The sequence below is a fragment of the Pedobacter steynii genome (genome assembly GCF_001721645.1).
In the GTDB taxonomy this organism is placed as follows: Bacteria; Bacteroidota; Bacteroidia; order Sphingobacteriales; family Sphingobacteriaceae; genus Pedobacter; species Pedobacter steynii_A.
Map to the genome: position 1 here is coordinate 4,959,744 of NZ_CP017141.1, position 57,671 is coordinate 5,017,414.

55 protein-coding genes (1 of these 55 only partly in view) are annotated in these 57,671 nt (G+C 40.3%); 31 read left to right on the forward strand and 24 right to left on the reverse strand.

All coding sequences use genetic code 11. The annotated features are described in order from the left end of the window. The first annotated feature begins 61 nt into the window (after nucleotides 1–61). The 7 genes from BFS30_RS20520 to BFS30_RS20550 all read left to right on the forward strand — a co-directional run bounded on the left by BFS30_RS20520 (nucleotide 62) and on the right by BFS30_RS20550 (nucleotide 6,676). The gene (locus tag BFS30_RS20520) at nucleotides 62–1,210 is read left to right on the forward strand and encodes an AhpC/TSA family protein (RefSeq protein WP_069381005.1); all 1,149 of its coding nucleotides are present in this window, start codon (nucleotides 62–64) and stop codon (nucleotides 1,208–1,210) included. Nucleotides 1,211–1,254: 44 nt separating this feature from the next. Further along, nucleotides 1,255–2,268 (forward strand): TlpA disulfide reductase family protein, encoded by a 1,014-nt coding sequence (locus BFS30_RS20525; protein ID WP_083252140.1) that lies wholly within the window; start codon nucleotides 1,255–1,257, stop codon nucleotides 2,266–2,268. 32 nt (nucleotides 2,269–2,300) lie between these two features. Further along, the gene (locus BFS30_RS20530; protein WP_083252141.1) at nucleotides 2,301–3,410 is read left to right on the forward strand and encodes a TlpA disulfide reductase family protein; all 1,110 of its coding nucleotides are present in this window, start codon (nucleotides 2,301–2,303) and stop codon (nucleotides 3,408–3,410) included. A gap of 81 nt (nucleotides 3,411–3,491) precedes the next feature. Further along, nucleotides 3,492–4,898, forward strand: a complete 1,407-nt coding sequence (locus tag BFS30_RS20535) for a TlpA disulfide reductase family protein (protein ID WP_083252142.1) — start codon at nucleotides 3,492–3,494, stop codon at nucleotides 4,896–4,898. Nucleotides 4,899–4,909: 11 nt separating this feature from the next. Further along, nucleotides 4,910–5,359 (forward strand): protein-disulfide reductase DsbD domain-containing protein, encoded by a 450-nt coding sequence (locus BFS30_RS20540; protein WP_069381009.1) that lies wholly within the window; start codon nucleotides 4,910–4,912, stop codon nucleotides 5,357–5,359. 47 nt (nucleotides 5,360–5,406) lie between these two features. After that, on the forward strand, nucleotides 5,407–5,946 hold the full coding sequence (locus BFS30_RS20545; protein ID WP_069381010.1) for a TlpA family protein disulfide reductase: 540 nt from the start codon (nucleotides 5,407–5,409) through the stop codon (nucleotides 5,944–5,946). Between the two features lie 31 nt (nucleotides 5,947–5,977). Continuing rightward, a complete protein-coding gene (locus BFS30_RS20550) occupies nucleotides 5,978–6,676 on the forward strand; it encodes a DUF4369 domain-containing protein (protein WP_083252143.1) in 699 nt (232 codons plus the stop codon). Between the two features lie 177 nt (nucleotides 6,677–6,853). Here the strand turns inward: BFS30_RS20550 and BFS30_RS27805 are convergent, their stop codons facing one another. From BFS30_RS27805 to BFS30_RS20560, 3 genes are all read right to left on the reverse strand, one after another. Further along, complete coding sequence (locus BFS30_RS27805) at nucleotides 6,854–7,024, reverse strand: hypothetical protein (protein ID WP_157262987.1); 171 nt, start codon at nucleotides 7,022–7,024, stop codon at nucleotides 6,854–6,856. A gap of 332 nt (nucleotides 7,025–7,356) precedes the next feature. Continuing rightward, nucleotides 7,357–8,076, reverse strand: coding sequence for a LytR/AlgR family response regulator transcription factor (locus BFS30_RS20555; protein ID WP_069381012.1), 720 nt, complete (start codon nucleotides 8,074–8,076; stop codon nucleotides 7,357–7,359). A 1-nt stretch (nucleotide 8,077) separates the two neighbouring features. Then, nucleotides 8,078–9,106, reverse strand: coding sequence for a sensor histidine kinase (locus BFS30_RS20560; RefSeq protein ID WP_069381013.1), 1,029 nt, complete (start codon nucleotides 9,104–9,106; stop codon nucleotides 8,078–8,080). Between the two features lie 163 nt (nucleotides 9,107–9,269). Between BFS30_RS20560 and BFS30_RS20565 the strand changes: the two genes are divergently transcribed. The 10 genes from BFS30_RS20565 to BFS30_RS20615 all read left to right on the forward strand — a co-directional run bounded on the left by BFS30_RS20565 (nucleotide 9,270) and on the right by BFS30_RS20615 (nucleotide 25,046). Next, a complete protein-coding gene (locus tag BFS30_RS20565; protein ID WP_069381014.1) occupies nucleotides 9,270–11,744 on the forward strand; it encodes a TonB-dependent receptor domain-containing protein in 2,475 nt (824 codons plus the stop codon). Between the two features lie 516 nt (nucleotides 11,745–12,260). After that, nucleotides 12,261–12,833, forward strand: a complete 573-nt coding sequence (locus tag BFS30_RS20570; RefSeq protein WP_069381015.1) for an RNA polymerase sigma factor — start codon at nucleotides 12,261–12,263, stop codon at nucleotides 12,831–12,833. A gap of 76 nt (nucleotides 12,834–12,909) precedes the next feature. Beyond that, nucleotides 12,910–14,025 (forward strand): FecR family protein, encoded by a 1,116-nt coding sequence (locus BFS30_RS20575; RefSeq protein ID WP_069381016.1) that lies wholly within the window; start codon nucleotides 12,910–12,912, stop codon nucleotides 14,023–14,025. Between the two features lie 320 nt (nucleotides 14,026–14,345). Continuing rightward, a complete protein-coding gene (locus BFS30_RS20580) occupies nucleotides 14,346–17,615 on the forward strand; it encodes a SusC/RagA family TonB-linked outer membrane protein (RefSeq protein ID WP_069381017.1) in 3,270 nt (1,089 codons plus the stop codon). An 11-nt stretch (nucleotides 17,616–17,626) separates the two neighbouring features. Next, nucleotides 17,627–19,042, forward strand: coding sequence for a RagB/SusD family nutrient uptake outer membrane protein (locus BFS30_RS20585; RefSeq protein ID WP_069381018.1), 1,416 nt, complete (start codon nucleotides 17,627–17,629; stop codon nucleotides 19,040–19,042). Between the two features lie 4 nt (nucleotides 19,043–19,046). Beyond that, the gene (locus tag BFS30_RS20590; protein ID WP_069381019.1) at nucleotides 19,047–19,757 is read left to right on the forward strand and encodes a DUF4843 domain-containing protein; all 711 of its coding nucleotides are present in this window, start codon (nucleotides 19,047–19,049) and stop codon (nucleotides 19,755–19,757) included. A gap of 11 nt (nucleotides 19,758–19,768) precedes the next feature. Then, nucleotides 19,769–21,280: a PKD-like family lipoprotein gene (locus BFS30_RS20595; RefSeq protein WP_069381020.1), complete on the forward strand. Its 1,512-nt coding sequence runs from the start codon at nucleotides 19,769–19,771 to the stop codon at nucleotides 21,278–21,280. A 59-nt stretch (nucleotides 21,281–21,339) separates the two neighbouring features. Further along, a complete protein-coding gene (locus BFS30_RS20600) occupies nucleotides 21,340–22,473 on the forward strand; it encodes a TlpA disulfide reductase family protein (RefSeq protein WP_069381021.1) in 1,134 nt (377 codons plus the stop codon). A gap of 67 nt (nucleotides 22,474–22,540) precedes the next feature. Then, a complete protein-coding gene (locus tag BFS30_RS20605; RefSeq protein WP_069381022.1) occupies nucleotides 22,541–23,692 on the forward strand; it encodes a TlpA disulfide reductase family protein in 1,152 nt (383 codons plus the stop codon). Nucleotides 23,693–24,284: 592 nt separating this feature from the next. Beyond that, on the forward strand, nucleotides 24,285–25,046 hold the full coding sequence (locus BFS30_RS20615; protein WP_069381024.1) for an amidohydrolase family protein: 762 nt from the start codon (nucleotides 24,285–24,287) through the stop codon (nucleotides 25,044–25,046). A 222-nt stretch (nucleotides 25,047–25,268) separates the two neighbouring features. Here BFS30_RS20615 and BFS30_RS20620 read toward each other — a convergent pair whose 3' ends face one another. Both BFS30_RS20620 and BFS30_RS20625 read right to left on the reverse strand, forming a co-directional pair. Beyond that, nucleotides 25,269–25,847 (reverse strand): Crp/Fnr family transcriptional regulator, encoded by a 579-nt coding sequence (locus BFS30_RS20620; protein ID WP_069381025.1) that lies wholly within the window; start codon nucleotides 25,845–25,847, stop codon nucleotides 25,269–25,271. Between the two features lies 1 nt (nucleotide 25,848). Continuing rightward, nucleotides 25,849–26,205 (reverse strand): nuclear transport factor 2 family protein, encoded by a 357-nt coding sequence (locus tag BFS30_RS20625; protein WP_069381026.1) that lies wholly within the window; start codon nucleotides 26,203–26,205, stop codon nucleotides 25,849–25,851. A gap of 870 nt (nucleotides 26,206–27,075) precedes the next feature. On the opposite strand from BFS30_RS20625, the gene BFS30_RS27970 reads away from it, so the two are divergent. Next, nucleotides 27,076–27,306 (forward strand): hypothetical protein, encoded by a 231-nt coding sequence (locus BFS30_RS27970; RefSeq protein ID WP_167353176.1) that lies wholly within the window; start codon nucleotides 27,076–27,078, stop codon nucleotides 27,304–27,306. A 3-nt stretch (nucleotides 27,307–27,309) separates the two neighbouring features. Here BFS30_RS27970 and BFS30_RS20630 read toward each other — a convergent pair whose 3' ends face one another. After that, the gene (locus BFS30_RS20630) at nucleotides 27,310–27,693 is read right to left on the reverse strand and encodes a hypothetical protein (protein WP_157262988.1); all 384 of its coding nucleotides are present in this window, start codon (nucleotides 27,691–27,693) and stop codon (nucleotides 27,310–27,312) included. Nucleotides 27,694–28,047: 354 nt separating this feature from the next. Here BFS30_RS20630 and BFS30_RS27535 point away from each other — a divergent pair, with 354 nt between their 5' ends. Further along, nucleotides 28,048–28,263, forward strand: coding sequence for a TIGR04139 family peptide modification target (locus BFS30_RS27535; RefSeq protein ID WP_083252332.1), 216 nt, complete (start codon nucleotides 28,048–28,050; stop codon nucleotides 28,261–28,263). 318 nt (nucleotides 28,264–28,581) lie between these two features. Beyond that, entirely contained in the window at nucleotides 28,582–28,749 is a 168-nt protein-coding gene (locus BFS30_RS28080) for a cysteine peptidase family C39 domain-containing protein (protein ID WP_237028622.1), read from the forward strand. A 132-nt stretch (nucleotides 28,750–28,881) separates the two neighbouring features. Here BFS30_RS28080 and BFS30_RS20640 read toward each other — a convergent pair whose 3' ends face one another. Beyond that, nucleotides 28,882–29,124 carry a hypothetical protein gene (locus BFS30_RS20640; protein WP_069381029.1) on the reverse strand — a complete coding sequence of 81 codons (243 nt, stop codon included), beginning with the start codon at nucleotides 29,122–29,124 and terminating at the stop codon, nucleotides 28,882–28,884. Nucleotides 29,125–29,293: 169 nt separating this feature from the next. Here BFS30_RS20640 and BFS30_RS20645 point away from each other — a divergent pair, with 169 nt between their 5' ends. Together BFS30_RS20645 and BFS30_RS20650 are read left to right on the forward strand one after the other, a co-directional pair. Then, nucleotides 29,294–30,808 (forward strand): PAS domain S-box protein, encoded by a 1,515-nt coding sequence (locus BFS30_RS20645; protein ID WP_069381030.1) that lies wholly within the window; start codon nucleotides 29,294–29,296, stop codon nucleotides 30,806–30,808. 171 nt (nucleotides 30,809–30,979) lie between these two features. Then, nucleotides 30,980–31,348: a response regulator gene (locus tag BFS30_RS20650; RefSeq protein ID WP_069381031.1), complete on the forward strand. Its 369-nt coding sequence runs from the start codon at nucleotides 30,980–30,982 to the stop codon at nucleotides 31,346–31,348. Between the two features lie 229 nt (nucleotides 31,349–31,577). Here BFS30_RS20650 and BFS30_RS20655 read toward each other — a convergent pair whose 3' ends face one another. Then, a complete protein-coding gene (locus BFS30_RS20655; protein WP_069381032.1) occupies nucleotides 31,578–31,931 on the reverse strand; it encodes a hypothetical protein in 354 nt (117 codons plus the stop codon). Nucleotides 31,932–32,209: 278 nt separating this feature from the next. Between BFS30_RS20655 and BFS30_RS20660 the strand changes: the two genes are divergently transcribed. Further along, nucleotides 32,210–32,947, forward strand: a complete 738-nt coding sequence (locus BFS30_RS20660) for a sulfite exporter TauE/SafE family protein (RefSeq protein WP_069381033.1) — start codon at nucleotides 32,210–32,212, stop codon at nucleotides 32,945–32,947. 624 nt (nucleotides 32,948–33,571) lie between these two features. Next, nucleotides 33,572–33,763 (forward strand): cold-shock protein, encoded by a 192-nt coding sequence (locus tag BFS30_RS20665; protein ID WP_048905418.1) that lies wholly within the window; start codon nucleotides 33,572–33,574, stop codon nucleotides 33,761–33,763. Between the two features lie 635 nt (nucleotides 33,764–34,398). Here the strand turns inward: BFS30_RS20665 and BFS30_RS20675 are convergent. Beyond that, nucleotides 34,399–34,653: a hypothetical protein gene (locus tag BFS30_RS20675; RefSeq protein WP_069381035.1), complete on the reverse strand. Its 255-nt coding sequence runs from the start codon at nucleotides 34,651–34,653 to the stop codon at nucleotides 34,399–34,401. Nucleotides 34,654–34,809: 156 nt separating this feature from the next. Between BFS30_RS20675 and BFS30_RS20680 the strand changes: the two genes are divergently transcribed. Then, on the forward strand, nucleotides 34,810–35,163 hold the full coding sequence (locus BFS30_RS20680) for a hypothetical protein (protein ID WP_208602995.1): 354 nt from the start codon (nucleotides 34,810–34,812) through the stop codon (nucleotides 35,161–35,163). On the opposite strand, the gene BFS30_RS20685 is transcribed toward BFS30_RS20680, so the two are convergent. Next, a complete protein-coding gene (locus tag BFS30_RS20685) occupies nucleotides 35,146–35,871 on the reverse strand; it encodes a hypothetical protein (protein ID WP_069381036.1) in 726 nt (241 codons plus the stop codon). The genes BFS30_RS20680 and BFS30_RS20685 overlap by 18 nt on opposite strands. A gap of 162 nt (nucleotides 35,872–36,033) precedes the next feature. Here BFS30_RS20685 and BFS30_RS20690 point away from each other — a divergent pair, with 162 nt between their 5' ends. From BFS30_RS20690 to BFS30_RS20710, 5 genes are all read left to right on the forward strand, one after another. After that, on the forward strand, nucleotides 36,034–36,549 hold the full coding sequence (locus BFS30_RS20690) for a hypothetical protein (RefSeq protein WP_069381037.1): 516 nt from the start codon (nucleotides 36,034–36,036) through the stop codon (nucleotides 36,547–36,549). A gap of 266 nt (nucleotides 36,550–36,815) precedes the next feature. Continuing rightward, the gene (locus tag BFS30_RS20695) at nucleotides 36,816–37,280 is read left to right on the forward strand and encodes a hypothetical protein (protein ID WP_069381038.1); all 465 of its coding nucleotides are present in this window, start codon (nucleotides 36,816–36,818) and stop codon (nucleotides 37,278–37,280) included. Nucleotides 37,281–37,431: 151 nt separating this feature from the next. Beyond that, entirely contained in the window at nucleotides 37,432–37,806 is a 375-nt protein-coding gene (locus tag BFS30_RS20700; RefSeq protein ID WP_069381039.1) for a nuclear transport factor 2 family protein, read from the forward strand. Between the two features lie 322 nt (nucleotides 37,807–38,128). Next, a complete protein-coding gene (locus BFS30_RS20705) occupies nucleotides 38,129–38,737 on the forward strand; it encodes a Crp/Fnr family transcriptional regulator (RefSeq protein ID WP_208602996.1) in 609 nt (202 codons plus the stop codon). Between the two features lie 57 nt (nucleotides 38,738–38,794). Further along, on the forward strand, nucleotides 38,795–39,451 hold the full coding sequence (locus BFS30_RS20710; RefSeq protein WP_069381040.1) for an SDR family NAD(P)-dependent oxidoreductase: 657 nt from the start codon (nucleotides 38,795–38,797) through the stop codon (nucleotides 39,449–39,451). A 125-nt stretch (nucleotides 39,452–39,576) separates the two neighbouring features. On the opposite strand, the gene BFS30_RS20715 is transcribed toward BFS30_RS20710, so the two are convergent. The 12 genes from BFS30_RS20715 to BFS30_RS20765 form a co-directional block, all read right to left on the reverse strand. Then, entirely contained in the window at nucleotides 39,577–40,335 is a 759-nt protein-coding gene (locus tag BFS30_RS20715) for a hypothetical protein (protein WP_157262989.1), read from the reverse strand. 24 nt (nucleotides 40,336–40,359) lie between these two features. Then, nucleotides 40,360–43,683, reverse strand: a complete 3,324-nt coding sequence (locus tag BFS30_RS20720; RefSeq protein ID WP_083252146.1) for a TonB-dependent receptor — start codon at nucleotides 43,681–43,683, stop codon at nucleotides 40,360–40,362. Nucleotides 43,684–43,862: 179 nt separating this feature from the next. Then, nucleotides 43,863–44,795 (reverse strand): FecR family protein, encoded by a 933-nt coding sequence (locus BFS30_RS20725; RefSeq protein ID WP_069381042.1) that lies wholly within the window; start codon nucleotides 44,793–44,795, stop codon nucleotides 43,863–43,865. Nucleotides 44,796–44,878: 83 nt separating this feature from the next. Further along, entirely contained in the window at nucleotides 44,879–45,460 is a 582-nt protein-coding gene (locus BFS30_RS20730; protein WP_069381043.1) for a sigma-70 family RNA polymerase sigma factor, read from the reverse strand. Nucleotides 45,461–45,613: 153 nt separating this feature from the next. After that, complete coding sequence (locus BFS30_RS20735; protein ID WP_069381044.1) at nucleotides 45,614–46,495, reverse strand: alpha/beta hydrolase; 882 nt, start codon at nucleotides 46,493–46,495, stop codon at nucleotides 45,614–45,616. A 128-nt stretch (nucleotides 46,496–46,623) separates the two neighbouring features. Next, complete coding sequence (locus BFS30_RS20740) at nucleotides 46,624–49,038, reverse strand: serine hydrolase (RefSeq protein ID WP_069381045.1); 2,415 nt, start codon at nucleotides 49,036–49,038, stop codon at nucleotides 46,624–46,626. An 89-nt stretch (nucleotides 49,039–49,127) separates the two neighbouring features. Continuing rightward, nucleotides 49,128–49,241: an AraC family transcriptional regulator gene (locus BFS30_RS28225; protein WP_083252333.1), complete on the reverse strand. Its 114-nt coding sequence runs from the start codon at nucleotides 49,239–49,241 to the stop codon at nucleotides 49,128–49,130. After that, nucleotides 49,222–50,160 (reverse strand): helix-turn-helix domain-containing protein, encoded by a 939-nt coding sequence (locus BFS30_RS20745; RefSeq protein ID WP_083252149.1) that lies wholly within the window; start codon nucleotides 50,158–50,160, stop codon nucleotides 49,222–49,224. Before BFS30_RS20745 ends, BFS30_RS28225 begins: the two co-directional genes overlap by 20 nt. 236 nt (nucleotides 50,161–50,396) lie before the next feature. Beyond that, nucleotides 50,397–51,203 carry a helix-turn-helix domain-containing protein gene (locus BFS30_RS20750; protein ID WP_069381046.1) on the reverse strand — a complete coding sequence of 269 codons (807 nt, stop codon included), beginning with the start codon at nucleotides 51,201–51,203 and terminating at the stop codon, nucleotides 50,397–50,399. Continuing rightward, nucleotides 51,204–52,130 carry an aldo/keto reductase gene (locus BFS30_RS20755; RefSeq protein WP_237028623.1) on the reverse strand — a complete coding sequence of 309 codons (927 nt, stop codon included), beginning with the start codon at nucleotides 52,128–52,130 and terminating at the stop codon, nucleotides 51,204–51,206. Nucleotides 52,131–52,273: 143 nt separating this feature from the next. Next, the gene (locus BFS30_RS20760) at nucleotides 52,274–52,756 is read right to left on the reverse strand and encodes a hypothetical protein (protein ID WP_157262990.1); all 483 of its coding nucleotides are present in this window, start codon (nucleotides 52,754–52,756) and stop codon (nucleotides 52,274–52,276) included. A gap of 227 nt (nucleotides 52,757–52,983) precedes the next feature. Then, a complete protein-coding gene (locus BFS30_RS20765) occupies nucleotides 52,984–53,682 on the reverse strand; it encodes a DUF1826 domain-containing protein (RefSeq protein ID WP_069381048.1) in 699 nt (232 codons plus the stop codon). Between the two features lie 686 nt (nucleotides 53,683–54,368). Between BFS30_RS20765 and BFS30_RS20770 the strand changes: the two genes are divergently transcribed. Beyond that, complete coding sequence (locus BFS30_RS20770; RefSeq protein WP_069381049.1) at nucleotides 54,369–55,376, forward strand: hypothetical protein; 1,008 nt, start codon at nucleotides 54,369–54,371, stop codon at nucleotides 55,374–55,376. A 424-nt stretch (nucleotides 55,377–55,800) separates the two neighbouring features. Here BFS30_RS20770 and BFS30_RS20775 read toward each other — a convergent pair whose 3' ends face one another. Together BFS30_RS20775 and BFS30_RS20780 are read right to left on the reverse strand one after the other, a co-directional pair. Beyond that, on the reverse strand, nucleotides 55,801–56,370 hold the full coding sequence (locus tag BFS30_RS20775) for a dihydrofolate reductase family protein (RefSeq protein ID WP_069381050.1): 570 nt from the start codon (nucleotides 56,368–56,370) through the stop codon (nucleotides 55,801–55,803). A gap of 97 nt (nucleotides 56,371–56,467) precedes the next feature. Then, nucleotides 56,468–57,671: the 3' end of an SEL1-like repeat protein gene (locus BFS30_RS20780; RefSeq protein ID WP_069381051.1), read on the reverse strand. The gene runs 1,340 nt beyond the window's last position; only the last 1,204 of its 2,544 coding nucleotides appear in the window; its start codon lies beyond the right edge, outside the window — the gene reads right to left on this strand; the stop codon is at nucleotides 56,468–56,470.

The following is a 57,671-nucleotide window of genomic DNA, read 5'->3' on the forward strand; positions in this document are numbered from 1 at the left end:
TTGTGGATCGCTGCATTTATGCAGTGATCCTATATCACAACCATGAATCAAATAAAAGAATATGAAAAGATTAACCATCTTATCGGGCTTCCTATTTTCAGCTTTTTTGGCTTCGGCGCAGAACTTTGTCGTTAAGGGAAAACTATCTGGTATCAATGATCCGGTTGACGTGGTCATGGATTACCGTGGAGAAACGGTAAAACAGCTTTCGAAGGACGGTACCTTTGAATTCAAAGGTACAAGCTTCCCCACAGAGGCTACCATTAAGACCATGCCTTATCATCCAACACTGACAATGGTAGATACCGCTTATTGGGCTTTTGCTTTTAAAAAGCGGGGTTTAATGGGGGTACGTAATTTTTTCTTAGAAGGGAATGTAACGATCACAGGTAAAACTCTGGAAGATGCAAAAGTGTCAGGAAGCAAGGAACAGGATCTTTACGAGGCGTTCAGAAAAAAGCTAAACGCGCTCAATAAAGACATGGACGCCATCCTTGAGAAAAGCCGGCCGAGCCGAGCTGAAAATGACGACGATTCTGAGGCTGAACAACAGGAGCCGACGCCACGGGTAATTACCCCTGCTGAAGAGCAATTGCTCAAACAAATTGCTGAGCTGAAGATTAATTTTGTGAAACGTTATCCAAACAGTTATTACAGTTTGGAACTTACAAAATTTGAAAGCCGTCTTGATCCGCATACGTTTGAAAGCATGCTTAGCTTACTGGGAGCTCCTGTACAGGGAAACACCTTGTATAAGGCACTAAAGAAAATGGAGGAGGGAAGCAAAATGGCTAAAATTGGTAATGACGCTTATGTTTTTACACTTCCCACACCAGAAGGACAGCAAATATCATTAGCTGCTTATAAAGGTAAGTATGTATTACTTGATTTTTGGGCAAGCTGGTGCGCTCCCTGCAGAGCGGAGAATCCGGTACTGATGGCTGCTTATGATAAATTCAAGGCCAAAAACTTTGAGATTCTTAGTGTTTCGATTGACGATAAGAAAGACCTTTGGATACAAGCAATTAAAGAAGACAAACTGCCATGGACACAGGTACTGGATAACAGGGCAAATGGTGGTGGTATTTCCACCTCATATGCCATCACCGCTATTCCACAGAATTTTTTGATCGATCCAAACGGTAAAATTATTGCCAAAGATCTTCGTGGCACAGCCCTGGAAAAAGCACTTGCCCAGTTTATCCAATAATCAGCACGATAACCTAATCGTATAATAGATAGAAATAAAAATAGATGAAAAGAATAATTTTTTTAATGGTTGCCTCATTGATGACGACATCGGTGGTCGCACAGATTAGTTTTAATATTAAAGGCAAGGTTGCGCCAGGTATTTCTGCAACACGTGTTGCCCTGGGTTATGGGGAAGATGGTTCTGAACATGACACGGTCAGCATTGTAAACGGGCTATTTGAGTTTAAAGGTAAGGCCAGAAGGTCTGCGCTCGTGGTATTAGATTTGATCAGCCCTCAAGCAGCAGGTTCATCTGAAAATGAAGAGGGGCCTGTCGCGTTCTTCTACCTGGACCAGGGTGTTACATCAGTTGAATTTGATAAAGATGGAAAGTCTAAAATAACCGGAGGTAAAGAGCAAAAAATCTATGCGGAGTATAGTAGCCGTAAACAGGATCCTAAGAACTTTGGCATGGATACCGAGGAAGATATTGCGAAACTGATCAAAAAATATCCCGACAGTTATGTGGGCTTTGATAAGCTGTCCTATCATTCTGTAAGGATGAAGCCGAAGAACGTTCAGCAAGTATTTGGCAGTCTGAGCAAAAGGATAAAGAATACTGTAGATGGCATCGAATTTAGAAAAACTTTAGACATCGCTCTAAGATTTGATATAGGTAAACCTTCTGTTGATTTTTCACTTCCCGACACTTCAGGAAAGGCAATATCACTGGCCTCCTTTAAAGGTACTTATGTTTTGCTGGACTTCTGGGCGAGCTGGTGTGGTCCCTGCAGAGCAACACATCCGGAACTGAAAAAGACATACAGCAAGTTCAAGGACAAAAACTTCCGGATACTTGCTGTTTCCCTGGATAGGCAAAAAAGCCCTTGGCTTAAAGCAATAGAAGAGGATCAGCTCACCTGGGCGTTGGTTCTTGATGCTTCAGGTGATGTGGCACGTAATTACGGGATTAAGCAAATACCACAAAGTCTGCTGCTAGATCCGGATGGCAAGATTGTCGGAAGGAACCTTAAGGGTGAAGCTTTAGATGCAGCACTATCAAAGTTACTTAAATAAGCATTGCATAGTAATTTTTAAACTAAAAACATATGATGAAGAAGATAATTCTTACCCTGCTCTGCCTGTATATGACAGGAACATACGCGCAAGATAAACCCTTTGTAGTAAAGGGGAAACTAAACGGCACATTAGCAAATGGTCGTTATGTCCATTATTATTTCCTGAAAGGGGGCGACTTAGTTATGGACTCGGCAAAAGTGCAGAACGGAACTTATACTTTAAAAGGAAAGGTTGACCACATGCTCATGTTGAACATCAGCCATAGACCATATGGTGGGGATGTGAAAATTTTTGTTGGTCCTTTAACCCAGGTTGCTGTAGCGCATCATAAAACCCTAAGGGAAGCGAACGCTACAGGTACAAAAGCAAATTTGGAGTATAATAAAGTCCGCACTGCATTGAACGTCTATATGGCTAAAATGGATGCCATCGACAAAAAATATGATGTTGCACTAAAAGCAAAAGACAGTGCTACGCAGGAAGCATTATTTGCCGAGTCTGAGGTGATATTTAAAGCCATGAATAACACGGTGTATCCCAACTATATCTCAAAAAACACGAATTCTCCTATTGCGCTGGCAATGCTGGATGAATATCTGGCTGGTGTTATAGATGACCGCAAACTCGAACCTTTGTTTACAAAATTGTCTCCGTCAATAAAAAAGACTGCCGAGGGGAAAAGATGGGCGAAATTATTGGCTACAGCTAAGCTGACCTCTATTGGTAAGCCAGCCCCGGACTTTGTGCAACCTGATACTGCAGGCAAGCCGGTAAAACTCTCGTCCTTAAGGGGCAAATATGTGTTGGTCGATTTTTGGGCCAGCTGGTGCGGGCCGTGTCGTGCAGAAAATCCGAATGTGCTTAAAGCATACCAAAAATTGAAAGACAAGGGTTTTGATGTAGTCAGCGTTTCGATTGACGGCGACAGGAAAGCATGGCTGAAAGCAATCAAAGAGGATGGTATGCCATGGATACATGTCAGCGATTTAAAAGCCAACAAGAATGAAGCTGCGATGCTTTATGGGGTAGATGCCATCCCGCAAAACTGGTTACTGGATCCAAACGGACTAGTCGTGGAAAAGAATCTGAGGGGAGAGGATCTGGATAAGCAAATTGAACGTTTAATGGCTGGGAAATAAGGCCAGGTGAGGATGTCTGACAATCATCCGTCCATCCTGCCTATTAAAGCTAATCTTCATTAAAAAATAAAAAAAACAAATATGAAAAAACTATTTTTAGCTATTGTGATGCTTTGCTCGTTAAGTATCATGGCGCAAGAAGAACAGGAGAGTAATCCCAAATTAGAGGCTTTACGAACTGAAAAAGATCAAAAAATTCTGCAGACAAAGATAAAGGACCTGGAAAATGGTACTGCGGAGGACATGGATCTTTTGATTCAGTATTACAATAATGATGCAGCTAAAAAGGATGCGATAACCAAAAGTCTGCTTACAAAATTTCCCGATAGTCAGTCTGCCAGAATGCAAAGAATGGTTTCTTTTCTTAAAGTTAAAGGAGCTGAAAATATAGAAGCACATCTTCAGTCCATGATTAAAGCTTACCCCAAAGTAAATTTAGACATGGAAAAGAGTATGCTTTCCAGCATGTATGCTGAAGAACCGAATTCAACTAAAGTTCTTCAATATATAAATGCGATGAAAGATCCTGTATTTAGGTTGAGGGCCCTGGTAATGGCCATTGATCTCATGGCAGCAATTGACAACGCTAAAGCTTTAGATCTTGCTACGGGCGAATTAGCCGAAGCGAAAAAAATGAAAGGCCGGACTGTGTTAAGCGAACCTTTGAAAGTAGATCCTAAAGCTGTTTATGACGATTACATCAATATTTATGGTAAGCTACTTTTCAAGGCAGGTAAAAATGATGAGGCTTATAAATATACTTCTGAAGCCTATAACAGTATAAAAGAAAGAGATGCTGAGCTTATCGAGAATTATGCATTCCTATCCAGCCTAAAAGGCCAATATGAGGAGGCATTACCTATTTTATCAAAAGCGGTAGAAGAAGGTAAGTTTGAGCAAAAATATATGGAGCAGGTGAGAAGGGGCTATGCAAAATTAAATCCAGGAAAGGATGTTGATGCCTACATTGCCGGGTTGCAAAAAGTTTTCATAGATAAGATCAAAACGCATGTTTCAAAATTAATGATCAACGAATCTGCACCAAATTTTACGGTAACAGATGTGAGCGGAAAAAAAGTTTCTTTAGTTGATTTTAAAGGCAAAACGATTGTGCTGGATTTTTGGGCTACCTGGTGCGGTCCTTGTGTGGCTTCATTCCCTGCTATGCAAATGGCCGCAAACCGCTATGCGAAAGATCCGAATGTTAAGTTTCTTTTTATACATACCTGGGACAACGTTCCGGATCCTTTGACCGATGCTAAAAACTTTTTAAGCAAACGCGACTATAAATTTGATCTATACATGGATCTGGTAGATCAGTCGACCAAAAGAAGTCCAGCTGCAGACTCATTTAAAGTAAAGGGAATTCCCGCAAAATTTATTATCGATGGGAATGGCAGAATTCGCTTCAACATTGAGGGTTTTGAAGGAAAAGCGGAAGCTGCTGCAGAAGAAGTATCTCAAATGATAGAGCTGGCAAGAAGTTAAAATAAGATATCATGAAACGGACCCTAATGTTAACTGCACTCGTTTTTCTGTTGAATGCAAGTAGCTACAGTCAGATTCTTAAACCGATCACCTGGAGTTATGTGGCAAAAAAAATGAGTGCTACTGAAGCAACACTATACATCAAAGCAAGTCTGGAGAAGGGTTGGCACCTCTATTCTCAAAATGTTGGTGAAGGAGGCCCTGTGGCTACTTCTTTCTACTTCCCGGCTTCTAAATTATACGATATGGTGGGCAGAACCATAGAGCCAAAGCCGATTAAGAAGTTTGAGCCTGTATTCATGATGGAGGTTAGCTACTTTGAAACTACTGCCATTTTCCAACAGAAGGTGAAACTAAAAGGTAAACAGGCTACAGTAAAAGGATCAGTCAAATTCATGGTCTGTAATGACAAACAATGCCTTCCTCCTTCAGAAATATTCTTCAGCATACCTGTTAAATAAGCTTCAATTTTTGAGCATTAATTTAATAACATTAAATATTTAAGCGAATGAACATAAAAGTAATGATAACGATGGCTGCGATGCTGGCAACGGGATACGCATATGGACAATCAAAGCAAAAGCCAACTGTAAAAAAAAGACCGGCTATAGCCAAAGCGCCGCAGGAAAATGGACAATTGCTTGCAGGTATGAAAGCGCCTGTGCTGAAAGTGGCGGAATGGCTTTCTGAGGTTCCGGACATGAAAGGTAAATTTGTTGCCCTTGATTTTTGGGGACCCTCTTGCAAACCTTGTATCGCTGGCTTTCCGCACATCAACGAGCTGCATCATAAGTACAAAGATCAGGTTGTTTTTATAGCGGCTACTACAGATGAAGATCCGGGGGAAGTTTATTCTTTTTCAGCGGGTGCTCCGGTTGAATTTTATAGCATGATGCAAAAAGCAAAAGCCTGGGAAGACTACAAGGTACAGGGCATTCCACATATGCTATTGATTGATCCAGCGGGAATCGTTCGCTATAGCGGAAATGGTTTTGAGCTGAGTGAAACCATGCTTCAGGACATCATTAAGAAACACGGTAATAAATAAGCGGCTGTCCTCAAATTTAATTTAGAAACAAATGAAATACTTTTTTTTAGCAATAGTAATGTCAGTCGCCTTGGCGGGCAATGCGCAGATCCTAAAATTTGAAGGGGAGCTTTCCGGATTAACAGCAGGTACAAAAGTGATCCTGTCAGACATGATGAAGCAGCAGTTCCATGATACGGCGAAGGTGCGCAACAATGCTTTTGCGTTTGAGTGTAAACTGCCAGGTGCAGGCTTGTATGTACTACGTGTAGGCCTGGTTGGGAAAAGCCCTGAAAGCCGCATCTTTTATTTGGATGCGGGAAATGTTTCCTTAAAGGGCGAACGTGGCAAATTGAAAAAAGCTACATTGTCGGGTGACGAACCTTTTATGAAGGATTGGCTTCGATTCGATCATATTCAGCAAAATGATCCCATTTTGTCTCGCCAGAAACGTGAGAATGATACGGTGATCATGTTGGCGATGAAGACCGGTTCATACGATGGCCTAATGTCGGATACTGCTTTTGTCAGGCGATCAAGTGCCACTTATCCTTTAGTAGATGCGAAAAAGATAGCATTGGCCAGAACCTGGCTTGCGGAAAATCCAAATTCTGATATCAATGCTTACATCATTTATAAATACCTGCGCCGGGATTTTACAGAAGAGGAAATGAAACGTGCGCTGGATAAACTCAGTCCAGCCTCTCGTAATTCGTTGATTGGAAAAACGCTGATTACCGGAGGAAGGTAAGCAATGGCGTGTCTATGGACAGCGACAATATTTCCCGGGCAGTAGCAGATCAGCTTATGAACAGGAGATATATGAGGATGTCCTTTACCAAAAATATCAACACCAACCGTGTGGTGCGGTTAGCCCAACACAGGCTGTACGACGTTCGCGGTACAGCCTGTGTTGGGCTGCTAATTATCACTTTAATTTTTCCTTATATTTCGCCAGTTCCACCTCATATTCTTTCACAGTATCTTCAAGTATGAAACCTGCGAATTTCCCGTTCTTCAAATATTCCTTTGCTTTCGCTATAGCAATAACTTGTACGGAGAGGTTGGCAGCATACTGCCAATCCTCCTTACTATTCAATTCTTTTGATCAAATGTCATTCCTTCTTGTTAAGTATATATTTCAAAGCGACCCCTCCATTTCGGAGCAAAGTGGCCGCCAGCTTGGCTGCATGCTCCTGACTTTGAGTTCACTGATCAGGATGGCAAATCGCATACCCTTCAGGATTATTAAGGTAAGTATTTGATATTGGATCTTTGGAGCGTCACTTGCGGCCCCTGTCATACCCTCCTTTATTGTCTTATGGATAAGCACTGAGCGTGATCCAGAGTATCTGAGGCAGTCGCTTGCCCCTAAAGGCATTTTGAATGATATCTCGGTCGGTATGGCGCTCCCAGTGCGCGCTGTCGTTATTAACGGAAGCGTTCAAGCAGTTCTCGCCTGAAGGTGTTTCCGATTGGCAGGATGAAATCATTTTCCAGGAGTAATTGCCCGCCAGCAATTTTTTGTATACGACTCAGTGCGACTATATAGGACTTATGGATCCGGATAAAACGTAACCTATCCAGCTTATGCTCGATCTCAGTGGTAGTGATCGGACTTAAGTAGGTGTGTTTACCGGTGTGTACCTGGACATAGTTTCCCCAGCTTTTAACATACAGGATGTCGTCGAATATGACCCGGATAAAGTCGCCTTCAACCTTTAGCATCAGGTGATCTACAGCAGGGACAATGAAGCTCTGATCAATTGCGGTTTGCTGAGGGGCAGGTTTTAATCTGTTGAAAGCATGGTCAACGGCAGTCATAAAGCGGGGGAATTCAATGGGCTTGACCAGGTAATCAACAACCTGGTATTTATAGCTTTCCAACGCATATTGGCTATATGCCGTCGTTAGAATCACAAGGGGTGGTTTGGACATGGAGGATAACATTTCCAGACCGGACATTCCAGGCATGTTGATGTCCAGAAAAATCAGGTCTACGTGATGTTTATACAAAAAGTTCATCGCCTCTATCGCGTTATAAAATCCACCGGAAAGACAAAGGGTAGTCATTTTTTCCAGATAATGACCGATCACCAGATGTGCCCCCTCTTCGTCATCAACTATGATACAGCTTAGTGGCTTTGGCATTTCAGAGGCGATTTAACTGGATGGATAAAATTGTTTTATATTCCATTTCATTTTCGGTGGTTACAAACTGATAGCCGTCCTTGTACAGCAATTCAAGACGTTGACGGATGTTTCCCAGTCCGATTCCGGTGGAGCTATCTGTAAGGGACTCATCCGGTAGGGAGTTTGTAACGCATACGACCAGCGATTCAGTGGATATTTCAATGTTGATTTTTACAGACCACTTTCTGGTAATCGTCAGGCTATGTTTAAATGCGTTTTCTATCAAAGTGATCAAAATCAACGGCGCAATCCTGAACCTGCTGAGTGCTGCCTGGTCGCTGGGAAACGAAAATGAGATTTCACAGCGCTTTCCGATGCGCTCTTTTTCCATCACAATGTAATCGGCTATAAACTGAATTTCTTCAGCAATGCTTACAAGGGGCTTATTTCCGTTTTCCAATTGATAACGCATGAGGTTGGATAGCTTTAAAATTAGTTGTGGGGTTCTTTCAGGGGCCGTCAGACTGACGCCATACAGATTATTGAACATATTGAAGAAAAAGTGCGGGTTTAGCTGCGCATGCAAAAACTTAATGTTCATCTCGCTCATCATCAGCTGGTCCTGACTACGTTGCTTGAGCTCAATAGCAAACTGACGGATCAGAAAAAGGGACATGATGGTGATGGTACTGATCAGGCAAATGACAAAATGGTATAGGATCCAGAACCAAATGCTTCCGCGGTGATAAAAATCCGGCTCGATCAGGTAATAATTCAACGTGTATAATAGTGTCGCTCCTGCCAGGGTGGAAAGAATGGTGACTACTGCATAGGAGCTGAAACGCTTTTGAAGGTACAGCGGAAATACAAAGTAGCGATGTACCTTAGCTTGCAAATAAAGCACCAGAAAAAACGCCAGTCCTTTAATGAAGCCGGCAAGGGTATCGATCTGAATCCATTCATGCAACATCGTAAGAATGAACATCGCAATAAAGAACCCGGCTTCCTGTATATACCTGCTTTGGTACCATTTTCGTTTCTCTGCCATGGCTAATCATTTTGTTGTGTGACAATGATCCGTTTTTTTTTCTAACGATCCAAGAATACATGACCAACGTTGTTCATCATGTAAATGGCCGGCTTGGTCATGTATTTTCTTGTCAGGCGCCTTGAATGATTTTCTTTGGGCGTTTAAAACTTGAATTTCTAATATGTTAACCTATTTTTTACGCATTTGCTTTGCTGTGTTTTTTATGCTGGCCATCCATCAGCCTTTTGCTGTTGCCCAGGTTCCTGCTCAACCTGCTACAGGTAAAAAGACTTCAATCATCAGTGGATTAGTGGTCGATTCGGCAACTCACAAACCGCTGGATTTTGTCACGCTCATTCTAACGTCTGATAAGGGGGCAGTAATTAAAACAGCTGCCAGTGCCCAAAATGGGACGTTTACTTTTGAAGTTGCAAATGGCGGCAATTACATCCTGAATGCCTCTTATATGGGCTACAGGAATTATACTTCTTCGGCAATTACTTTAAAGGGAGGGGGTACCATTGATCTCGGACGTATCGCACTGCATCAGCAGCCTGGGATGCTGTCAGAGGTAACCGTTGCCGGTAAGAAGGCTTTAATCCAGAATAAGGGAGACAAGATCATTTACAACGCTTCTTCAGACGTCAGCAATAAATCGGGATCTGCCTCAGATGTTTTTAGGAAGGCGCCTATGGTAACGGTTGATGCCGATGGCGGAATTAAAATGAGGGGCAGCTCCAATATTAAAGTATTGTTGAATGGACTTCCGTCTACTATCCTTGCGAAAAATTTAAAGGAAGCGTTAAAGACAATTCCGGCATCCTCCATTGAATCCATTGAGGTGATCACTACGCCTTCGGCTAAATATGAAGCGGAAGGCGCCGCAGGCGTGATCAATATTGTTACGAAAAAGAAGATGCAGGGAACCAGCGGGAACGTTGATATCAGTGGTGGTAATCTTGAACAGAGCGCTGCTGCGGGGTTAAATGTAGCTGCCGGGAAATTCAATTTCAATCTTTCCCTGAATTCAAACAGGGAAAGAAACCGGAGCCTCTCAGAATTGAGCAGGCAGACGATATTTGAGGGGCAGCAAATCGGTAATCTCTTTCAGCGCAATGAGTCCGTCACGCGCAGCAAAGGTGCTTACGGAAACTTTAGCACGGAGTTTCGACCTGATTCGACTCAGAAAATTGGCGCTACTGTTTCGTTATGGCATGGCAGCTGGCCGGTAGAAAGCAAGCTCTATAATCTTTACAATAGCCCTCAGGGTACCAGCGAATACAACCAAAATAGCAATCAGGATGGTAAATTTACCACTTTTGATCTTTCTCTTAATTATCAGAAAAAGTTCAGACAAGTAGGGCAGGAGCTGTCATTGATCGGTCAATACAGCCCTTCCAATGATCAGTCTGATTATCTGACCCAGCAATACCTGCCTACAGGTCAGCGCTCTTTTAGGGAGACCAGCCCCAACAGAGGTAGTGGCAACGACAAGAGTTTGCAGGCGGATTATGTACATCCCCTGGGAAACGCCGGTAAAAATATTGTTGAGACCGGTGTACGATATAGCCGTACCCAGTCAAAAAGCGCATACTCAGTTTTCAATAACCGCAACAATCCATCCTCGGTCGATCTGACCGAAGATCCCAGCCGCTCGGATACCATGAATTACTTTCAAAATATCTTTGCCGGATATTTCAGTGTTAAGTTTGAAACCAAAAATCATTGGGCTTTCCGGTCCGGACTACGGTATGAAAGTACCAATCTGGGTGGGAGTTTCCAGGGGCCTATTCCTTCGTTTAAGGCGAAGTTCGGCAATTTTGTTCCCAGCATGCTCATCACCAAAAAGCTTGGTGAGTTCCATGAGCTGAAACTGAATTATACCGAACGTATCCGCCGCCCCTGGATCTGGGACCTGAACCCCTATGTCAATGCAAGCGATCCTAGAAACCTGACTTATGGCAATCCAAATCTAAGGCCGGAAATTACAAGGATGCTGGAAGCCGGATATGGCTATACTTCGGCCTCGGGATTCAGTCTGAACAGCAGTGTCTATTTCAATTCAAACCGCAATGCCATTGAATCCCTCAGTACACTGGACAGCCTTGGAATATCCAGGACGACTTCCCGGAATATTGCTGCAAACAGGCGTTTAGGGACCAACGTCTTTACCAGTTTACAGCTCAATCCCAATTGGTCTTTAAGCGCTGGCGCGGAATTTTATCATGTGTGGTTTGAAAGCAAGGCGTTGAATGTAAAAAATGACGCCAACTTCTACTCGTTTAACTTTAATACTGCCTATGTGTTTTCATCGGGTTATACCATTCAGGCTTCCGGCGATTACAGCAATGGATATGTTACCCTGCAGGGCAGGAGCTCGGCGAATTATACTTACCGTTTCTCTGCGCGCAAAGAGCTGCTGAATAAGAAAGCAAGTGTTACGCTCGGTATTAATAATCCATTTCAAAACAGGTTCCTTCAAAAAAGTTTTACATCGGCTTCGACCTTCAATAGTACCAGCAACAGCTGGCATTATAACCGGTCATTCTCGCTGGCTTTGAGCTACAGGTTTGGAAGTATGCAGGCTGCTCCGGATTATTCGAAAGGCAATCATGAACAGGGGGCGCAGCCGGTCAGAAGAGGCCGCGGGAATTGATAGTTGTACTGTTTTAGGGAAATGGGGGATTAGGAACTGCCTTGGTTTCTGGGACAACTTTCCTTATCAGGGTATCTGGAATGATAATAGGCTTAGTTAAAATCGGTTCTGCTCAGTATTTCTTTAATAAGTTAGTTTAAAAGTGGCGAAGTGGTCTATAGGAAAACTTCGCCTGTTTTATTCATATAAAAATGAATAAATATTAATTATTTAAAGCTTAATGCTTCATTTATTTTTTGTGGATTGATTTCGTGACTTGGCCTTGGTGCATCAGCTCTGTCGTCAAGACTGATGTAAAGAAATACAACGTCTTAGGGAGAGTGCGATTTAGCGTGGCTGGTTTTGAGGGTAAAAATGAGGCTGCTGCAGATGAAGTTTCACAAATGATTGAGATGGCCCCGTAGAGCTAATAAATCAAAGTAAGGCGATCAACAATCACTAAAAATTACCATAATTCATAGATATTCACTAACATTGAACAATTTAACTCTCTAAATTTATTATTTCGGGACAAAATTGAAAAGTGATAAGCATAAATCTTCAGATCTGGAACTGCTCCTTTCTTTAAAGAAAGGTAACAAAACTGCATATGCTGAAATTTATGAGCGATACTGGTCGCTTCTTTTACAACACGCTATTGGGATGCTGCAGGATGAAGATATTGCTCAGGACGTTGTTCAGGACATTTTTCAGATGTTGTGGGAAAAACATCCGGTTCTAAACATTCACACCTCACTTTCCTCATTTCTGTATACTGCTGTCAGGTACCGGATTCTAGACCAGTTCAAGCGCAGTAAGATAGAAGACAGGTTTCTCTCCACATTACTAACAGAGATGGAATGTGCGGTTACGAGTACAGACGATGCGATTGCGGAAAAAGAATTTGCCAGAAAAATGGAATATGGGTTAAGTAAACTTCCGCCAAAAATGCGAAGGGTCTTTGAATTGAGCAGAATTCATGAATATTCTTACCGGGAAATTTCCGAAGAAATGAATCTTTCGGACAATACCGTGAAAAGACAAATCAGTAATGCTTTAAAAATCATGCGTGAAAGTGTAAAAAAGGGCTATTTGTTCTTTTGTTATTAATTATTTCATTTTAATCTAACACAAAAGACATTTTCAATCTTCATAACTATATACGCGCCTAATAGTGTTAAGAGTTATGAATAAAAAGGAAGCCAGCCAACTATTCGAAAAGTACCTTGCCGGCAATTGTACGCCGGACGAGTTAATATGGATTAAAAGGGCCTACAACAAAGATATTCCGGATGATATCAAGCAGATTTCCGAACAAAAGTTCAATGAAATGAAGGCTGATATATGGAACAAACTGGATCTGGCAGATCCGGCCCCTTTTAGAAATTATCGTTTATGGCCAAGGATCGCTGTAGCAGTTGTTTTATTAATGACCATAGGGGCAGGTTGGTACTTCTCTACGTTTAAAAAAGAAACAGCTGATCAGCAAGCTGTATCGCTGTACGCCAATGATGTCTCCGCTGGAAAAAATATAGCTGTGCTGACATTAGCCAACGGCAAAAAAATCAGCTTAAGTGATGCCAAATCAGGCATTGTGATCAAAGCTTCGGAAATGACTTATAACGATGGTGCCGTCATAGGAAGCATCAACGCAAAAGGTTCTGAAATCTCTGCCATAAGTACCCCCCGTGGCGGACAGTATCATATCGAATTACCGGATGGCACAAAAGTAACCTTAAACGCCGCCAGCACACTTAAATTCCCTTCAACGTTTTTAGGATTAATGAGCAGAACTGTTGAGCTGGTTGGCGAAGGCTATTTTCAGGTAGCGAAAGATAAAAAGCATCCGTTCATAGTTAAAAGTGCTCATCAGGAAGTGAAGGTGCTCGGGACCCAGTTTAATGTCAATTGCTATCCTGATGAGGCCGGTATAAAAACTACATTGGTAGAGGGCAGCGTGCAAATCACTGATCTTTCAGGTAAAGCGGGTATTAAAAAGCTGATGCCGGGACAGCAGGCTGAATGGATAAATGGTACGATAGGAGTAAGTGAAGTGGATACCGAATCGTCGCTTGCCTGGAAAAACGGGGATTTCATTTTCAATGAGGATATCCAAACAATTATGCGACAGATTTCACGCTGGTATGATGTAGATGTGGTGTATCAGGGCAATATTTCTGAAAAAGAGTATGTAGGGACATTTTCCAGATCAAAAAATATCACTGAAATTCTAAAAGCGCTTGAGCTGACCAAACGTGTGCACTTTAAAGTTGAAGGAAGGAGGGTTACCGTTATGCCTTAGTTTTACAAAATGAGGTTAACTGGTAAAGAACCGGAGGCGTTCGAACCGCCCCCGATCAATGTCCGGTTAATCTGAACTTCATGCGACTAAACACAAATTTTTCAATCATTAACCAAAGCAAACAAATGTATAAAATTTACTATACAATTGGGCATGGCTTAACCAGCTGTGGCCGGGATACCATAATGAAGTCATTGTGGCGACAATTATATCACAATCCGAAATGTAAAAGATGGCTTATGCGGATTAATTTTACTTGTATCATACTACTATTTGCTTTTATTCAAATCGCGTTTGCCGCCAAAGCGCAAAAGATCAGTATGTCAAAATCAAATGCAAGTCTGACAGAACTGTTCAAAGAAATCCGCAAGCAAACCGGATATGATTTTGTCCTGCCCAGTGACCTGCTTAAACAATCAAAACCAGTTTCTCTCCAGGTAAAAAATGTAGAACTGGAAGAGGTGTTAAAAATTTGCTTCGAGGCACAGCCTTTTACTTATGAGCTGAATAATAAAACGATCATTGTTAGTGAAAAGGAAAAGTCTCTATTTGACAACCTTGTTGCCCGATTTCAGTCGATTGATGTCAGAGGTAAAATTGTTGATTCGTTAGGAAACAAACTAATTGGTGCTACCGTTAAAATAAAAGGTACAAACAGAATTACAAAAACAGATACCAACGGAGAATTTATATTAACCAATGTGGACGACAAAGCCATATTGGTAATTACCTATCTGGGATTTAAAGAAAGAGAATTGAAAGCAGTCCCAAATCTTGGCCGTATTATATTGACTGCGTTAGTTGGGGAACTGGAAGGCGTTAATGTGGTCAGTACAGGGATTGTTCAGCGGAACAGGGATAGTTTTACCGGCTCTACCCGTACCATCACCAATGAAGAATTAAAAAAGATAAGCGCGACGAATATATTTGCGGGTATATCAGCGATGGATCCATCTTTCAGGATTATTGCAAACAATGCCACAGGGGGGAATATTAACCAAATACCAGATATCCAGATGCGTGGAACGAACTCCCTGCCCAATCTAACTGGCGATCTCTCCGCCAATCCAAACGCACCGCTGATCATCCTGGATGGCTTTGAAGTTTCTATCCAGCGTTTAGTGGATTTAGACATCAATTTGATTGAGCGGATTGATTTATTAAAAGATGCCTCCGCAACTGCGTTGTATGGATCGCGCGGCGCGAATGGTGTATTGGTCGTAACCAGCATTGCGCCCAAACCGGGGAAGGTTCAGGTGACCATAAATAACGATTTCAGGTTTACCACACCTGATTTGTCGGATTACAATCTGGGGCTTTCTTCATTCGAAAAGTTAGATTTTGAAAAACGGGCTCAGGTTTATACCGCAACGGATAACAATGCAAATACGCAATATGAACTGGACCAGCAATACAATAAGCGTTATATGGCCGCGGTGAGTGGGGTGAATACAAATTGGTTAACCTTACCGCTTCAAAACGGAACCAGTAACCGTACTTCATTATACATTTCTGGTGGTGACCAGGTCATTCGTTACGGGCTTCAGGGCAATACTGATTTTCAATCTGGGGTCATGAAGGGTCAGGACCGCAATGATATTGCCGGTCAGTTTGATTTGCAATACCTGATGAAGAAGCTCCAGTTTAGAAATTCAATCCGTATTTTCCAAAATACCAGTAACGAATCTCCCTACGGCAGTTTCGCTGAGTATGCGCGATTAAATCCATACTGGTCTCCGTATAATGCAGACGGTTCCTTATTTAAGGGTAGCTACGAATCTCTTTTTATTCAGGATCTGCCGACCATCCTAAATACCTATGGCAATCCTTTAGCGGATGCTTCACTTCATTCAGTTAATAAAAACCAAACTTTTGGCATTTCAAATAACTTATCCTTACGCTATAATATCATACCAGGTTTATTTATAGAGTCGAATTTCAGTCTGAATAAACAAAGTGGCACTACAGATCAGTTCTTCTCGGCAGAAGACAGCCAGTTTCTTACCCAAAATGATCTCAGCAGAAGAGGAAGTTACACGGCTAGAAGTAGTAAATCGAATAGTTACGAAAGCATCACCACGGCCAGTTATAATTTATCATTAGGCAGACACCAGATTTTTAACAATGCTTCCTTTAATCTGGCCAGCAATGCCAATTCTTTTTATAGCGTAGTTGCTGAAGGCTTTCCTTATGATCGCCTGGATAACCTTTTATTTGCCACACAATATCAGTTAAACAGCAAACCAACTGGTGATGAAAGTACAACTCGAAGATTAGGGTTATTGTATAGCGGAAACTATAGTTTTGACAACCGGTTCCTGGCGGATTTTACCATTCGCAGGGATGGTTCCTCACAGTATGGAGCTGACAGGCAATTTGGAACATTCTGGTCTGCGGGTATTGGATGGAACCTTCATAACGAATCTTTCATTAAATCGATTTCTTTTGTGGACAGGTTAAGGCTTCGTGCGTCTTATGGTTCAACAGGATCCTTAAATATTCCTGCTTACTCCGCCCAGACCCGCTATAATTTTGGTACAAATACCTCTTATTATGACGAACTGGGCGCAAGCATAAACAGCTTAGGAAACCCATTATTAAGTTGGCAGAATGTGTATAAAACTAATTTTGGCGTGGAGGCAACGATCTGGAAGCAGCGTATTGATGTACGTTTAGATGTTTATAGCGAGCAAAACCGATCGGCCATTTCACCAGTGTCCATTCCTAGTTCTTCGGGATTTACCAAGTATTATGAAAATTTAGGCTATATCACTAATAATGGCATTGAATTCTCTGCCCGTGTCAAAGTATTAGAGAACAGGGCGAATAATTTATCCTGGAATTTAAGTGTCAATGGCTTTTCAAATCACAACATCTTAAGTAAGCTCTCTGATAAGTTTAAGAATATCAATGAGCAGATCGAAGCGGCTAATAGTACAGAAAATACAGACCAAACCGCACCAAATATCCAATTCCGAGAAGGCGAGTCCATGCAGACTATTTATGGCGTACGCTCTTTAGGCATTGATCCGGCAACAGGGCATGAGGTTTTTTTGAAGTTGGATGGAACCAGAACGCTTGTTTGGGATGCTGCTGACAAAGTTCCGCTTGGTATTGCTCAGCCAAAATGGAACGGAAACGTTAACTCGATGTTTATCTTAAAAGGCTTTGAAGTAAACCTGGTATTTAATTATCAGTTTGGCGGGCAACTGTATAACCAAACCATGGCTGATAAGATAGAAAATACAGCGCCAGGTTTAAATGTAGACAGAAGAATTTATGACTTAGGCTGGAGTACACCTGGTCAGGTAAGCCATTTTAGGACACCAGTATTGATACGCGCAGGCTATATAACCACAAGAACGACTTCACGATTTGTACAGGATAACAACCTGATCAATTTATCTTCTGCTTCTTTGGCGTATAATTTTAGACATCAGCCTGCGTTGCTGCGCAGTTTAGGCTTAAGGAGCTTAATGGTTACCGCCATTACAAACGATGTTTTCCGGACAAGTACCATTGCAACTGAGCGGGGGACCGACAATCCTTTCGCCCGTACCTATTCATTGTCTTTAAGAGCAGGATTTTAAAAATATATCACATGAAAAAGATAGTTATCATATTAACCTTGTTAATCATTACCACCCTGGTTGTTCCTGGTTGTAAAAAATATCTCCAGGTAGAACCTAAATCCAGTATAAGTGAAAAAGAGATGTTCACCTCCGAAGCTGGCTTTAAACAAGCCCTCACAGGCGTTTACTCGCAAATGGGAGCCAGGAAAATGTATGGGGATTATTTGTCATACGGCTTTGTTAGTGCGCTGGCACAAGATTATACGAGCCCCGGGTCCCGGTATGCCACTACCATTTCACTTACGTATACAGACGACGCTGTAGTTACCTATATAGACGAAATATGGACAAGTACGTATACTGCTATTGCTGGTCTGAATAATATACTTGCCCATTCAGGCCAAAATGCAAATGTATTATCACCCAAAAGCGCTAAGCTTATTCGCGGAGAAGCTTTGGGCTTACGCGCCTATCTGCATTTCGATCTGCTGCGTTTATTTGGAGCTACTTTTAGCAATGAGCCAGGCCGGAAAGCCATTCCTTATCAAACCATAATGAGCGAAAAAGCAACTGTCCCTTCTACCACCAGCCAGGTGATAGAAAAAGCATTGGCAGATATCAATGAGGCTTTACCGTTGTTAAAAGAAGTAGATCCTATTTTGTCTGCATCGACCAACAGAAAATTTAAAATGAACTATTACGCTTTGAAAGCTTTACAAGCAAGAATATTGCTTTATAAAGGGGATAAGCAAGCTGCTTTTACAGCAGCGGGAGAAGTGGTAAATGCGAACAAATTCCCCTTTGTATCAGCTTCAGCATTATCAGGTACTGAAAGGCTTAAGGATCGTCTTTTTTCTACGGAACTGGTTTTTGCAATCCGGTCCAGAGATATGCTGCCCTGGGTTGAAGATTATTTTAAATTTAACAGCTCTATCAATACCGCGCTTACCCGTACAGTAGCTCAGTTTCAGGCCATTTACGAAAACAGCTCTACCGATCATCGCTATAATTATTTAATTGAGGCTTCTAATGGTGGCACATTTCCTTCTAAATACTGGCAAACCTGGACCGCGGAAGACGAACAATCTTCTGTAGATTCTACGCGTTTAGATCAAACCATTCCTCTTTTAAGGATATCTGAAATGTATTATATTTTGGCAGAAACCGCATCTACCCCACAAGACGGAGCGGGTTATTTGAACAAAGTACGCATGGGGAGAAATATTCCTGAACTGACTGTATCAACCATTACTACCCCACAATTGCTTCAGGCGGAAATTACAAAAGAATACCAAAAGGAATTTCTGGGCGAAGGGCAAACTTTTTATTATAACAAGCGGATCAATAGAACAACCCTACCCGCACCTTATAATAAAACCATTACCGTCCCCCAATATATTTTACCTAAGCCGCAAAGTGAACTTGAGTTTAATCCTAACTATTAAAAAAATGAAAACGAAATATTTTATCTGTTTTTTATTTGCAGCTACTTTGTTGGTGAGCTGTAAAGAGGAGGAGGTGCCTACATTTGACGCCATGCCTACAGCTTATTTCAGTACAGATCAGGACAGCACCTATTTTACTTTCGCTTTACGTTCGCCCCGTGCACAGGACACCGTATCGCTTACTATGCGCATTATGGGACAGGCTACTGGTCATGACCGGCCAATTAATGTACAACCCTCATCAGGTACAACAGCTGCTGAAAATAAGGATTATAAACTTTTGCCTACTGTTCTCGCTGCGGGCAAAGTTGATGCAGCCGTTAAAGTAGTAATTTACAATTTAGACAAACTTAAAACAGAGACTCCCCGGTTGTATCTTGAAATGCAGCCCAATGAGCATTTTGTAAAAGTAAATGTGGAGGGTACAACGCTTAATCCTGCTCGTATGAGATGTTTGATCAAATTCGATAATCGCCTGGAAGAACCTATCTACTGGCCTATAGTCGTGCGCTTTTTTGGACCGTTCAGCGTAACTAAATTCAAATTTATGATGCAGGTTTTTGGCGGCAAAACTGATTTTAATCCCGGCGTTGGCGGAGGGTTAACCTATGCGGACACCAGGAATTATCCATTAATGCTGCGTACCGCACTTGCAGAATATGAAGCCATAAATGGGCCATTAATTGATGAAAAAGGAATAAGAGTAACGTTTTAATCAAAAAGACAATGAACAGGAATTTTTTTAAAATCGCAATATATATGCTGGCATTGTTGAGTTTTGCCGGCTGTGTGAAAGATGAAAATATATTTGAGTTAAAAACTTTAAATACATTAAGCATCCAAACTGCCACCGATGCCTATTCCGTTACGCAAAGCGAAAGATTGGTAATTGCTCCGGCTGTAAAGGAGAGTTTACCAGAAGGCACCGTGTATAAATATGAATGGAAATTATCTTCTACTGCAACAGGCGTTGAAGTCAAAGATACCTTAATCTCTGATAAAAAGGATTTAGATGTAGCTATTAATGTAAAGTCAGGGAACTATTATCTGCGTTATTACATAACCGATACCAAAACGGGCCTGGTAACCATTAAACAATTTACACTTGCTGTAAATGGTTTTTATAATTTAGGTTGGATGATCGCCAGTAATAAAGGTGAAAAAGGTATGGTTAGCTTTATCAGAGAAGCTGATCAGCAATTGATCCTGAATGCGCCCGAAGCCGCTAATGGCAAAACTTATGGCAAGGCTAAGGGTATTTACAACGCCGCCTTGTTGAATATGCCTGAAGTTCTTTACTTTTCAGATCAAGGTGTGTTTGCGTTTGATGCCAATAACTTTAAACTGTTGAGAACAACCATGGATTTATTTGGTAGAAATATGACTTTTGGTACTAACCCTTATTATATACAAGCTCCATTAGAATCTGATCAGTATATCATTAACAATGGTAACATATATGGAACATTAGGGCCTTATTGGTACAATATTGGGTTTGGTGAATTTTATGCGGATCTTGGCACGTATTCAGAGCGCTTTGAAGGAAACTATGCTTTATTTCCGCTGGGTATGCCTCAAACCACAGGTTCCTCTACCTACTTTTACGACAATAACAGTAAGAAATTTATGTTGGTGACTTATGGTACCAGAACCATTAACCCAACTACCGGAAATAGTTTCAATGCAACGAGTAATCCACTGGGCTTTAACCTGGCCGAAAGTACGGGTAAAACCATGGTTGGCGGCGATTATTTAAATGGAGGAGAACATGTATGCGTAGTGAAAGACAACAGTAATGAATATTACATTTATACCCTGAGGTCGAATACAAGTCCATTCGCAGGTATTACGCAAAAAATAGAGAACAGTCCTGATATTCAGAAATCAATTGCATATGCCACCTCAACTCTGTATCGTCATATGTACTATGCTGCTGAAAACAAAATTTATTTATATGATATCATAAATAATTCTTCACGACTAGTCTATACCTTCCCACTTGGTTACCAGATTAAAGACCTCAAAATGTTTAAGCGGGAAGGAACCAGAAATGTCAGGTCTGCCGCAGATCCTATGCACAATAAGCGGCTGGTAGCAGCTGTAAACACAGGTGTTGCGGGTGAAGGAGAGGTCTATTTTCTCAATTTAACTTTATTGGGTGATATAGAAAATAACACTTTCAATAAAAAATATGCGGGTTTAGGTGAGATTGTAAATATGAAATACCGTTATCCCTAACCGAACCATTTGCGAATTCATTTGCTTGTTTATTAAATCGAAACTTAAAAAAAAATATAATGAAAAAACAATTTTTCACTACACTACTGGTCTTGTTTATTGCGATTGCAGCATTTTCTCAAGAAAAATATACCATTCGGGGAAAGTTAACAGATGTGGATAAGGCGACCAAAGTCTTTCTGTATTATTATGCTAATGGTAAGTACATCCGCGATTCCACGACAATTTCAAAAGGAGAATTCATTCTGTCAGGGCTCATTTCTGCGCCCATTAAAGTTACGCTGGAATTGAATTTTCCCAAAGAGGGAATACCAGATTTTAGGGACAATCAGGAGCTCTTTCTTGATAAAGGGCTGATTGAGGTTAACGGAAAGAAGTTAAGTAATGCTTTAATCAAAGGTGGTAAGACACAATCTGAATACCTTATTCTGAAAAGCAGGCTTAAACATATAGAAGATGAAGTAGCGGCTAATACCAGGCAAATAGTAGCCCTTAAAGAACCAAGGAGTGAGCAAGCCATCTCTGAATGGTATATCAAGTTACACGAGTTAAAGAAAAAAATGTCCCCTATAGAAGAGGGTTTCATAAGAGAATTTAACGATTCTTATGTAAGTCTTGATTTGGTGGAAAGCAGGATATCTAATCCATCTGGCCTGGCATCCCTATATCCCTTGCTTTCGGATTCACTAAAAAATACAGAAAGAGGGAAGAGAATGGGGGACAGGTTAGCAGGTGCAAAAAGAACTGATGTCGGACAACAAGCTATCGACTTTACAAGAACGACCATTGATGGAAAAAGGCTTTCATTATCCGATTTAAAAGGGAATTACGTGTTGTTAGATTTTTGGGGCAGTTGGTGCGGACCCTGCAGAGCAAGTTTTCCTCATTTAAAAGAAGTGTATAGCAAGTATAAAGATCAGGGTTTTACCATCGTAGGAATTGCACATGAGCGCGGTACGCCCGAGGCAGGAAAGAAGCGATGGAAAGCTGCTCTGGAAGAAGAGGGATTACCATGGTTACAGGTGATGAATGATGATGAAAGTGTCTCACAGTTTAATATTGTGGATGCTTACGGATTGAGCGGATTTCCAACGCTGGTTTTATTAGACAAAGAAGGCAAAATCATTGCGAGATATCTTGGAGCGAATGAAAACAGCTTGGATGAAAAATTAAAGGAAATTTATGGTAAGTAGGTAATTTCTGGCCCGTGTAAAGTAAAAGCTATATTTCAATAAATAACCGCGTAATAACTCATAAACAATGAAAAAAACATTATTAACAGCAATGGCGTTCTTGCCATTTGCTACTATGGCGCAGAAGCCATTCAGCATTGACGGAAATGTCAAGGGATTAAAAACAGGAGACAAAATATATCTGGTTTATGCTGCAGATGAGAAGAATATTTCAGATTCCACAACGGTAAACGGGGGGGTGTTCTCATTTAAAGGAACCCTAAAAGATCCGGCAATGGCTAATTTATTCTTAAACAAAAATCCTTTTGTAAACCGCCCTGCAAAAGGTGAAGTACTGGATTATCTTGCTTTATACCTGGAGCCTCTCCCTATGAAACTTATCGCAGCAGATTCTTTGAAAAATGGAGTCATCACGGGATCAGTGATTAATGATGATGATAAAAAATTGAAAGCGCTGAGCAAACCAGTGGAGGACCAGCTAGCTGTGATTCAGGCAGAATTTACGAAATTTACAGATGAACAGAAGAATGATAAAGTTGCCATGGAAGCGATTAGGGCACGTTATGATAAGGCATCTGCGGGGCTAGCGCCTATTCTGCTGGACTATGCTAAAAACAATCCGAAATCTTACATCAGTTTATCAGCCTTGGGTCAGCTTGCTGGTGATCCGTCCATGGCCGCAGAGGCTGAGAAAGCATTTAACGGACTTACGCCTGCGCTAAAGGCGACAAAAATAGGTTTGGGGCTGGCAGAGACTTTTAACGCAGCTAAAAAAACAACAGTTGGCGTCATGGCAATGGATTTTACTCAAAATGATGTGAACGATAAACCTGTTAAGTTGTCAGATTTTAAAGGCAAATATGTATTGCTTGATTTCTGGGCCTCATGGTGCGGACCTTGTCGTGCGGAGAATCCAAATGTGGTAAATGCATATAATAAATACAAAACCCGAAACTTCACAGTCCTGGGTGTATCTTTGGACAATCCCGGTAAAAAAGATTTATGGCTACAGGCAATTGAAAAAGATGGCTTAAACTGGACTCAGGTGTCTGACTTAAAAGGTTGGTCTAATGTGGTGGCCAAACAATATGGCATTCAGTCTATTCCTGCAAACTTTCTGATTGATCCGACTGGAAAAATCATCGCGAAGAATATCAGGGGAGAAGAATTGCAGAAGAAACTTGCTGAAGTGATTGACGGGGGAGCTAAATCAAAATAAGCTAATTTTCTTAACAAAGCATTTAAATGGCGCACTAGGATGTTTCCTGGGGCGCCTTTTTTGTTCGATTTCTTAAAATGTCATTTTTTCTAGAAGCATTAGTCAACAACCTTAGAGTTCTCTGGTTTTAAGTTACTGGCAAACGAACTGAATCTATAACTCTTTCTCAAATTGGTTTGTTACCATGGGATGTAGAGCTTCTGGTTTTTCTAGTTCAGGAGAAAAACAATATCTTGAGGCAAGTATATTGCCCTGAATTTATAAACTTTAATCCTAATACTCCCAGATCATACAAACGGCCATGGCTTTAATCTGCTTCATGGGATTGGTAAGGATGGTATCTATCATCTCCTTTTCCCATTGCCACAAGCTGATTTTTCACCAACAATGGCCTGATTGGAAATTTACGATTTGGGCATTATTGTCTACGCTGACTTTAGGCATTATTATAGCGAGAATATTTGGATTTATTTTGGATGGCCTCTTTGCAAAGCAATTCCTGTGGCTGTTGATCGAATTGGTAATTTTAGCTACTTTTAGCTTTTAATATTGGAGACAGAAAGCTACAAACTGATCACTATCAACTTTAACTATGAAGCTATTTGACTCTCATTTTCACATTATTGATCCAAAATATCCGCTTGTCGAAAATAACGGTTACTTGCCGCCCGACTATACAACCGATGATTACCTGCAAGCCACAGCTATGTATGGGATAACAGGGGGAGCGATTGTTTCCGGATCGTTTCAGGCGTTTGATCAGAAATATTTAATTAACGCTTTAGATAGGTTGGGTAAGAATTTTTTTGGTGTAGCAAATATTCCTTTAGATATTGACCAGGAAGAGTTAGAGCGCTTGCAGATAGCGAATGTTGTTGCTGTTCGCTTTAACGTCAAAAGAGGCGGTTCAGAGAAAATGGACCATATCGAGAAACTTTCGAACTTTGTATTTAAAAAATTCGGCTGGCATACAGAACTCTACATCGACAGCAAGGATTTAAGTAATTTTAAGTCAGTCTTACACAATATTCCAAAGTTTTCGATAGATCATTTAGGACTTTCCAAAGAGGGGCTTGACGACTTGTATTACTGGGTTGAAAAAGGGGTGAAGGTGAAAGCAACAGGTTTCGGCAGAATAAATTTTGATCCATTGCCCGTCATGAAAACAATCTATAGGATTAATCCGGCCGCTCTCATGTTTGGTACAGATTTGCCTTCAACCCGTGCTAAGGTGGCTTTTTCAATAAAAGATTTGCAGTTACTAGAAAAAAACTTTGCACCCGATGAACTCGAAAACATCTTCTACCTAAACGCTTTGAATTGGTACAGCAAATGTAATAGTAAAATTTATTAAGTAATTTTGGTAAAAGCTTATAACTTATACAAAAATAAAAAATTCACTATTTTGAGTGTATCGCTTATGTTCTCGTTGGTAAATATTATTGATTTCTGAATTCCGTCAATAGAAGATTCTAGAATGGCCTTATCCTCTTTAAATTTTTTAAACCATTCTGATAAGTTGTTGACGGGCGATTCTCCGCCGGAGAATTCCTTAGAGTTCAGTTAAACGCGAACGCTATCCATTTCTCTTACGGATCATGCTCAAAAACACTGGCGTAATACCCAGATACGAGGCAATGTGTTTTTGGGCGATGCGTTGTTCCAGTTTAGGGTAAAGGTGCTGAAACTGTATATAACGTTCTTCGGCGGATCTGGAGATGATTGAATTAACGCGCCGCTGATATAAACTGAAACCGTTTTGGGCCAGTATCCGAAAAAAACGTTCCAGTTTGGGCACATCAATATACAATTGCTCCAAAGACTGATAACTGAAATAAAATAGTTCGGTAGTTTCCAGCGCGGCGATGCTATAATAGGCCGGTACCTGACCCGAGAAGCTAGTCATGTCTGCCGCCCACCAATTCTCGGGGCAAAACAGAACGTTATGCTCCAAACCGTCCTTATCCCGGTTAAAAACACGCAGGCAACCTTTGTCAATGAAATAAAGATTACGGCATGTCTCACCGGTTTCTAACAGCATTTTATTCTTTTCTAACGTTTTATGTTGCAGAACAGACGTTACGTACGCCTCTTCTGCAACATCAAGATTAACGTGAAGGGCAAAGTTTGCAAGTATGTGTTCAAAAACAGGCATCCTACAAGGTAGGAACAAATCCTATAATCTTAGTCATCTTATTTTCTTCATTATATTCTGCATAGTCGCTGCCTGCAAATTCACCATGGCCGGGAATATTGATGCACCACGAGTAATAACAATGATGATCGAAATACTCCGGCTCAGTCAATAAGGAAAAGGTACGGCCGGGCACTTTCTCATGCGAAGACATTACCAAATCAACAAATGCATCAATTCCTTTTACCAAAGGTGTTTGCTTGTCCTGGTAAGTGATTTCATCAGCGAAGATTTGTGCAAAAGCAGCTTTCACTTCTGCTGCTGTCTTTTTGTTCCAAGCGCTTGTGTAGCGCTCAACTGTTTCTTTCATATTTTTCATATCATAAAATTAGGGATTCGTCCTCAGCTGAAAATTAAAGTAGTTTAATAAATGAAAATTTTTAAAGTAAGAGCATGACAAGTAAATTCAGGACTGCACACAGTTTAAATGCGGAACGAATGGCCACTTTTGGCGAAATACCCATGCTGACAACATCCGCAAAACTTATGGATTACTCTAAGCTCCAGGTTCAGCTTAATTACCTTTGCTAAGTAGAATAGGGAACTGCATTGGTAGAGTTGAGCAAAGAATGCTTGAATAGAGATGCCATGCTGTAAAGCTGGAAGTCTGGCTTGAGAAAGTTAATATGAATTTTTTAAAGAAAACATCAAGGATCACAAGTGACGATTCAATTCAAATTTTGTATATTTGTCTATTATAAACACAAAGTAATTAAAGATCAATTTAAAAAAGAGATCTGCTTTATATGTTTACTGTTATAAATGGCTGATAACCAGTGTTTTACAAGAGTTATTTAAATGGTTATTTTTGGACTCTGGTTGTACCTTCATCTTCATAACTTGCTGATAATCAGTGTTGCTTACTTTCTGTATTGGCAAGTAGCCCTGTGTAATTACGAATAATTATGTTTAATAGTGAATAGTAAGTAGCTTATTGTTAATAAGTTATGTGTATTTCTTTTGTCTAAATTCTTGGATAATTGCCATAGTTTTTCACACATTTATACCTCGAGCACAAAATTTTACCCCCAAAAAAGACAGGGTAAAACATTGCGCTTAATGTCATCTAATTCCTCTTAATTCTCCTTAATTACCCTAAAAAGGGCTAAAAAAAGGAGAGATAACTACCGATGATTTAAGCGAGAAAAAGGTGCCAGTGGGATAATGAGAAGGAACAAAAAAGAAAACAATGAGTTCAAACATCAACATCCAAAGAATATGTGAACACTGCGGAAAACCGTTTCGGGCGAAAACCACCGTAACGAGGTTCTGTAGCCCAAGATGCAATGGCAGACATGCCAAACAAAAGATCCGCGATTTAAAGATCAAAGTGTCCGATACACAGGTTAAAGAAAACCTACCTTTAGTCATAAACCATCCGGTTTTATTGGAATTCTTAACCATTAAACAAGCTGCTTAACTTTTAGGGCTCTGCACCAAAACCGTACATAACATTCTCCAAAGTGGTAAAATTAAAGCCGTTAGGTTCAGTGCTAGAAAAATCATCATTAAAAGAATAGAAATCGGCAAAATATTTGAACAACCCGAATTTGAAGCCCCGATAAGAGAAAAGCCTAAAAAGAACCCCCATCCAAGATATTGTTATACTATGGCGCAGGCACAGGATAGATTCAACTGTTCTGAAAAGGCTCTGTATGACCTGATCAAAAGGAATAACCTGTCCAAATTCCAAGATGGCTGGTACACCTATGTGCTGAAATCCGACCTCCACGGCATTTTTAATCAAAACCTTTAAGCTATGTCTAAAGTCACTCTGCGCAAAAAAGCTATCACTAAAAACAGGCACAGTCTGCTTTTAGATTATTATCCGCTGCCTTATAGTTCATTTTCTTATGCTTTAAAATTGTCGCAATGGAGTCAATCGAATTAGTTTGTACAAGTGCATTTGTTGGAAGCCTTACGAATATTTATTGAAACCTTACAAATATAAAAAGAGCCTTGCATTGCCAGGCGCTTATGCCCAACTTTAAAATAATTATGGCGGTAGTGCTAGCAAATTAAATTTATACCGTGGTAGTTAGCAATTTATATTAATATTTTTTGTAGACGTACAACTGATTTTTTATAAATAGCAATTTAACCAAAACCCAAACGCCAGGGTAAGTTGGCGCTTATCAATCAAATATTAAAACTTAACAAAATGATAAATTTAAAAGGGATGCAAAAAAGCTTGTCTTCATTGGAAAACAAGAAGCTAACTTTAGAAAGTTCTAAAGCTATATTAGGTGGTTTAGCTGGGGGCCCTAAGTATATCGTATCTAACCTTCGAGACGAAAACGGGTGTCAATTGGTCGATTACTATCATAATGGTAAATGGTGTGCTAGATTTAGCGATTGTAAGAATGAATATTGCTAATAATCAATTCAATGTAATAAAAAATAGGTGGCATGAAGAGCTTTTCTTTTTAAAAAACGAAAAGCTTGCAGACTTAAATTTTATTAGCGGTGAAGATTGAGCTCATCGAACTATAGTTGATTTAATTTTCCTAAATAACGTAGTTTCATGAATAAAAAAGCCCCACAGTGATGGGGCTTTTTAAAAATCTATAATAATTTAAAATCCAAATCAGCAAATGACATTAAACAGGACTAAAAATAGATAAGTAACTGATAATCTTTATGATGGATGCATTACTTACACATCGCAATTAGAACGTACAGCACATAACAAAAAATGAAGAAGTCTAAAAATTTCCCTTTCTTTAAACAACCTGATGCCAAAGACTGTGGTCCAAGTTGCTTGCGTATTATTGCAAAGGACTATCAAAAAAATATTAGTTTACAGCAAATCAGAACACTATCTGAAACGACGAGAGAAGGAAGTGGTTTACTGGGGCATTAGTAATGCGGCAGAACATTTAGGCTTTAAAACATTAGGCGTAAAAATAGATTTTAATACGGTAAATAAAGCGGCAGGAAAAGTTAGCTTCAAGCGCAATAAAGCCAAAATGCTGAGGTATAATATACGCGAGCATTAATTTAGATGACGGGGAATGGTCAATATGATCTGTTCCCCGTCTTTTTTTTGTTTAAATAGCACCGGAATCTCTGCCAGTGGGATAACCGGCATGGTCCTTATTATTTGTTGTTCTTTAGCCAGATGATCTTCCTTAAGCGTAGGTCCATTAAGGTGAATCCGCATCGGAACCTTAATTTGCTTTTTCGCTTCCCTGACATCAGGCTGATCGTCAAATCCGACGCTTACATCTGTTCGCATTGTGGGGACTAAACATAGAAATAATATTTCACCACCCTCGGCGCTGCCTTACTTGATTATATTTGCAGTGCTGATCAGACTGGTCCGGAAACCTTTATGGGGATTGTCAGGCCATTTTCATTCAATCTAAATTGATTTTATATTTAGTATTTTTGTTAAAATAACCAGCATGTACGAGACGAAAGATATTCAGCAACTGCGTGATACCATGGCTCAGGATCAGATTCGGATCAAGGAGTTGGAACTTCGCAACGAGGAACTTACCGACTTTATAGAAAATGCTGCTGTTCCTTTGCATTGGGTCGATAAGCATGGAAAGGTCATCTGGGCGAACCAGGCGGAGCTGGACGCGTTGGGATATACGCGTGAGGAATATATCGGAGCGCCGATAGCTACCTTTCATGCTGACGAAGATGCGATTGGCGAGATCCTGAACCGCTTAACGAACAATGAAACATTAAATAATTACCAGGCCAGGCTTAAATGTAAAGATGGCAGTATCAAGCACGTGCTGATCAGCTCTAACGTGCGCAGAACCGATGGTAAATTTGTACATACACGTTGCTTTACCAGGGACATTACCCAGATCGTTTTGGAACAGGAGCGAAAGAACGAATTGATCCGGCAGCTTGAAGAAAGCGAGGCCCGGCTTCGAATGGCTACTGACATTGTCGACTCGTCCTTTGATGCCATCATCAGTAAGAAACTGGACAATACCATTACCAGTTGGAACAGGACCGCAGAGCAGCTATTTGGCTATACTGCTGAAGAAATGATTGGCAAATCCAGTCTGCTGCTGGTCCCCGGGGAAGTGATGGAGCATGAAAAGGAGATGTATGCGCGCCTGGAGCGGGGAGAGCGTATAGCCCACTTTGAAACTAAACGTAAAACCAAAAGTAATCAGGTCCTGGATGTATCGATGACCTTGTCGCCGATCATCGATGCCACTGGAAATATTATTGGAATATCTAAAATCATCAGGGACATCACTGAACGAAAGCTGGACGAACAGCGGAAAAACGACTTTGTAGCCATGGTTAGCCACGAGCTCAAAACACCTATTACCTCTATTCTCTCTTATATACAAATGCTGCATGCAAAAGCCAAAAAGAATGGGGATGATTTTGGTATTCAGATACTTGCCAGAACCGAGGTCCAGGTCAAACGGATGACTCAGATGATCAACGATTTCCTGGATATCGCCAGGCTTGAGGATGCCAAAATCCGGCTTTCAAAAACGGAGTTTGAACTGGAGCCTCTTCTCCGGGAAGTCGTCTCTGAGATGCAGGTCGTTTACACCAGTCATCCAATACAGTTCGATGCTTGTCCCGGAGTAAAGCTTTATGCGGACCGCGGAAAAATCGGACAGGTCTTTACTAACCTCATCAGCAATGCGATCAAATACTCGCCAGAGGGCAGTGACATCCTCATCAGGTGTGAGCTTATAGGTGAAAAAGTGCAGGTATCTGTTATCGACCATGGCGTCGGGATCAGTAAAGAAAATCAGGAAAAACTGTTCGAGCGGTTTTACCGGGTTGAAGATGACCGGATCAGGAATATATCTGGTTTTGGCATCGGCCTGTATCTGGTGTCTGAGATCTTGCGCTATCATGATGCAACTATTAGGGTGAAAAGCGCTATAGACAAAGGTTCTGCTTTCACATTTTCTATCCAGGTTCTGTAGGACAAGCCTATTTCTTATTGACTTTAGATGATGTGTTTATGGATGTCCAGACACGTTTCCTGAAAAGCAAGGAATCTGTTTTTTAATTATAAGAAACACACACTTCCAGTCTGCAATCAAACTATTAGGGCTCCCAATGGTTATAACTGTAACATCAACCTTGCGAAAACTATGAATACCCCGAAACCACGCATTTATGTAGTTGAAGACAATTACGACATTGGATTTGTTCTTGAGTTATTTCTGAACGAAGAAGGCTTTGAAGTCAAATTATTGCCGACGGCAAAAGAATTTAAAAAAGCCGTAAAACAGGAATTGCCTGATCTGTTCTTGCTGGATGTAATGTTGCCGGACGGAAATGGCATAGATCTCTGTCATCAAATCAAAAAAGATCCCCGCAGTAAACGTTTACCCATTTTAATCATGTCTGCACAAGAAAATGCAGATGCTGCAAAGAATTGTGAAGCAGAAGATTTTATTGCCAAACCGTTTGATCTGTTTGGCCTTTTACATAAAATTAGACAGAATCTGCCTAATTGAGGTGCTTTCTTTGTTTAACCTGCTGAGGTAAATTAGCCGTAGTTCCTTTTCCAATCATTTTTGAGTTTGGTGTAGATCGTTTCGCTGCTCTCTTTTCCAATGTCAGGTGTCTTGAACATGGTAAGCCTCCAGGTTTTCCAGGTAAGAAGATTTGCGTTGCTTAGACATTTGGGATATTAACAAATTGCTGCAAAACAGGCTGAAAGAAGCCGTGATTTTAAGATTATTCTTATACCACTAAGTTTTCAATCAGATAAGCGTTGACGGCAGAAAGGTATTCCTTTGGTATATCGTCGCATCCTTTGTGCTCCAGGTGATGCAGGTCTTTTGCCGTTGCTTCAATAAAAACCCCGGACTGGCTATTGTATTTGAGAAATCCCAGGTTGAAAAATCGCTCCTGGACTGATGAGGAGCTGTCCCTGGTTTTCAGCAGCATTCTTTTGATGTGAAGACTTTCCTTGCCTATGAGCAGCCATTCATAGCTGCGCTCAATGCCATCCTCCTCCGGAAGAGAAATCTCCAGGATGGCCAAGTTGGTGTTGTCGAGAAATTCGTGGCAGTCAAAGTCGATCTGTCTGTTCATATGCTAATAAAATGTGAAATTATCCCGTTTCGGATGTGCATCAATTGTGCCAGATTTTTAATTGCCGATGGCGGCTTATAATCAAGAGAAAATTAAGCATCCGATTCTTGAAAATTATGAGGATTATGAATGGTCGCCTGTTGCTACGACTGGACTGCACCACGGTTGGTTTTGGGGAAGTAATGTGAGATGTAAATGTTTAATTTAGCACTTAAAAAGCCGTTTTATTTGTCTTTAAGGCTAGGTTTTCTCATCCTGAATCGTTATATTAAAGACTTATGGAGTTTATTTATATTTATGTCTTTGTAGTGAGTTTTATGGCTACGCTCGTACGTTCAACGTTTGGTTTTGGTGAATCTTTGGTTGCTGTTCCCTTGTTTATTTTGTTTATTCCGCTGAATATCGCTGTCCCGCTTTCAGTTTTGATTTCAATTTTGGTTGCGCTGGTCGTGGTTGTCCAGGATCATCGCCAGATACATTTCAATAGTGCCAAATGGTTGATCTTTTTTGCAGTTCTGGGTATACCAATTGGTTTGGTTATTTTGATCTATTGCAATGAGTTCTGGGTTAAGATTGCTTTAGGACTGCTGATCATCACTCATGCGCTTTATTCAATTTTTGGGAAAAATACGCAGCATCTAAAGACAGATAGCAAGTTATGGCTTTTCATTTGCGGTTTTTTGTCGGGTGTATTCGGGGGTGCCTATGGGGTAAATGGACCGCCACTAGTGGTTTACGGCAATATGATGAATTGGAGCGCTAAGCAGTTCAGGGCAACCCTTCAGGCTTATTTCTTACCTGCAAGTTTTATTGGTGCTGTTGGATATTTTGCAAATGGATTGATTACAATTCAAGTGCTCAAGTATTTTGTGATTTCTCTGCCTGCTGTCATTCCAGCAATATTTTTTGGGCGATATTTGAACCATACCATTAAGGAGGACTTTTTTAGCTATGTTTATTTTGCACTTATTGTAATCGGCGTTTTTTTAATTGTCAATTCATTTATGGCGTCTTGAGAAGAACTTATAAAGCTACCCAAATGAATAGCTTTCACAAACTCTGAAACTTTATCTTTTCAATATTGTTCTGATTAAGTCCTTAATTTTAATACGCCTACATATGCCGGAATTACCTGATCTTGAAGTCTTCGCCGCCAACCTGGAAAAACGGTTCAAGCATAAAACCTGGAGCGCCTGGAGGTGCAGGTGGCTAAAAAGTTAAATGTGGCGGAAAAGGAGCTTAAGTAAACTTTAGAGGGGTATCAGCTGAATGCACTAAAACGCGAGGGGAAAACCATCCAGCTACAGATGGGTTTTAGTTGCAGGCTGTCAGGCTGAGCAGCACGTTTCGGCTGATTTGGTAATCACTATAGGTTTGTTCAAGCGGGAGGATGGTGTTCCATTTCCTCAAGGGCTGCGGAATTGCAGTTATGATCAGCTTTCAGTGAACGTACGGCTGATCAGCAAAGAGGTCATCAAGTATCTGAATCTTGAAATTTAGTTATGAAGTTGAATTCAAAAAAAAATATTTTGATCTATAATTGTTGCGTAAAATATAATTCTAATTTTTTTTTTATTTTGAAATAAAATTTTATATCTCAAATATTTTAGTATCTTTGGATATAATTAATATATAATACAATGCAACAAGGAACAGTAAAATTTTTCAATGAGACAAAAGGTTTTGGATTTATCGTGCCAGCGAATGGTGATAGCGAAATCTTTGTTCATTCTTCTGGTTTAATGGACAACATTCGTGAGAATGATTCAGTAAGCTATGACATCGAGCAAGGTAAAAAAGGCTTGAACGCAATTAATGTTAAAATCAGCTAATTAGATTTCCTTCATAATTGATGAATCACCTGCTTTTAGCAGGTGTTTTTTTTTGCCTTTTTTTGCGTGTGATTAAGAATGAGCCGTATGGAGTTTAGTTTTTTGATCTCTCTATGGGTGTGTGTTTTTGCCCTGGAATTCAATAGTACATTATGATCAGGATAGAAAAGGCAAATTTTGGGGAGTTGAAAACTTTGCAGGATCTCGGGAGAACGACTTTTTTGATACTTTTTCCGAAAACAATATGGAGGCTGACATACCGCATTATCTGGCTGTAAATTTCAGCCTGGATAAATTAAGTATTGAGCTGACGTTTGGGAGAAGAATCACAGTGCAATCCGATTTTATGAGAAAAATGGTTTTGTAGCTTTTGATACGCATGTTTTTAAGATGGGAGATGATGAGCAGACTGACATCATGATGCGGAAGCCGTTGACTGTTATAGATACAAAAGGAGCTTTTCATACCTGTGGATTCTGATTTCTCAACTAAAGGCTTGCGCGATTTCTAAGGTTTTCAGAAGGGAGGCGCCTCAGGCGGAATGTAGAGATTATAGATTTGATTTATCTGAAATCTTCAATTATTAAGCTTTTTAGTAAGGAAGCGGTAAGGACTGGTTTGCATGTCAGGACTGCTTAGGTGTAATGTGCGTCAATCGCCTGTCCGATGGACTGAATTTCTTCCTGCTCCAGATTGCCCTCCACTAGGTGCCAGCGACTGTCTGCATCTTGATGAAGGATGCCCAAGGCTTCGTTGTCACGGGTCACGCGGTAATTCCGCTCGTGTTTTGGATTAGCGGCCGGATAGTATGTGGTGATCGTGAATGTTAAGGGTTCAAGCCCGGTGTTGATCGCTACTGATATGTTAAATATTTCTTCTTCTTGCTGCATGGCCTGTTATGGTTTATAGGGTAAACATCTGCCAACTGAAATAGTTAGTCCAAATCGTACACTGTTTTGAAAGCCGTTTGCCATTACCTGCTCGTGATGGCTAATTGATGGTTTATGATTTTGGGGCACCATTATTGGAAGCTAATAGGAAAACCTATGATAGCGATTGATAACGTACAACCTTTAAGCCCTGAAAGTTTATTTGACCTTTTAAAAACGGAATTTCCTGCTTATGTGAATGAACAGCTCGGTAGCAACCTGGCTGTGGAATTTGTCCACGTAGCTGATATTGTGAATATCAGCTTCCCTGAAGTTATTGACGGTAATGCCTACACGATTAGGGTAGGCGATAATAGCCTGGAACTCACTGACCACACTATAGGTGGCACTTACAATACAGCGTTGCTGGAACAGCGTCTGATGGAATTTCTGACTTTGAAGGCAGGATATGCTGGAAACGATCATCTCGCTTCCCATAATACTACCGGACTTTTAATCGCAATACAGTAGGTCGCCGCTACTCATTTCACCAATGACCTGGTCTGCATATTCCTTCTTGATAATATATATAAATGCTTTTAGATAAGGTTCTTTCTTTCGCTCTTTTATGATCTGTTGGTCCTTATCAGTACCAACTTTCAAAGCATTGCTATCATTTTCACTTACCACACAATATTTAATGATCCTGTCTTTTAATTGCCAGGTATAAATATCAAATGGTTTAATGAATTCTCCCTTGGTTTTAGCTGCCTGCCCATATTTGTCATTCAATAGCTGTACAAAGCTTTGAGTCTCTTTCAAAGAAATCTTCCCTGCAACCGCGTTGAAAACCATTAATTTCCCGGTTACAGTTGTGGCAAAATTAATTGCATTAAATTCAAAATCACCGAATCTTGCAATAACATCTTTGTAGGAAAATGTTTGCTGTTTATAGTCAATTCTTACGGACTGCTCACTTCCTATAAATTCGCCATCTGAAACGGTGTCCGCACCAATTATTTCAGATTTTATTTGGTAATAATTAGTATAAGTTTTGTGCTTGTTTTTGGCTGATACAAACGTCGATAACTTGCTGTCCAGGTTAAAATCTTCCAGTTCTATAGCTGGCTCCTTTTTACAACCAATCAGCAAAAGCGCTAAAAGTAACAATCGATATTGTTTTATCATTTTAATAGGGTTATGTCTGTTATTCGTTCCGGTAAGAGATTCTAAATTCATTGGATGTTGATGCCCGTATGGTTCATCATGAAACAGGAGACATCGTCGGCAATTTAGCCATTATTTGTTTATTCTATAATATGCCCGCAAGACCAGCCGTGTCAGCCGGTTATATTTAAGGAAGAAATTCATAACTTGTGCCAACTACTTTTCCGTTTCCTTATGTTCGAGCAAAGAAGCTTTCAGCAACTGTTCAGTGAGTTTTCATCCAGAAAGTCACCTGTGAAAAACGCCGACAAGATCGGGTTAAATGATCCTTTCTATCTTGATTACATCCTGAACTATGAAGGCCTGGAGATTATTCCCGATATCGGGCTACTGGGCTATGAGGAAGTATTGCGGGAAAACAATTATCTGGCGGCGAACTATCCTCAATTGGCTGACCAGGTATGGATGATTGGCACTTCCGGTCAGGGTGACGGCTGGTTTGTGGAGTGCAATACGAACAATGTCCTTTTCTACGATCATGATTTAGGTGAGTACGAAAGTGTGCTCTCTTTCCGTGATTTTAGCATTGGCTTTAGTGAGTTCGTACCGGCCGCTTTCATGCTCCGGGAACTGGAAACTAAGCTGTATGAAGAGGAGGTGGAGGCCGAGACTGTCGAGCATGTTTTTAAACAGTCAATGACCTGTATAAGCAGCACTTTTATGGAGCTGTATCCATACCACTATTTTTAGTTGGCTATGGCATGCATCTTGAAGACAGTCGTATTGGTCTATTAAATAGCTAATTTTATGATTTAAATCTATTTACTTTTTTTGTCGGTTATGAAGCTATCATCAGCATGTTCATCGCTGTTTGTAAGCGGTATGCTTATGGTGGTTTCATTGGAAAATTGACTAAAGCGTTTATTTTATATGATAAAGATTTCGTCCATATATTCTAACTCAAGTCAAAAACATGGCGGTAGTGAGGAGTATTTACTCAGCAATATTTTATAATTATGGAAAGAAAAGAACCTTTTTGCATCGCTTTAGGAGAAAACCTTATCGTTGCAATTTTCAATGATGAACTTGCAGAATTGCAAGATTATGCCATGGATGCAGGAGATACATTGGGGTATATTATGGGGACGGATGCCTGGCTGGAGTTGCAAACAAAAGGAGCCAGATCCGCACTTGTGGCCAGAAGCTACGACAAAACTTATTTTACTTGTTTTGTAGGTGATGAAATCGTCGAAAAAATAAAATACCTTGAGGAGAGTGGGATTCTTGTCCTTTCATCAAATGTAGAATTAAGACCGGAAGAACTCTTGAAAGACTTTAAAGAAGATTCGAGCCTTGATGATATTAGTTACTGGATTGAAGACAGGAGCGAAAAGAAAGGTGTGGATATGGGAGGCCTTATATTTTGTTATTACTCAATAGCGGCAAGAAAAAGGCTTCATGGAAACGATTATATCGATTGATAACTGGCTGACAGGTCTAAGTTCTATAATGTTTGATTTTGGCAAGATGTGATCAATTATCGTTTTTCTTACACTTATATATCTAATTAAACTGTTTATAATATAAATTTGTCCCGCTATGGCGATCCATAGTCGTATAAATAGATTTATTATGGATAATAAACTAACAGAAAACAACATCCTGGAACAGGAAAATAAACTTTACAACGCAATCAAAGATGGGAATATCACCGCTCTTGACCAGTTGCTGCATGATGACCTGTTGTTTATTCTTCCAAGCGGGGAAACCATAACCAAGGAGAATGATCTGGATACTTATCGCGATGGAGCATTAAAGGTGGACGAACTTCTACCGGAAATTGAAAACCTAAATATTATCGATGATCTAGCGGTGATCACATTGACTATGAAATTGAAGGGAAAGTTTAATGACGTACCATTTGAAGGTAACTATCGTTATATCAGATTTTGGAAAAAATTCGGTGATGGGATTAAAGTAGTAGGCGGAAGTGGAAGAGCAATTTGACCAGAATAATGATAATTACAAAAACTGGAGCAGTTAATGAATTTCACTAGGTATAGTGGCCATTAATTGCCGCGCCTATTGCATCTACCTGTTCCATATCACCGTCGAGTAGCTTCCAGCGGTGATCGGCATCTGCTCCGAGGACGGCAAGGGGATTGTTGTCGCGTATGACTTTGAAAGCGGGGTAGCCGTAATCTAAATCTGCATTAACTAATCATTTGTATATTTGCACCACGTAAAAGCAAGGAAATATAATGAATGGAGTTTTGAAATAGGTTTGAAAGATAATCTTGGATATTCCAATTTGTGTTTTTATAACAGTATGCAAAAGACAGATGCTTCCCCAGACAGATTAATGGATAATTTTAAATCTTTTTTAAAAGAGCTTTCTCCTATTTCAACTGAAAGCTGGAATAGGTTTTCCAGATTGTTCAGTCCAAAAATTTTGAAAAAGGGTGATTATTATATCAAGGAGGGTCAGATAGCAAATGAGATTGGCTTTCTCCAAACAGGTGTCCTTAGAGTATTTTATAGAAATAATGAGGGTGTTGAATATAATAAACATTTTTTTCTACCCTATTGTTTTATTGGTGGATATGCCTCATTGATCTCCAAAAAATCAAGTCTGATCAATCAACAGGCACTTACCGACTGTAATCTATTCGTGGCTAACTTTAAAGATATACAAGATCTCTATCACACATTTCCCGACATCGAGCGAATGGCAAGTGTGGTAGCAGAACAGCTTTTTATACAAAAAGAAAAACGGGAAATAGAGCTCGTCCTATTGGATGCAGAAAAACGGTATCATATTTTCCAAAAGGACTTTCCATTATTAGAACAGCAAATTCCACAATATCATATTGCTTCCTATCTCGGTGTAAGTCCTACCCAGCTCAGCCGTATCAGAAGAAAAATTCTCAGCAAGTGATTTCTTTACCTATGTAAATGGAATTCATCAGTCCCTTCTCCATATTTGCACAATAAAATGAGAATTACAAACAACACCATACTGATTACAGGCGGTTCTGATGGGATCGGTCTGGCTCTGGCAAAACGTTTCCTCTTATTGAAAAACAAAGTTATCATTACAGGAGAGGAATTTGGAAAACTTGAAGGGATAAAAAAAGATTTTCCTGAATTGATCGTACTTGCAGGAGACCTGACCGAACAAAATTCAATAAATGAACTGGTCCTTTTTATTGAGCAGGAATATCCTGAAACAAATATATTGATTAACAGTGCTGCTGTTCAGTACAACTATGATGTAATGGACGAGCCAGACTTTCTTCGTAAAGCCGACCATGAAATTTCTTTAAACCTTATTGTACCATTAAAACTTACCGCATTACTGTTGCCAACATTGCTAAAGAATAAAAACAGTGCGATTGTAAATGTCAGTAGTGATGAGTTTATAATACCACAGAAATCTGCTGCCGTTTATTGTGCTACAAAAGCTGGAATTCGCAGTTTTACCAAGTCGCTCAAGTATCAGTTAGCAGATACACAGGTCAAAGTTTTTGAAATCATTCCCGCATTGATCAATACACCAATGACAGCAGAGCGTGGCAAGTCATTAATAGAACCTGACAATTTGGTTGATAAATTTATCACAGACTTTTACAATGACAGAAATGATCAGTGAAACGGTCAATAAGAATTCATTTGGGAGCAAAAGATGGGTAAGTTTCGGGAACTGTGTAAGCAGGTCCGGGCAGCAAAGACCCGGACCAAAATAGACTCTAGATAAGAGTCGACTATGTTAATGTTCTATCTGGGAAAGATTGCCACCAGATCAGTTTGAGGATCCGGCACTGGTTTGTTTGACGCCGCATCATACCTTATACCTACATGCCAACTTTGTACACCGCCTCCCTGATACCCGTATTTATTCGGCAATATAAGTGCAGACATGTAGCTACTGTTTACGTCATTGTTCATGATGTACTCTTTTTTTCCGGCTTTCAGCAATAAAACGTACATTTCCCCTTCCAATGGCGGCACTTTGATGAATTCTGTCCACTCACCCGGTTTGACATTTCTAGCCAGATATTCTACGGCGTTGACATCGGAGCCGTCGCCATACACAATATCCACAGGCATATTTGCTGGGAAATCAAAATAAAATGCAATCTGTTCCGTATTTGGAATTGCTTCAGGATATTGATATTTCTCTGTCAGTTTTTGCCCATCATAAAAGAAAGAAATAGATTGAGTATTTGCATTACTGCGCTCGATAGTATGAGTATAGAGCACTTCCCCGGTACGCTTTTTTTTGAGTTCCATTTTTACAGGAGCTTCACCTTGAAAAGCAATATTGCCTTCAAACCTAACCTGACCGTAAAATTCCCTCATTTTGACACCGTCAAAATACTGTTCCAATGTATCTTTCATCACGAAACCTTTAAATGCAACGGGGCTCAACTTTTCAATTGGAAGGACGGCCAACTCACCATTCTTTTCACAAGACTGAGTAACCATGGCCAGCATCAGCATGACCACTATTATAATATGATATCTTTGTTTCATGTTTTATTTTTTATTAATCAGGAATTAGAAATTGTAGGAAAGCGAGAGACTAAAGCTACGTCCTACATATCTGGTAAAAGTTTGTCGGTCTCCGACCTGCTGAGAGAAGCCTTTACTGTTGTCCGCATAGCCTTCTTCGAATTTATTTGTAAAGCCCCACTTATATTTAAATACATCGTTCCACTCCGAATTGGCTGGGGGGTTCGCGTTTTTAATTTCGTATGTAGAAGCATCATTGATGTAAAAACGGTATGGTCTGTCCGTCAGGTTACTCATGTTTAGCTTAAATTGCGCTTTGTTTCGGTAAAAACGGTAACCAACCTGTGCATCGATCTGACTTCTCGGTCTTTCATATTCGACGAGGTTGGGGTCATTTCCGGTGATAAAAGTCTTATATCCCATGTAATTGTACACCAGGTTTAGGCTTAAATGTTTGCCTGTGTAGTTTATTCCGCCATTGACTACCGTTGGGACCTGACCATATAGCGGGCGTTTATATTTCATATACTCAAAATAGGAGCGTTGTTCTCCTTTCTCATCAACTTCGTATCTGGTGACTCTTGACTGCACCTCCGACTTCAATAAGGTAAGATTTCCGCTCAGTGTAATTTTCTTAAGCAGGGCGACGGATGGGGCAATGAAGCCAAGAGATTTGCGGACTTCGAGCTCAATACCACGAATCTTGCCCCAGTCGGAATTGTTGGTGTAAACATAAAGGTTATCTGTACCGGAGACATCATTGACTGCATAGAATTCCGCAGGCTTGTCAAAGTATTTATAAAAGCCGCCAATTGAAATGACGTCACCTGCACTGGGAAACCATTCTAGTTTGACATCATAATTGTCAATAATAGAAGATTCCAATCCCATGTTGACCTGCATCCTTCCGAAGTTTGTATTGTATCTGGAGAACCTGGAATTATCCATCAATGATGGCCTCACAGCTGTCTTGGCATAGGAAACACGCAGGTTGAGGTTATTTACTGGTGTATAAGTAAGGTGGGCTGAAGGCATAAACTTCCACCTTACACTGTCTCTAAGCGTCACTTCCGGCGTCCACTGCATATTGCTGCTGTTCTGCAGACTGTCATACCTGAAGTATTCGTAACGGCCACCCCAAACCAACCTTAGGTTTTTAGCAATCCTGTTGTCAAACATTGCATATACCGCCTTGTTGACATCCTTACCTTCGTATCTGCTTAAGTGATAAGAATAGGGCATGTACAGGACATCTGTCATAGGGTTTTCCATCCCCATACGATCACCGAATTGTTGTACCGGCATATAACCGTATGGATTGTCCGTTGCCACAAAGCTAACTATCGGCAGCATATTCCATTCATAGGTCGCATGCCTGTCCAAATAGAAAACCCCGGTTTTAAATATTTGCTTTTGTTTTCCAATGGCGAAGTTTACAGATGCGTTAAGGGCTGCGGTTTGATTGCGCTCCTTGTAAACGAACTTGTCACGTTCCAGCATTCCGCCACCACCCGATGTGCTGCCCTGACCTGGCAGGTATTTATAGATTAGCTTATTGGCCATCTCTTCCGGAGCGAGTCCTGCTTTGATCGCATCAATTTCCCGGGCATCTATCGACACTCTGGCGGCATTCCATTCCAGCTTTATGATTCCCAACAAATGCTCCCCGCTGATCTTATTTTGCAAAAGATCAGTAAAAACAGGGCGGTCATCTTCCATAATCCCAGGATGCTTTTGAAGGTCATCGTCTTTGGGGTTGCCATATCTCCAGCCGCTGATCCGCTCAAGTTGCTCGTTGAACACGCGCGAATAAAAATTATTTAAGGTAATCTGATGTTTCTCACCGCGGTAACCTCCATTCAGTAATGCGCCCAGTGTTGTGTTGAAATTGTACAAATTCCCCTTATTGATATTGTCAGGGTCATCCGGAGTCGCATTGATTTCCCAGCCCCCACGCCTGATATTGGGAATGTCATCTATACTTTGGGTATTGCGGTAACTCAAGGAACCAACGAAACCAATCTTTTGTGATTGCTGTTTTGATAGGCTGTAGCTCCGTCCGATGCTCAGCTGATAATTCTGGGAGGGCATGCCGCGAAAAATTCTGCTACCCAGACGCTCAGTTCCTCCAATTCTTTTGTTCTGCTCCGCTATCTCGGCAGCTGTGGTGTTTCCCGGATTGTTATTCCTTGGGTTAAAACTCGAAACTTCTTTCAGCCCAGCAGGAAAGTAATTTCTGCTTCCGTCATCAAAGCCGAGATGATCATATTTTCCACGCTTATAGCCGTAAAAATCTTCCCCTACGGTTCGTGTATTAAATGAAGTTCCGGCACTGAAAGAAAGAAAATTTTCTGTCGGAATGGAAATGGTATGGACCTGGATCAATCCGCCACCGAAACCGGCGGTCATGTCGGGTGTGGCTGATTTGTTGACGACGATGCTTTCCACCAGATTACTCGGAATGAGCGTAAAGTCGAAATTCCGGCTTTGCACATCTGTACTGGGCAGCATGATGCCATCTAATTGTGCTACGTTATATCTTTCTGCAGCACCACGTACTACTACGTTTCGGTTATCTGTAGTGCTTAGGCCCGTGATTCTTTTTAAGGATTCACCGATGTGCTTATCCGGTGTAGCGCTGATTTGCTCTGCGGAGATCCCGTCAGTTACGGAGGCTGCATTCTTTTGTCTGGCATATAGACCTTCTACAGAAGCTTTCTTGTAAGAACTGGTGATGACCACGGCATTCAGGCGCTGAGCATTTTCTTCGAGTACGATATTCAAAGGCGTATTTTGACCGGATAACACCTTTACATCTGAGATCCGGGTGGTGTGAAAGCCGATGTAGCTTGCCTCTATGGTATAGGTACCTGGGGGCAAGGAAATCTGATAACTACCATCTACAGCATTGGCTACCGTTTGGTTGAGTTCCAGGATTTTGATAGACGCACCAGGAAGTGGTCCTCCCTTATTGTCGAGTATTTTTCCTGATAGACGGCCAGCCTGAACAGGTTTAGACGTAGGTTTTGCCCTACCGATCACCACATTGTTATTGATGACTTCATAATCATATACTGTTAATTTTAGTAGTTTATTTAGTACTACAGGAAGGGATGTTTCACGATAAGACTGTGCGGGTACCGATACCCTTAGGAGTAAATTTTTGTCATACGAAAAAGCAATGCCTGTACTTTTTTCAATTCTGGCTAGTACAGCTGCCAGGTTTTCGTTTTTAATACTTATGGTAACTTTAATTTCATTCAGTTTCTGGCCGCTGCTTTCGCTGGCCCAGATTAAGCTGCTGAAACCAATAAATAGTCCTAATACAACGGTCGTGACTCTCATAATCGCCGTGACGTTTTTTTTCATGTTTTTTTTGTTGTTCAAAAGATAGGGGAGGTAATGCGAATTAATCCCGACTTGATATTGCCAGTTCACATAGGTTTCCTATTTTTGATTGTTGTTAAACGGTTATGCCTTTTAATTACACAGCGGGACTAACGAACTTTCGACGGGGAGTTAGCCGCTGTTTCTTTTTTAATACTTATCTACTCATAAAGTGTGATGATATGGTCCCTTATGCGGTATTTCGCATCCGTCATTTTGCTGATTGCTTTCATAACTTCTGTAATTTGATTATTTGTTTGGAATGTGGTTTTATAACTTGCTGTGGCCAGTCTTTCACTTTTGGTCTCCAAGGTAAGTCCCCAGGTATTTTTGATCACTAAAGCCAGTTCCCGAAAGGAAGCACCGTCCAATCTGATTGATCCATTTTGCCATGAGTGGGCCATCTGGGCGTTGAACTCCTTCACCTGATAGGCTCCGCTAGCGACCTGGAAAGTGATCTGCTGATTGGGTAGCAAAGCAGCAAGTGTCTTACCGGAGGCGGAGATGCCAACTTTACCAGTTGCCACATTCACCACAACCTGATCCATAGCCGAATAAGCGCGTATATTGAAGGATGTGCCTAGTACGGTCGTTTGTAGTTTCCGGGTGGTCACCACAAATGGCTTGTCCGGATTATGGGCAACTTTGAAAAAAGCCTCGCCGTTCAAATAGATTTCTCGTTTTGTTCCGGTAAAATGGCGTGGATATTTCAGTTCCGAGCCGGAATTCAGCAGGATTTCTGAGCCGTCTGACAAGATCACCTTGAGCATCTTGCCCGTTGCCACTTTGCTAATGCTCCATGTCAAATCATTTTTGGTCTGATGTGCATTTCTATTTACCAGGTACTGATAAAGCGGAACGCTGCAGATAAAAAATGTCAGTACCGCAGCTATTTTTATCCAGTTGGCTGGCTGAAGTAAAAATATACCTGGGCTTTGGCTGGTTTCTGGTATATTGGAGATGATCCTGCTGAGCAGCCTGAGCCGAACTTTTTCCTCATGTTCTTTGTCCGTAAAAACTTTCAGCTCTTCGTCTGGAAGGTCAAAAGCTGCGTACCAGTAGTCTATTGATTTTTTCTTTTCCTGCTCATCCATATGTTGTCCTTTGGATATATAACCGTACAGCAGGCCCAGTTGTCCCAGATCAAAATAAAACTTAATATAACTGGTGTTTTTTGTTAACGATCGCTTAACAATAGGGTCGCCAAAGTGATGATGATCGTTACAGAGGCAAGTTCGGGCTCCCCGGTACTGTAAGTTCGGACAGTAAGTCTGATCCGGTTTAAGGCAGTGCTCAGTTGGTTTCTTACCGTTTTACCGGAGATGTTTAAACGGCTGGCTATTTCTTCATTGGTCAGCATTTCTTCCCTGCTAAGCAGGAAAATCTCTTTCATTCTTTCAGGCAGTTTATTGATTTCCTGCATGACAACGGATTCCAGTTCTCGGGTCATCAAACGGTGGTCACTGGAAAGGGAATCGGCTTCGGTTCTTGAAGTTTCCTGACTTTCAAAATTCATTTTCAAAAGCTCTTTTCTGAAAAAATCTATGATCCGGCTTTTTAGGCGGGTATGAAGTAATGCGCGGACAGCATTTTCGTTTTCCAGGTCGTATTGCCCTTCCAGCAAGGATAGAAACAGATCCTGCAGGATATCCTCTACCTGCGCCTCGTCCCCTAAACGGCGGAAGGCAACGAGGTAGAGTTCTTTCCAGAATTTATTGTACACGTTGGTAATGTATTGTTTCTTTGCCTGCTGTTTCAATTTGAGTTCCCCGAATGCAGCGCAAATCTAGTAAGTACACTATTAACAATAGGTTAAGAAATTGATTTGCTTTACAATAGTGACCTGTAAGCGTTACTATATTTTTGTATCGATGTAAATCTGGCCGCAGGATGAGTTAAATTGTTCTTTGCGTTATTTTTTATCAGTGACTACCCATTGCAAACCCTTGATAAAGGTTGGCAGCTGTGTATCCATATGGTCAAGATTTGAAAAAATATCGCTTTTGAATTGTACCCTGGAGTGCTTTCCCGAATCAAATACACCCGACAGATCTAGAGTGAGTTCCTTTAATCCCCTGCTGCCAGGCTCATCCTGACTGTCTTCCATGCCGCCATAAGTAACATATACCCTGAGGTTGGGATTGGTGTCTGAAGATAAGGAGAGTTTTTTAAATTTATCCGCCAGAAAATACTTGTTGTAATGCAACGAGGGGCTGGCAGCAATAAAGCCCTGTATACCTGTTCTTTCTCCTTCCAGCGTTCGCAACAAGGCAAAAGTGGTAAAATAGCCGCCCAGAGAATGGCCCATCAAAACCCGTTTTGAACTGTTGCTGTGATAGTTCTTGTCAATATAAGGGATCAGTTCCCTAGCTATGAATGATAAGAATTTAGGAGCACCTCCGCTTGTACTCATTTCATATTCAGGTATGGCTACAGGATAGGTATCGTCTCTGGTTCTCAGTGAATCCATGGTTGAAAAATCTTTGTATCCGATGCCAACAAGAATAACATGAGGAGAAAGTCCCACCTCTGAATACTTTCGGAGGGTAGTCGCCATAATGTCAAAATAAAGGTTCCCGTCCAGCAGGTAGACCACTGGGTATTTTTTGTCTTCTCTAGCTCTATAGCCTGTCGGCAGACTAATGCTGACGGTAAAGGAATCAGCAACAGATTTCGAGTATAAATGCTCAATAACCGGTCTTGCATCCTGGGCGGTGGTTGACTCTTTCTCAGGTATTCTTGAGCAACTGATTACGGTCGAGATGCCAGCAAATAGTAGCGCTAATTTTCTCATTGTCATTATTTAATTTATACTAAAGTAAAACTTAAGAAAAAGATTATTAGATATTTAACATTTATTAACTGGTTAATAGATAAACCCGGCAGAACAGCTCTTTATAGAGATTGCAGCAGATTGGCAATCTATGGATTCTTAATATCTATTTTTTCAAAAAACAGGTTTTTAGTCCTATCCGAAACTATATAAAACCCTGTAATGTTTTTTTGTTTGTCACGAGCAAACCTAATACTGCCAAAACTCCTGGCGCTACTTAAGAATAGGTCAGTCTGGATAGGAGTGAAGCTAATTACGGGTTGATTTTTATTGCTTGTAAATAAGCCTTTTTCATTTTGAGACAATGAGTATATTATCTTTAATGCACTGTTATAGAAGGTACCCCTAAACTCATTTAAAGCAGTAGCAGCGTGTTTGATAGGATTGTAGCCTTCGTATATATACTCATCGCTTTCACCGGAAGTGTAAATCATTTTCATGGTATCTTCTTCTTTTCGAAATTTCACCATGATCACATCATCGCCGTTAACCATCATTTGAAATTTATTTTCTGATACTGGTACCAGAAGGCTCTCGTTATTGCTGTCTAAAGATTGGTAGCGTAATGTATCATTTTTCACATAAATCCTACGGGCCGCTACGTGTTCATTGTCCCAATAATGGCCACTGTATGTTTCTAATTGTTGACGTGTTAATTTTATGGTTTTAAGCTTATTGAAATCAATATTTGCGGGTGCAGGAAATATATCCCCCAGCACTTCGACAGCCATATTCATGGCAAGACCACCATTGTATCTATTGTTGTTGCCAATAACAAATGAAGTGACATTTTGATGTGGAAATATGAAAATATTACTGGCATAACCACCATCTAACCCATAAGTCCAGATTTTTGGAACACCTCGTTCCGCATGCTGATATTGTTGTCCGTATAGCAATCTTCCTGCAGTAGGGGTATAGGTTGTCGTGCCATCATTTAAAGTAACAGGCGAAGTCAGTTTTTCAATTAGTTTTTTACTGCCTATTTGGGGGTTCTCAAAATTGAGATACCAACGACTTAAATCCGCTACAGAAGTATAAAGATTAGTAGTTCCAATAATGGAATAGTTGATAGGATTATTCTTTAACCCGTTTTTTTCAACTTGATAGGAGACAGCCACATTAGGGATGATCAGTTGATTGTCATCATAAAACAAAGTATTGGTCATGCCCAGGGGTTGAAAAATATGTTGCTGAGAAAAGGCTGCCAGGGTTTGCCCGGTAACTTGTTTTACTACTTCGGTCAATAAAATGAGTCCTGATGCGGTCTGAGAAAATTTTGTACCCGGTATGTGATCCAATTTCTTTTGTTGAAAGATTAAATCCAACGCATCTTGCTGTGTAAAAACATCGTTATCTCTCCAGCCTGCAATTTCTTTTAAGGCTAAAAAATCAGCCAATCCACTCGATTGGCTTAACAAATGTTTGATGGTTATTGGATATCCAAAATCAGGTAATTGTGGGATGTATTTATGAACATCATCAGATAGAGACAGTTTCCCCTGTTCCTCAAGCAGTAAAATTGCAAAGGCTGTAAATTGCTTTGACATCGCACCTATTTGGAATTTGGTGTCTGTGGTGATGTCTGATTGATGATGAACATCAGCCGTTCCAAATCCTTTCAGGTAGACAATTTTGCCGTTCTTTAACAACCCTGCCGCCACGCCCGGTTTATACGGCGCATTGTTCCAGTCGGAGAATACCTTATCCAAATTCTTAAAGGGGTTGTTCCGTATGTGGGGGGTATTGGCTCCAATAAGTGCTATAATATCATGAGCCATTTTTGATGCAGAACTAGGGTCCTGTCCGGTTACAAATCTACCATCAACAATAGTAAAACCGTCCCAGCCTTTATCAGAATACACAAAGTTGCCTCCATTGCTTTTTATGGCCTCGTCAATTACAAAAGGAAATGTTTTGTAATATTCGGCTTCCTTTCTCTCAAACTTGTTTGGAAACCCTGTTATCTTTTTGCCATTATACAGTGATTTTCCAGCATCATCTTTTAGGTAGACTAACCCTGCCGTGCCATGACAAATGGCGGCAACTACTCCGTCCTGGTTATAAATTTTCCTTGCGATGTTCTGAATAGTTTGATCTTCTGCCACACCAAACATGGCTGCTCCGCCACCGGTATAAAAAATTACACTATAATCGTCTGTCCTGATATCTGATGGTTTTAATGTATGTTGCAATTTGTCCATAAAAAATGCATCATAAAGATGTTTTTTCTGAATACTATCAGATGAATTGATATAGCCAATTGGAATTGCCCCGCCCTTCGGACTGATAAAATCGACTGTCAGCCCTGCTTTTACAAATAGATGATAAGGAGCGACGATCTCCTCAAAGTGGTTCGCGGCAGTAATTTTACTGTTCCCATAAAACTCTTGATTGGATGTGACAAACAAGATCTTTTTTTGCGCATAAGCATGTGTAAGCAATGAGCTGAATAAAATGCCCATAATAATTACCTGATAAAATTTAGATGTCGATCTATACATAAGTGTTTTTTTGATTACAAATGTAGAGTGACATCCGGCCTCCAGGGGCTTGGTTTGTAAACTGGGAGTACGGTATTATAGATTCGAACTCATTTTGAGTGTGATTTTTGATATTCGGCGGGAGTGAAGCCAGTTGTTTTTTTAAATGCAGTAAAGAAGGTCGATTTAGAGTTAAAACCACTATCATAGCCTAAACTTTCGATGGTATAGTTTTTTTTCGGTTTCTAATAACCTTTTTGCTTTTTCAATTCTATATTCTTTAACAAGACTGGAGAAAGATTTACCTAAAATCTCATTTACATATTGTGATAATAGATGCTTTGTTACTTTCAATTCTTTTGCGGCTTCTTCAAGTGTGAAATTTGGATTAAGAAATAGTTCTTTTTCCATAATGATGGATAGTTTTTGCTCAATGACATCAAGCGTTTTCTGATCGATTTCTTTGTTTTTATATTTCTCTTTTTCCTGAAAAAAGGCGGACTCTTTACTGTTTTTAAAAACTAAAAGTAAGACAATGATGTACAAGATAAATGTAAATGACAAGGCTCCGGCTATATAAGATGTGTAAGCTGAGGTAGTATATGCCAACCATATAAGTGTAACCCCTAAATGAATGCTAATTAACCATACCTCTATTTTGCGTAAACTTTCTTTCTCTCTGATTTTTTGAATAACCGGTAGAAGGTATTTTATGGACAAAATGATATAAATGCCCCACTGGGCAGATATTGCTGACAGAACCCATCTACTCCAAATTGTACGGTGTTCAACATAAGGATAAAAATATCCTAAAATGGTGATTACGGCCATATAAGGTATGACATGTTTTGCCCAATTTGGCTTTTCCTCTTCTGTGTATGATTTCAGGTATAAAAAAAGAAATGGACCAATCAGAACACAGGCAGAAATCCCAACCTGAATAAAAGCATTGGATAAATGTGGATTGAAATAGAAAAATACTGATTTAATAATTCTGATGCTAAGAACCAGCAGTAGCAAGGATAAAAAGTAGTTTGTGAAAATTTTCTTTTTAGCATTTATGGCAAAATATAATGAAAGTAAGAAACCATTAAAAGCTCCCAGGGCGCTAAAAAAGAAGAGCAATTGGTTTGTCTCCATCATTTGTATTATTCTATTAAATCATTTTTATGATCTCTGGCCATGGTTAGGCTTTTATCATCTGTTAAAACAAATAAAGCAATTCTGCATGCTGTCTATTAAAAATCTTAAGCTAATTTAATACTATTTCCTGGTAACATATTATTGGTGCTGAAATATAACAGGGATAGTTTATTGAAAAGATTTTAACAAAACAGGAGTCCGAATTTTTAAAATATTGTCGTGGCCACGTAGTATGATCAAATCAGCGATGGTGCTTTACCGAATTTTTGTTTGAACGAACGTGAAAAATGAGGCAGGCTTTCGAAGCCGAGATCTAAATAAATGGCCGATGGCTTTTGATGTTTCTGCTCGATCAGATGCTTTGCCGCTTTAAGGCGTTGATCTAACAGCCATTGACGGGGAGGTGTGCCAAACGTTTTTGCAAAATCGCGTTTAAAGCCTGCGAGGCTGCGTCCAGTGAGCCGGGCAAATCTTTCAACCGGAACGTTAAAATGAAAATTGGCCATCATAAACCGCTCCAGGTCAATTTTATGAGGTTCTGCAAAATCGAATAAGTATGACCTCAATTGTGGCAGGCTATGTAATAATAGTTTAACGCCTTCTTTGACTTTGAGGATGCCCATATCTTCTGTGAGCGTCCCTACCGGGGAGTGTGCATAGGGAATAATGGATTGAAAATAGCCGAGAAGAAATGGATCGGTCGGAATGGGCACGTTAGATGGACCGAGATATTTAGGACCGGTGTCGATCTGTTCTTCCAGCGCTATTTTGCGTAACAGATCTTCCTGAAGGCAAATAACAATGCTTTCATAACCCTGGCCGTGAAGAGGGGTTTTAGTCAGCGTACCCAGCTGATTTTTACCTACCAGCAGCATTTCGCCTGCTTTGAGCTCCAGGCGCTGGTCGGCCGTTTCTAAATGAAGTTGGCCGGAAACCATCAATACCAGCGTATGATGGTTCCAGAAGCATACTTTATCTTTCCGTTCTGCGGAGAGATAGGAATAGAAGATCACACCGGGAAGTATTTCAGCTGGGTTGGTCATTTATCTCTGTAAGTAAGTGCCGCCTAAGATGGCGCCCGATGCAAAAGTAGTATTTAATAATTCCATTTCAGACATCGTAAATTCAATGCCCATGGCAGCGATATTTTCCGGTAACCTTGAACGGCGGCTCATGCTCACTAACGGCATCATATGTTCGCCTTGCGCATTTACCCAGGCGATGGCAATTTGTGTAGGTGTAAGCTGTTTATCTTTCGCCAGGGCTTTTAATACCTCCACTTTTTCCAGGTTTTTAACAAGGTTATCACCCTGAAAGCGCGAGAAGTGCAGGTGATAATCATCACTTGAAAGCGGCGCTTTCATGTCGCCTGTTAACAGACCTTCAGCGGTGTTGGCAAAGGCGGCTACTGCGATACCCATTTCTTTAGCTGCCGGCAATAAATCGCTTTCTATCTGTCTGTCTGCGAGTGAATAGCCGATTTCCAATGCGCTTATCGGATGAATCCGGTTTGCTTCACGCAGTTGATCGGCCGTGATCTCAGAAACACCAATGTAGCGTACCTTACCTTCTTTGATCAGATCGGCTACGGTACCTATGATATCTTCTACAGGTACGCTGTCGTCCATCCGGCAGGGCTGGTACAAGTCTATGGTGTCAATGCCTAAACGGATAAGCGAATAATTGATGAAATTCTTAATAGCCACAGGGCGCAGATCCAGGCCCAGCCATTGGCCGTTATGAAAAAGACCACCAAACTTAACGCTGATGAAAGCATCGTCTCTGCGGCCTTTAATGGCTTTACCGACTAGCAGTTCATTGTGTCCTGCACCATAAAAATCACCGGTATTTAAAAAATTGATGCCACTGTCAAGTGCAGACTGTATGGTAGCTATACTTTCGGTTTCACCTGGCGTTGGACCTCCCCATACGGAAGACATGCGCATACAGCCCAAACCAAGTTTGGACACGAGTGGGCCGTTTTGGCCTAATTGAATTTTTTTGATCGTTGTCATGATACAAAGATCAGCGTTCGATCATTATTGAGCTTATCTATACGGCTCAAATTAATTATCCCGGTAGCCCATGAATACAGTAAAGACGACAGATTGGTTTATTGCTTTTCCCAGGAACCTTTTTCGTCAAGAATTTTTAAATAGCTGTTATATGGCTCATTAATATAGTAAAGCTGATACAGCTGATCAGTTAGCACTGTGAGAAAGGTAAAGAAAATCGAAAATTCTTCTTCTGAGTTGTAAAGCCCGCCCCACTCATTCAACACCCAATTTAACGTTTTTCCATCCCGGGTGGTGATCGAAAATTCCAGATAAGGAGTGTCAACATCTGTTTTTTTGTAATAGTCCTGCTGCAGTCCCCCAAATAGAGCCATTTGCCATATAGGAACCCGAATGGAGTGTATTTCCGAAAACAAAACAGAACCAAAATATAAGCTGGTAAAGCCTTCTTTACTTACTGAGATAATTTCTGTTGACTTCCTTTCGGAGGCCACTTTAAACAACTGGTAAATGGCCACTAACGTTAAAGGTAAGAAGATCAGCAATAGCCAGGGTGGGAAAAGTGGGTGTGAATTTTCCATTAAACCAGTGGTTGTTAATGTAATAGTTAGTAACGTGGTAAAAAACCAAAACAGAATAGTCGAGGTTTTTTTGCCATTATTAAAACGGAAGCGATAGGTATTCATAATTAAGTACGATCTCTACAATCCAGATTGTTTGGGGGTTTTTAATAGTAAATCTAATTATTATTTGCCCGACTTAAATCTTTTTCATAAGGAAAATAATCATTAGATAGGTCGAAAGGTTACTAGCAAATCAGAAGCAGGCGGTATTCGCCTTCATTTTCTATAGGTGCCCGATGAACACAGGGTAAAACTTTTTGTTCAGGATGATCTACAGCTAATCTCCAAAGATGACCTAATCCTAAATTTATTGGCTGCGCATTGGGTTTAGGTTGATAATGCAGATCAAAATAATATTCCTGCAAAAAGGTTTCAAATTCCGCTTCTGAACCCTTATGTAACTTTTTGAGCTTTTCCCGAATTTCAGGAATCAATATTTTTTGTTCAACCTGACTATTGGGTAAGATATCACTTGCCGCACCATAATAGGTACATAGAAATGTATCCGTTCCAATTGTTGAACGATCTACGTGATAAGAATATACATCGGTTGAAATGAAATCTAACTCCTCATCCCGTTCGTAACTTTTAAGTAAATTGAGTGAAGGCGATGCTCCAAGATCAGCTAATAACTGTAAATCACTTAAGAGGGTTTCCCTTGCCATATCACCTTTTTCTGATAACTGAAGCGCTAAAAGGTCTTTAATGGAAACTTCAGTAATCTTCTCTTTTAAGTGAAGTTTAGACACGATTTCTTTAAAATCTCCAACTAAATTTCTGGACCAGCAAATCGCATTCATAGCCCCTTGAAAATTGGTATTCACAAGGTCAGAAAAAGTAAAAACCGTTCCAGTTTGATTGTCGTCAGAAAATTTATCTTTCATATTTTAGAATAATAGCTTAATTCTTTGCAAGAATAAGGAATAGGTTCGTAGATCATGCTAAGATCAAATTTGTTTTTATTTTGGTATAATTTGTACCTTGTGTGTACCGCCTAAATAAAATTTCGTTTTAAACCTCTATCCTGTGTTCTTGAGTTAATTCCTAATTGTTTATTAGATCATGTTCTTTGTCACTCATTTTTAGCACCTGCGAAGTTACTGGTTTGTCAAAACGTAAAAGAACTTTCGCAGCATAACCGCGTTGTTATTAATTCCACGTTCCGTAGTACATTTTACCTTGACCCAATCCTTGTTGATATGCAAAATTTAGATATGACAACAAGACCACAATTTATCAAAACAAAAGACGGTGAAATTTATCAAAAATCATCGTTAACTCCTGATTTCGAATTTTATACTGATGATAGATGGTTTAATGATGTTTTCATAAACTAGACACTGTACTTGAAAAAAAGTGGCGCTAGACAAATGAGAATATGAAGTACAATATTGCATGTATTTTGGAGAATGCTAATTGCAACGACGAGCTGATGCCTTAGATATTTTAAATTCGATTACGTGATATTTTCAAAAAAGAATATTAAAAATATATCTAGCTTAGATATTTCGTTATTTTTTTCATAGGAACGCGATATGTTTGTATTTTTGTGCAAAATATTATTCAAATTATGAAAAAACTATTATTGTCATTAATTACGTTAAGTTTGCTTAGCTGCTCTAAGGATGGATTTGAAATCCAAAACGAAGAAACCCAAACTAAAAAGAATCAATTAATGTATGGCTTTGTAAACACCCCTACGGTATCAGATTCTAATAAAGTTTGGCAGGTCGGTACAAATCCCTGGACTATTTATGGCTTTTACAGTAGCCATACGAAGAAGCATATGTATTCAAATTCGCCATTACCATCCGAGCTCCCACGTACCCAACCTGGGCAGTATTATAATTTTCTGGAGCGAACTTTAGGTGCTGCTGATGATAAAGTAACCGGAAAAGGAAATATGATTACAGCCTGGTTTAATATCAACAACGAAGATTTAGTGTTAACGACCAATCCTAATGAATTTAACGGACAACCTGGCTGGAAAAAAGATCGTGATCTTGGCAAAAGTTTTTTGGGTAGCGAAGAAGGAAGTTTCCCTATTTACAGATATTATAGAAATTCTACCAGTTCTCACTTTTATACAAGAGACAAAAATGAATTAGGGGATGGAAATTCTGGCTTTGTGTATGAAGGGGTTGCTTTTTACCTTAAGGAATCAGGTCCATGGGAATTTAGGATACAAGACGGCACTTTTTATAAAGATATTAATACAGGATATTATTATATCGTAATGGAAAGCCAGTTAAGAATTTTAGAATCCTTAGAAATGATAAGGAGAGTATTTGATTTTAGACCTGATACAAGATACGGACTTCCTGGACATCCAATTATAGAATTGGACATACAAACAATTAAGGGAACTAGAGGGCCCGCCATATCTGCAAATGCTTACCTTACCCAGGATGTTAATACTGGAATGAGGTATTTTAATAATCCTCAAAATGGGAGAGGAAATTTGAAAATTATACCAAATGATGTAGTTTTTAGTAGGTACAATTTTCATAAGGATAATGTTCAAAAAGTAACCGGCACGAATAATTCCAGATTACAAGAACTTAAAATTACATATTAGAAACATAAAAAATATATTCTCTTAAGCCACAATATCCATCGATGGGTAATTGTGGCTTTTTTTTGGCCTCATAAATGGTTTATTTTTAGCAGGGTGCTATGCCATTTTATCAATTACTGAAATCAATCCCTGAATTGCCTTGTTTTTTATTACTACATATAAAGTTATGGGACAGCATTTCTATGAAAAGTAAGAAGAATCTGGTCAGGAAGTTGTCGGAATATTTTGCCGACCGGATTCGTCAAATTTCATAAACCGGAAATGCGTTGACTACATTCTACATCTCCTGTTTTTTTGCATGTAAAAACATCTCCCAAGATCGCAATGAACATTTCGCACTCCGATCATGAAGAACTCATGAAAGAAAAGGGATTGCTTTGATCATTTGACAGGACAAAATTAAATGAGGTAGCTCGATGAAAGATTATTTTTTCAGCGATCCAAGGTGCTTATAAGTGTTGAGCAGCACACCTGTTGGTGTGGTCAATGTGCTGACGTATTCGAGTTCGCGTGCGTCAAAGCTGTCTGTAAATAGGCGTTTGCCTTTACCCAGTATTACAGGATATACGATGAGGGTAACATCATCTATCAATCCCGCGTCGAGGAGCAAAGATATTAATGATGTACTTCCGGAAAGGACCAGATCATGGCCATCTGACGATTTGAGTTTGCGAAGCCCTTCTATGATATCTTCGCCCAAATCCTTAACAGGTCCCCATTCCAGGCCTTCACATCTGTGGGTAGCAACGTATTTGGTTGCAGCGTTTAGAGCGTTTGCCATAGGAAAGTCCCCGGCATCAGGCCAGAAGCCCGACCAGGTATCGTAAGTGTTGCGGCCAAGCAGCAGGTCAAAGCTTATACCGTATGCCTCAAGAAGCATCGCCATTCCCGCAGGGCTGCGATAGGGTGTTGTCCATGCGCCATACACGTAGTTTTCGTCGTGCTCGATTACACCGTCAAGCGAGATATGTTCGAAGATTCTGATCTTTCTCATTTTGGTTCTATTAGTTTAATTCTTATCCAAATTTAAAGAGGAAGAGCTGCACAGGTGAGGTGTGATCGCGACAATATAAGGGGGCTTTTAACCATTCCTAAAGACCAAACCATCCTTTCTTTTTGATCAAAAGATCTTCTGGTATTTCCAAACCTGCTGCTTTTGCTGCGTCGATATGCTGCTGTACTTTTTGTTCATCCTTAAAACCTGTTTCATTCTGGTAAATTAAGGCAAGCTCTATATGTGCCTGCTGATATCCAAAGTTTAATGAAAGTTTAAAGCTATCTATTGCCTTGATGACATTTTTGCTGGTTCCTAATCCGTGTAGATAAAAAATGCCAAGATTGTAGGCGGAGACATCAATTCCTTCGTCGGCACCCAGCTGATAATAATGCAGTGCCTTTTCGTAGTCGCCTTTTAGATCATTAAGGTAACCTAACCAGTTATTTCTAGGTTCACCGAGGTCTGCAGCAGCCTGATAGTATTGAAGTGCTTTATCGTGATCGGAGGGAAGCAGAAGATCTTCCGAATACAAGTCGCCCAGGTTGTTGTTGGCTATTGCCAGTTGTTCTTCCGCAGCTTGATTTAGCCAGAATAATGCCTGGTCTATATCTACCGGAGTTCCAATCCCATATTTATAGCACATTCCCAGCCCATTCATTGCATTTTCATTGCCACCCGTTGCACTTTTATGGTACCAATAAAATGCTTTATCATCATCAATAAATCCTTCAATGTTATAGTAAAGATGTGCAAGGTTGTTCATGGAAAGCGTATAACCTTTTTCAGCTGCAATGGTATCATAGTAGATTGATTTTGCATAATCTTTAGCCTCGTAGGCTTCGGTAGCCAGGACACAAAGGGTGTAAGCAGGAACCAGTTCATCTGCTATTCGTTCATCATTCCGGTCTATCCCTTTTCCATAGGCCAGAAGTCTTTTCCTGGTTTCGTATTCGAAATAGTAGGCGTAATCCTCGCTGGCATGTTCCAGTGCAACTGATTTACTGGTAGGAGTGATTGCGGCCTCACTAACGGAATAGACCTTGTCTGCTTTAAATGCGTAGGCAAAACCATCTTCATTGGGTTTCTGTACAACCAGGTCAAATTCAAAATCACCGATGTTATGGTTTGTGGCATTGGCTATGCTCCACATTTGGTTTTTTTGAAGGGTAAAAACGGTGTCATGAAGCCAAAGGATTTGCTGATAGTCATCAAGGGGAATTAGCCAGGACGGCTTATCCGGATTACCATCGTAAATGCCCTTTTTATCTCCCTGATGTACGAGTGCGATGTCGCTTATC

Bases quoted from the DNA above. Each gene is read 5' to 3' on its own strand.
- BFS30_RS20580 (WP_069381017.1), top strand. From the start codon at position 14,346: ATGTCAAAATCAAATGCAAGTCTGACAGAACTGTTCAAAGAAATCCGC.
- BFS30_RS20700 (WP_069381039.1), top strand. From the start codon at position 37,432: ATGGATAATAAACTAACAGAAAACAACATCCTGGAACAGGAAAATAAA.
- BFS30_RS20695 (WP_069381038.1), top strand. From the start codon at position 36,816: ATGGAAAGAAAAGAACCTTTTTGCATCGCTTTAGGAGAAAACCTTATC.
- BFS30_RS20620 (WP_069381025.1), bottom strand. From the start codon at position 25,847: ATGCCTGTTTTTGAACACATACTTGCAAACTTTGCCCTTCACGTTAAT.
- BFS30_RS20565 (WP_069381014.1), top strand. From the start codon at position 9,270: ATGTTAACCTATTTTTTACGCATTTGCTTTGCTGTGTTTTTTATGCTG.
- BFS30_RS27535 (WP_083252332.1), top strand. From the start codon at position 28,048: ATGATAAATTTAAAAGGGATGCAAAAAAGCTTGTCTTCATTGGAAAAC.
- BFS30_RS20520 (WP_069381005.1), top strand. From the start codon at position 62: ATGAAAAGATTAACCATCTTATCGGGCTTCCTATTTTCAGCTTTTTTG.
- BFS30_RS20690 (WP_069381037.1), top strand. From the start codon at position 36,034: ATGTTCGAGCAAAGAAGCTTTCAGCAACTGTTCAGTGAGTTTTCATCC.
- BFS30_RS20740 (WP_069381045.1), bottom strand. From the start codon at position 49,038: ATGTATAGATCGACATCTAAATTTTATCAGGTAATTATTATGGGCATT.
- BFS30_RS20750 (WP_069381046.1), bottom strand. From the start codon at position 51,203: ATGACCAACCCAGCTGAAATACTTCCCGGTGTGATCTTCTATTCCTAT.
- BFS30_RS20705 (WP_208602996.1), top strand. From the start codon at position 38,129: ATGCAAAAGACAGATGCTTCCCCAGACAGATTAATGGATAATTTTAAA.
- BFS30_RS20650 (WP_069381031.1), top strand. From the start codon at position 30,980: ATGAATACCCCGAAACCACGCATTTATGTAGTTGAAGACAATTACGAC.
- BFS30_RS20645 (WP_069381030.1), top strand. From the start codon at position 29,294: ATGTACGAGACGAAAGATATTCAGCAACTGCGTGATACCATGGCTCAG.
- BFS30_RS28080 (WP_237028622.1), top strand. From the start codon at position 28,582: ATGAAGAAGTCTAAAAATTTCCCTTTCTTTAAACAACCTGATGCCAAA.
- BFS30_RS20595 (WP_069381020.1), top strand. From the start codon at position 19,769: ATGAACAGGAATTTTTTTAAAATCGCAATATATATGCTGGCATTGTTG.
- BFS30_RS20685 (WP_069381036.1), bottom strand. From the start codon at position 35,871: ATGAATTTAGAATCTCTTACCGGAACGAATAACAGACATAACCCTATT.
- BFS30_RS20680 (WP_208602995.1), top strand. From the start codon at position 34,810: ATGATAGCGATTGATAACGTACAACCTTTAAGCCCTGAAAGTTTATTT.
- BFS30_RS20725 (WP_069381042.1), bottom strand. From the start codon at position 44,795: ATGGATGAGCAGGAAAAGAAAAAATCAATAGACTACTGGTACGCAGCT.
- BFS30_RS20560 (WP_069381013.1), bottom strand. From the start codon at position 9,106: ATGGCAGAGAAACGAAAATGGTACCAAAGCAGGTATATACAGGAAGCC.
- BFS30_RS20675 (WP_069381035.1), bottom strand. From the start codon at position 34,653: ATGCAGCAAGAAGAAGAAATATTTAACATATCAGTAGCGATCAACACC.
- BFS30_RS20710 (WP_069381040.1), top strand. From the start codon at position 38,795: ATGAGAATTACAAACAACACCATACTGATTACAGGCGGTTCTGATGGG.
- BFS30_RS20600 (WP_069381021.1), top strand. From the start codon at position 21,340: ATGAAAAAACAATTTTTCACTACACTACTGGTCTTGTTTATTGCGATT.
- BFS30_RS20765 (WP_069381048.1), bottom strand. From the start codon at position 53,682: ATGAAAGATAAATTTTCTGACGACAATCAAACTGGAACGGTTTTTACT.
- BFS30_RS20640 (WP_069381029.1), bottom strand. From the start codon at position 29,124: ATGCGAACAGATGTAAGCGTCGGATTTGACGATCAGCCTGATGTCAGG.
- BFS30_RS20555 (WP_069381012.1), bottom strand. From the start codon at position 8,076: ATGCCAAAGCCACTAAGCTGTATCATAGTTGATGACGAAGAGGGGGCA.
- BFS30_RS20575 (WP_069381016.1), top strand. From the start codon at position 12,910: ATGAATAAAAAGGAAGCCAGCCAACTATTCGAAAAGTACCTTGCCGGC.
- BFS30_RS20715 (WP_157262989.1), bottom strand. From the start codon at position 40,335: ATGAAACAAAGATATCATATTATAATAGTGGTCATGCTGATGCTGGCC.
- BFS30_RS20540 (WP_069381009.1), top strand. From the start codon at position 4,910: ATGAAACGGACCCTAATGTTAACTGCACTCGTTTTTCTGTTGAATGCA.
- BFS30_RS20615 (WP_069381024.1), top strand. From the start codon at position 24,285: ATGAAGCTATTTGACTCTCATTTTCACATTATTGATCCAAAATATCCG.
- BFS30_RS20720 (WP_083252146.1), bottom strand. From the start codon at position 43,683: ATGAAAAAAAACGTCACGGCGATTATGAGAGTCACGACCGTTGTATTA.
- BFS30_RS20535 (WP_083252142.1), top strand. From the start codon at position 3,492: ATGAAAAAACTATTTTTAGCTATTGTGATGCTTTGCTCGTTAAGTATC.
- BFS30_RS20660 (WP_069381033.1), top strand. From the start codon at position 32,210: ATGGAGTTTATTTATATTTATGTCTTTGTAGTGAGTTTTATGGCTACG.
- BFS30_RS20545 (WP_069381010.1), top strand. From the start codon at position 5,407: ATGAACATAAAAGTAATGATAACGATGGCTGCGATGCTGGCAACGGGA.
- BFS30_RS20605 (WP_069381022.1), top strand. From the start codon at position 22,541: ATGAAAAAAACATTATTAACAGCAATGGCGTTCTTGCCATTTGCTACT.
- BFS30_RS20625 (WP_069381026.1), bottom strand. From the start codon at position 26,205: ATGAAAAATATGAAAGAAACAGTTGAGCGCTACACAAGCGCTTGGAAC.
- BFS30_RS20530 (WP_083252141.1), top strand. From the start codon at position 2,301: ATGATGAAGAAGATAATTCTTACCCTGCTCTGCCTGTATATGACAGGA.
- BFS30_RS20590 (WP_069381019.1), top strand. From the start codon at position 19,047: ATGAAAACGAAATATTTTATCTGTTTTTTATTTGCAGCTACTTTGTTG.
- BFS30_RS20655 (WP_069381032.1), bottom strand. From the start codon at position 31,931: ATGAACAGACAGATCGACTTTGACTGCCACGAATTTCTCGACAACACC.
- BFS30_RS20735 (WP_069381044.1), bottom strand. From the start codon at position 46,495: ATGAGAAAATTAGCGCTACTATTTGCTGGCATCTCGACCGTAATCAGT.
- BFS30_RS20665 (WP_048905418.1), top strand. From the start codon at position 33,572: ATGCAACAAGGAACAGTAAAATTTTTCAATGAGACAAAAGGTTTTGGA.
- BFS30_RS20525 (WP_083252140.1), top strand. From the start codon at position 1,255: ATGAAAAGAATAATTTTTTTAATGGTTGCCTCATTGATGACGACATCG.
- BFS30_RS20775 (WP_069381050.1), bottom strand. From the start codon at position 56,370: ATGAGAAAGATCAGAATCTTCGAACATATCTCGCTTGACGGTGTAATC.
- BFS30_RS20745 (WP_083252149.1), bottom strand. From the start codon at position 50,160: ATGATGGAGACAAACCAATTGCTCTTCTTTTTTAGCGCCCTGGGAGCT.
- BFS30_RS27970 (WP_167353176.1), top strand. From the start codon at position 27,076: ATGAGTTCAAACATCAACATCCAAAGAATATGTGAACACTGCGGAAAA.
- BFS30_RS20760 (WP_157262990.1), bottom strand. From the start codon at position 52,756: ATGGAAAATTCACACCCACTTTTCCCACCCTGGCTATTGCTGATCTTC.
- BFS30_RS20585 (WP_069381018.1), top strand. From the start codon at position 17,627: ATGAAAAAGATAGTTATCATATTAACCTTGTTAATCATTACCACCCTG.
- BFS30_RS20550 (WP_083252143.1), top strand. From the start codon at position 5,978: ATGAAATACTTTTTTTTAGCAATAGTAATGTCAGTCGCCTTGGCGGGC.
- BFS30_RS20770 (WP_069381049.1), top strand. From the start codon at position 54,369: ATGAAAAAACTATTATTGTCATTAATTACGTTAAGTTTGCTTAGCTGC.